Annotated in this window: 48 protein-coding genes (1 of these 48 only partly in view); 19 read left to right on the plus strand and 29 right to left on the minus strand. The window is 60.8% G+C overall.

Annotated elements, in window-relative coordinates; genetic code table 11:
- Positions 1-727, minus strand: the 5' portion of a protein-coding gene (locus tag ACMUVN_RS18350) for an extracellular solute-binding protein (RefSeq protein WP_047616940.1). It extends 572 nt beyond the left edge of the window; only the first 727 of its 1,299 coding nucleotides appear in the window; its start codon is at positions 725-727; its stop codon lies beyond the left edge, outside the window.
- A gap of 394 nt (positions 728-1,121) precedes the next feature.
- On the opposite strand from ACMUVN_RS18350, the gene ACMUVN_RS18355 reads away from it, so the two are divergent.
- Positions 1,122-2,168, plus strand: a complete 1,047-nt coding sequence (locus ACMUVN_RS18355; RefSeq protein ID WP_132574799.1) for a Gfo/Idh/MocA family protein — start codon at positions 1,122-1,124, stop codon at positions 2,166-2,168.
- An 8-nt stretch (positions 2,169-2,176) separates the two neighbouring features.
- Here ACMUVN_RS18355 and ACMUVN_RS18360 read toward each other — a convergent pair whose 3' ends face one another.
- On the minus strand, positions 2,177-3,316 hold the full coding sequence (locus tag ACMUVN_RS18360) for an ROK family transcriptional regulator (RefSeq protein WP_047616687.1): 1,140 nt from the start codon (positions 3,314-3,316) through the stop codon (positions 2,177-2,179).
- 219 nt (positions 3,317-3,535) lie between these two features.
- Here ACMUVN_RS18360 and ACMUVN_RS18365 point away from each other — a divergent pair, with 219 nt between their 5' ends.
- Both ACMUVN_RS18365 and ACMUVN_RS18370 read left to right on the plus strand, forming a co-directional pair.
- Positions 3,536-6,562 carry an alpha-mannosidase gene (locus ACMUVN_RS18365; protein ID WP_414815360.1) on the plus strand — a complete coding sequence of 1,009 codons (3,027 nt, stop codon included), beginning with the start codon at positions 3,536-3,538 and terminating at the stop codon, positions 6,560-6,562.
- A gap of 338 nt (positions 6,563-6,900) precedes the next feature.
- On the plus strand, positions 6,901-8,895 hold the full coding sequence (locus tag ACMUVN_RS18370; RefSeq protein WP_132574803.1) for a methyl-accepting chemotaxis protein: 1,995 nt from the start codon (positions 6,901-6,903) through the stop codon (positions 8,893-8,895).
- Here the strand turns inward: ACMUVN_RS18370 and ACMUVN_RS18375 are convergent.
- Positions 8,865-9,827 carry a LysR family transcriptional regulator gene (locus ACMUVN_RS18375; protein ID WP_063474172.1) on the minus strand — a complete coding sequence of 321 codons (963 nt, stop codon included), beginning with the start codon at positions 9,825-9,827 and terminating at the stop codon, positions 8,865-8,867. The two genes, ACMUVN_RS18370 and ACMUVN_RS18375, sit on opposite strands and share 31 nt — an antisense overlap.
- 124 nt (positions 9,828-9,951) lie before the next feature.
- Here ACMUVN_RS18375 and ACMUVN_RS18380 point away from each other — a divergent pair, with 124 nt between their 5' ends.
- Positions 9,952-10,788 carry an alpha/beta hydrolase gene (locus tag ACMUVN_RS18380; RefSeq protein ID WP_047616938.1) on the plus strand — a complete coding sequence of 279 codons (837 nt, stop codon included), beginning with the start codon at positions 9,952-9,954 and terminating at the stop codon, positions 10,786-10,788.
- A gap of 62 nt (positions 10,789-10,850) precedes the next feature.
- Here ACMUVN_RS18380 and ACMUVN_RS18385 read toward each other — a convergent pair whose 3' ends face one another.
- Entirely contained in the window at positions 10,851-11,489 is a 639-nt protein-coding gene (locus tag ACMUVN_RS18385) for a TetR/AcrR family transcriptional regulator (protein WP_132574805.1), read from the minus strand.
- 164 nt (positions 11,490-11,653) lie between these two features.
- Here ACMUVN_RS18385 and ACMUVN_RS18390 point away from each other — a divergent pair, with 164 nt between their 5' ends.
- Entirely contained in the window at positions 11,654-14,110 is a 2,457-nt protein-coding gene (locus ACMUVN_RS18390; RefSeq protein ID WP_132574807.1) for a beta-glucosidase, read from the plus strand.
- A 131-nt stretch (positions 14,111-14,241) separates the two neighbouring features.
- On the opposite strand, the gene ACMUVN_RS18395 is transcribed toward ACMUVN_RS18390, so the two are convergent.
- The 3 genes from ACMUVN_RS18395 to ACMUVN_RS18405 all read right to left on the minus strand — a co-directional run bounded on the left by ACMUVN_RS18395 (position 14,242) and on the right by ACMUVN_RS18405 (position 16,843).
- The gene (locus ACMUVN_RS18395; RefSeq protein ID WP_414815361.1) at positions 14,242-15,096 is read right to left on the minus strand and encodes a hypothetical protein; all 855 of its coding nucleotides are present in this window, start codon (positions 15,094-15,096) and stop codon (positions 14,242-14,244) included.
- Between the two features lie 522 nt (positions 15,097-15,618).
- On the minus strand, positions 15,619-16,155 hold the full coding sequence (locus ACMUVN_RS18400) for an OmpA family protein (RefSeq protein ID WP_132574811.1): 537 nt from the start codon (positions 16,153-16,155) through the stop codon (positions 15,619-15,621).
- Between the two features lie 13 nt (positions 16,156-16,168).
- Positions 16,169-16,843: a L,D-transpeptidase gene (locus tag ACMUVN_RS18405; RefSeq protein WP_132574813.1), complete on the minus strand. Its 675-nt coding sequence runs from the start codon at positions 16,841-16,843 to the stop codon at positions 16,169-16,171.
- Positions 16,844-17,292: 449 nt separating this feature from the next.
- Here ACMUVN_RS18405 and ACMUVN_RS18410 point away from each other — a divergent pair, with 449 nt between their 5' ends.
- Both ACMUVN_RS18410 and fhuF read left to right on the plus strand, forming a co-directional pair.
- A complete protein-coding gene (locus ACMUVN_RS18410; protein WP_132574815.1) occupies positions 17,293-19,476 on the plus strand; it encodes a TonB-dependent siderophore receptor in 2,184 nt (727 codons plus the stop codon).
- Positions 19,477-19,478: 2 nt separating this feature from the next.
- Positions 19,479-20,267, plus strand: coding sequence for a siderophore-iron reductase FhuF (gene fhuF, locus ACMUVN_RS18415; protein ID WP_132574817.1), 789 nt, complete (start codon positions 19,479-19,481; stop codon positions 20,265-20,267).
- 50 nt (positions 20,268-20,317) lie between these two features.
- Here the strand turns inward: fhuF and ACMUVN_RS18420 are convergent, their stop codons facing one another.
- Positions 20,318-20,809: a GNAT family N-acetyltransferase gene (locus tag ACMUVN_RS18420; protein ID WP_132574819.1), complete on the minus strand. Its 492-nt coding sequence runs from the start codon at positions 20,807-20,809 to the stop codon at positions 20,318-20,320.
- 163 nt (positions 20,810-20,972) lie between these two features.
- On the opposite strand from ACMUVN_RS18420, the gene ACMUVN_RS18425 reads away from it, so the two are divergent.
- Positions 20,973-21,632, plus strand: a complete 660-nt coding sequence (locus ACMUVN_RS18425) for a sigma-70 family RNA polymerase sigma factor (protein WP_132574821.1) — start codon at positions 20,973-20,975, stop codon at positions 21,630-21,632.
- Here ACMUVN_RS18425 and ACMUVN_RS18430 read toward each other — a convergent pair.
- The 3 genes from ACMUVN_RS18430 to ACMUVN_RS18440 are packed head-to-tail and all read right to left on the minus strand — an operon-like array spanning position 21,523 to position 25,128.
- Positions 21,523-22,710 (minus strand): PLP-dependent transferase, encoded by a 1,188-nt coding sequence (locus ACMUVN_RS18430; protein ID WP_063474049.1) that lies wholly within the window; start codon positions 22,708-22,710, stop codon positions 21,523-21,525. The genes ACMUVN_RS18425 and ACMUVN_RS18430 overlap by 110 nt on opposite strands.
- Positions 22,711-22,720: 10 nt before the next feature.
- The gene (locus ACMUVN_RS18435) at positions 22,721-24,142 is read right to left on the minus strand and encodes an MATE family efflux transporter (RefSeq protein WP_097543317.1); all 1,422 of its coding nucleotides are present in this window, start codon (positions 24,140-24,142) and stop codon (positions 22,721-22,723) included.
- Complete coding sequence (locus ACMUVN_RS18440) at positions 24,139-25,128, minus strand: GNAT family N-acetyltransferase (RefSeq protein ID WP_097543318.1); 990 nt, start codon at positions 25,126-25,128, stop codon at positions 24,139-24,141. The genes ACMUVN_RS18435 and ACMUVN_RS18440 overlap by 4 nt, the downstream gene beginning before the upstream one ends.
- A gap of 194 nt (positions 25,129-25,322) precedes the next feature.
- Here ACMUVN_RS18440 and ACMUVN_RS18445 point away from each other — a divergent pair, with 194 nt between their 5' ends.
- Genes ACMUVN_RS18445 through ACMUVN_RS18455 form a run of 3 tightly spaced genes read left to right on the plus strand, consistent with a single transcriptional unit; the run spans position 25,323 to position 30,907 of the window.
- Positions 25,323-25,541, plus strand: a complete 219-nt coding sequence (locus ACMUVN_RS18445) for an MbtH family protein (RefSeq protein ID WP_168333288.1) — start codon at positions 25,323-25,325, stop codon at positions 25,539-25,541.
- A gap of 18 nt (positions 25,542-25,559) precedes the next feature.
- The gene (locus ACMUVN_RS18450; RefSeq protein ID WP_414815362.1) at positions 25,560-29,552 is read left to right on the plus strand and encodes a non-ribosomal peptide synthetase; all 3,993 of its coding nucleotides are present in this window, start codon (positions 25,560-25,562) and stop codon (positions 29,550-29,552) included.
- The gene (locus ACMUVN_RS18455; RefSeq protein ID WP_414815363.1) at positions 29,549-30,907 is read left to right on the plus strand and encodes a lysine N(6)-hydroxylase/L-ornithine N(5)-oxygenase family protein; all 1,359 of its coding nucleotides are present in this window, start codon (positions 29,549-29,551) and stop codon (positions 30,905-30,907) included. Before ACMUVN_RS18450 ends, ACMUVN_RS18455 begins: the two co-directional genes overlap by 4 nt.
- Here ACMUVN_RS18455 and ACMUVN_RS18460 read toward each other — a convergent pair.
- The 10 genes from ACMUVN_RS18460 to ACMUVN_RS18505 all read right to left on the minus strand — a co-directional run bounded on the left by ACMUVN_RS18460 (position 30,880) and on the right by ACMUVN_RS18505 (position 40,491).
- Positions 30,880-31,596 (minus strand): 4'-phosphopantetheinyl transferase family protein, encoded by a 717-nt coding sequence (locus ACMUVN_RS18460; protein ID WP_414815387.1) that lies wholly within the window; start codon positions 31,594-31,596, stop codon positions 30,880-30,882. The genes ACMUVN_RS18455 and ACMUVN_RS18460 overlap by 28 nt on opposite strands.
- A 98-nt stretch (positions 31,597-31,694) precedes the next feature.
- Positions 31,695-32,264, minus strand: coding sequence for a nucleoside 2-deoxyribosyltransferase (locus tag ACMUVN_RS18465; protein WP_414815364.1), 570 nt, complete (start codon positions 32,262-32,264; stop codon positions 31,695-31,697).
- Positions 32,265-32,379: 115 nt separating this feature from the next.
- Positions 32,380-33,315, minus strand: coding sequence for a dihydrodipicolinate synthase family protein (locus tag ACMUVN_RS18470; protein ID WP_414815365.1), 936 nt, complete (start codon positions 33,313-33,315; stop codon positions 32,380-32,382).
- Positions 33,316-33,339: 24 nt separating this feature from the next.
- Positions 33,340-34,293 (minus strand): ABC transporter ATP-binding protein, encoded by a 954-nt coding sequence (locus ACMUVN_RS18475; RefSeq protein ID WP_132574835.1) that lies wholly within the window; start codon positions 34,291-34,293, stop codon positions 33,340-33,342.
- On the minus strand, positions 34,294-35,310 hold the full coding sequence (locus ACMUVN_RS18480; protein WP_047616715.1) for an ABC transporter ATP-binding protein: 1,017 nt from the start codon (positions 35,308-35,310) through the stop codon (positions 34,294-34,296).
- A gap of 8 nt (positions 35,311-35,318) precedes the next feature.
- Complete coding sequence (locus ACMUVN_RS18485) at positions 35,319-36,236, minus strand: dihydrodipicolinate synthase family protein (protein ID WP_132574837.1); 918 nt, start codon at positions 36,234-36,236, stop codon at positions 35,319-35,321.
- 18 nt (positions 36,237-36,254) lie between these two features.
- Entirely contained in the window at positions 36,255-37,133 is an 879-nt protein-coding gene (locus tag ACMUVN_RS18490) for an ABC transporter permease (RefSeq protein ID WP_063474058.1), read from the minus strand.
- 2 nt (positions 37,134-37,135) lie between these two features.
- The gene (locus ACMUVN_RS18495) at positions 37,136-38,095 is read right to left on the minus strand and encodes an ABC transporter permease (protein WP_063474059.1); all 960 of its coding nucleotides are present in this window, start codon (positions 38,093-38,095) and stop codon (positions 37,136-37,138) included.
- Between the two features lie 70 nt (positions 38,096-38,165).
- Positions 38,166-39,764 (minus strand): ABC transporter substrate-binding protein, encoded by a 1,599-nt coding sequence (locus ACMUVN_RS18500; protein WP_132574839.1) that lies wholly within the window; start codon positions 39,762-39,764, stop codon positions 38,166-38,168.
- Positions 39,748-40,491, minus strand: coding sequence for a FadR/GntR family transcriptional regulator (locus tag ACMUVN_RS18505; protein ID WP_063474061.1), 744 nt, complete (start codon positions 40,489-40,491; stop codon positions 39,748-39,750). The genes ACMUVN_RS18500 and ACMUVN_RS18505 overlap by 17 nt, the downstream gene beginning before the upstream one ends.
- Before the next feature lie 203 nt (positions 40,492-40,694).
- Here ACMUVN_RS18505 and ACMUVN_RS18510 point away from each other — a divergent pair, with 203 nt between their 5' ends.
- The 6 genes from ACMUVN_RS18510 (at position 40,695) to ACMUVN_RS18535 (ending at position 46,681) form a co-directional block, all read left to right on the plus strand.
- The gene (locus tag ACMUVN_RS18510) at positions 40,695-41,444 is read left to right on the plus strand and encodes a GntR family transcriptional regulator (RefSeq protein ID WP_028756722.1); all 750 of its coding nucleotides are present in this window, start codon (positions 40,695-40,697) and stop codon (positions 41,442-41,444) included.
- Positions 41,445-41,512: 68 nt separating this feature from the next.
- Positions 41,513-43,030 (plus strand): putative N-acetylmannosamine-6-phosphate 2-epimerase, encoded by a 1,518-nt coding sequence (locus ACMUVN_RS18515; RefSeq protein ID WP_132574841.1) that lies wholly within the window; start codon positions 41,513-41,515, stop codon positions 43,028-43,030.
- 53 nt (positions 43,031-43,083) lie between these two features.
- Positions 43,084-44,415 carry an extracellular solute-binding protein gene (locus tag ACMUVN_RS18520; protein WP_047616729.1) on the plus strand — a complete coding sequence of 444 codons (1,332 nt, stop codon included), beginning with the start codon at positions 43,084-43,086 and terminating at the stop codon, positions 44,413-44,415.
- 56 nt (positions 44,416-44,471) lie between these two features.
- Positions 44,472-45,338 (plus strand): carbohydrate ABC transporter permease, encoded by an 867-nt coding sequence (locus ACMUVN_RS18525; protein WP_028756725.1) that lies wholly within the window; start codon positions 44,472-44,474, stop codon positions 45,336-45,338.
- 3 nt (positions 45,339-45,341) lie between these two features.
- Positions 45,342-46,163 carry a carbohydrate ABC transporter permease gene (locus tag ACMUVN_RS18530; RefSeq protein WP_028756726.1) on the plus strand — a complete coding sequence of 274 codons (822 nt, stop codon included), beginning with the start codon at positions 45,342-45,344 and terminating at the stop codon, positions 46,161-46,163.
- A 128-nt stretch (positions 46,164-46,291) separates the two neighbouring features.
- On the plus strand, positions 46,292-46,681 hold the full coding sequence (locus tag ACMUVN_RS18535) for a RidA family protein (protein WP_414815366.1): 390 nt from the start codon (positions 46,292-46,294) through the stop codon (positions 46,679-46,681).
- Here ACMUVN_RS18535 and ACMUVN_RS18540 read toward each other — a convergent pair.
- The 6 genes from ACMUVN_RS18540 to ACMUVN_RS18565 form a co-directional block, all read right to left on the minus strand.
- Positions 46,678-47,259, minus strand: coding sequence for an NAD(P)H-dependent oxidoreductase (locus ACMUVN_RS18540; protein WP_132574843.1), 582 nt, complete (start codon positions 47,257-47,259; stop codon positions 46,678-46,680). The two genes, ACMUVN_RS18535 and ACMUVN_RS18540, sit on opposite strands and share 4 nt — an antisense overlap.
- Complete coding sequence (locus tag ACMUVN_RS18545; RefSeq protein ID WP_132574845.1) at positions 47,256-48,665, minus strand: FAD-binding oxidoreductase; 1,410 nt, start codon at positions 48,663-48,665, stop codon at positions 47,256-47,258. Before ACMUVN_RS18545 ends, ACMUVN_RS18540 begins: the two co-directional genes overlap by 4 nt.
- Position 48,666: 1 nt before the next feature.
- Positions 48,667-49,980: a cytosine deaminase gene (locus ACMUVN_RS18550; protein ID WP_132574847.1), complete on the minus strand. Its 1,314-nt coding sequence runs from the start codon at positions 49,978-49,980 to the stop codon at positions 48,667-48,669.
- On the minus strand, positions 49,980-50,834 hold the full coding sequence (locus tag ACMUVN_RS18555) for an ABC transporter permease (protein WP_047616733.1): 855 nt from the start codon (positions 50,832-50,834) through the stop codon (positions 49,980-49,982). Before ACMUVN_RS18555 ends, ACMUVN_RS18550 begins: the two co-directional genes overlap by 1 nt.
- Positions 50,834-51,658 carry an ABC transporter ATP-binding protein gene (locus ACMUVN_RS18560; protein ID WP_047616735.1) on the minus strand — a complete coding sequence of 275 codons (825 nt, stop codon included), beginning with the start codon at positions 51,656-51,658 and terminating at the stop codon, positions 50,834-50,836. Before ACMUVN_RS18560 ends, ACMUVN_RS18555 begins: the two co-directional genes overlap by 1 nt.
- 67 nt (positions 51,659-51,725) lie before the next feature.
- A complete protein-coding gene (locus ACMUVN_RS18565) occupies positions 51,726-52,742 on the minus strand; it encodes an ABC transporter substrate-binding protein (RefSeq protein ID WP_047616737.1) in 1,017 nt (338 codons plus the stop codon).
- A 183-nt stretch (positions 52,743-52,925) separates the two neighbouring features.
- On the opposite strand from ACMUVN_RS18565, the gene ACMUVN_RS18570 reads away from it, so the two are divergent.
- Positions 52,926-53,915, plus strand: coding sequence for a LysR family transcriptional regulator (locus ACMUVN_RS18570; RefSeq protein ID WP_028756733.1), 990 nt, complete (start codon positions 52,926-52,928; stop codon positions 53,913-53,915).
- Here the strand turns inward: ACMUVN_RS18570 and ACMUVN_RS18575 are convergent.
- On the minus strand, positions 53,878-54,675 hold the full coding sequence (locus ACMUVN_RS18575; RefSeq protein ID WP_047616739.1) for a creatininase family protein: 798 nt from the start codon (positions 54,673-54,675) through the stop codon (positions 53,878-53,880). The two genes, ACMUVN_RS18570 and ACMUVN_RS18575, sit on opposite strands and share 38 nt — an antisense overlap.
- Before the next feature lie 137 nt (positions 54,676-54,812).
- Positions 54,813-55,709, minus strand: a complete 897-nt coding sequence (locus ACMUVN_RS18580) for a LysR family transcriptional regulator (RefSeq protein WP_254962670.1) — start codon at positions 55,707-55,709, stop codon at positions 54,813-54,815.
- A gap of 96 nt (positions 55,710-55,805) precedes the next feature.
- Between ACMUVN_RS18580 and ACMUVN_RS18585 the strand changes: the two genes are divergently transcribed.
- Complete coding sequence (locus ACMUVN_RS18585) at positions 55,806-56,993, plus strand: MFS transporter (RefSeq protein WP_168333275.1); 1,188 nt, start codon at positions 55,806-55,808, stop codon at positions 56,991-56,993.
- Positions 56,994-57,014 lie beyond the last annotated feature (21 nt).

Consider the following 57,014-nt stretch of genomic DNA (forward strand, 5'->3'; position numbering starts at 1 on the left):
GCGCCTTCAGGAATTTCTCCTTGTTCTCGCCTTCGCCGAACACAGGCTTGCCGCTATCGTCGACGAGCTTGCCGCCCAGCGCCCAATAGTTCGCCAGCCAGTCAAAGGTCGTACCTTCCCAGCGTCCGCCGTTGAACAGAACGCCTTCCATGCCTTCCTTGGTGGAGGCGAGCGCAGCCTTTTTCAGGTCGTCCCAGGTCTGCGGCGCATCTGATACAATCGACTTGTTGCGGTAGAGCACACGAAGATCGGTATCCCACCACCACGCGCGGACCGTCTGGTCCTTATCGGTGATGCCGCTGCGGATGAAGGGGAAGAGGTCGTCCACTTCCTCCTTCGAAAAATACGGCGTGAAGTCCGCCAGCACGTGATTGACCATGAACTGCGAGAGCACGAAGGAGTCGACCGCGGCGCAGTCGGGCGCGTTGCCGGCCTTGGCCTGCTCCAGCATCTTGGCCTGTTCCGTGCCGATATCCGACGACATGAACTGCATCTGCAATTTCCAGTCGGGATGCTTCTTGATGAAATCGACGAAGAGCTTCTGATAGCCCTCGGCGATGGCCGGATCCGAATTGTTCGGACTATCGTTCGTCAGGCGGACGACGAGGGATTTTGGCGCATCGGCAAGGCCGATCCTGTCCTTGGTGGCAAGTTCCTGGGCAAATGACGTGGATGCTGAAAATAACATTGTGCTCAGCGCAAATGCGCTGACGGTGGCGCTCTTCATGATGGGTCTCCTCCCCATTTGAACGAATACAGCCTGGCGGTCGGTTGACCTCTCCTCAATTCCGTGCTGCATTAATTAGATTAAGTTACTTTGATTTGATGTCAAGCCACAGCTTGGAAAGCCAGAGCCTGGGAGGTTGAGATGCTGGCGACAATCAACAGCAGCTAGCGCATAATTTCCGAAAATCGAGATCGATTTCTGGAAAAGGATCCGCGCCATTAAAGCGATGGAGCGTGCTGTCGGGCGCGTGGCGCATCGACCGAAATTTTCCTGAAGAAGAGGACGAGGCGATCGCGGATGGCCGCGATGGCAGGAGTGCGATTTTGCCCGGCTGCGCTGCCGGAATCAGCTCTGACACACCCGCGTCCGATAGGACGCGCCAAGGGAGGATAAGATGCGTTTACTCATTCTCGGTACCGGCGGCATGGCCAACCAGCATGCCGCCAACTTCAAGGCGATCGAAGGCGTCAGCGTCGTGGGCGGCGTCGACGTCGTCCCGGAAAGGCTTGCCGCCTTCTGCACCGAACATGGCATCGCCAACCATTTCACGTCTCTTGAAGAGGCGCTCGCCTGGGGCGAGTTCGATGCGGTGGCGAACGTCACGCCTGATAGCATCCACCACCCGACGACGCTTGAGGCGATCGCCGCTGGCAAGCATGTCTTCTGCGAAAAGCCGCTCGCCACCGATGCACTCAAGGCCATGGAGATGACCGAGGCGATCGAACGATCGGGCAAGGTCGGCATGGTCAATTTCACCTATCGCAACTCGCCCGCCCTCCAGAAAGGCCGGCAGATGGTGCTCGCCGGCGAAATAGGAGACGTGCGCCACGTCGAGGCGTCCCATCTGCAAAGCTGGCTGGTCGGCCGTCACTGGGGCGATTGGAAGAGCGAAAGCAAATGGCTGTGGCGGCTGAGCAAGAAGCATGGATCGAACGGCGCGCTCGGCGATATCGGCATCCATATCGTCGATTTCGCCTCCTACGGTTCCGGCCTCGACGTTGCCCATGTCTTCGCGCGGCTGAAAACCTTCGACAAGGCGCCGGGGCACAAGATCGGCGAATATGATCTAGACGCCAATGACAGCTTCACGATGAATGTCGATTTCGCCAATGGCGCGATCGGGACGATCCAGGCGACGCGCACGGCGGCCGGACAGATGGATCAGCTGCGTCTCCGGGTCTATGGCGAAACCGGTTCGATCGAGATGATTTACGATACCGGAAAGTCGACGCTTCGCGCCTGCCTCGGCGAAGACGTGCACACGGCGACCTGGCGCGACGTGCCGTTCGATCCGGTCGAGACGAATTACCAGCGTTTCGTCCAAGCCGTGCGGGCGGGCAGGGCGCAGGAACCTTCCTTCCGCCGCGCCGCCAATATCCAGAAAGTCCTGGATAAGGCGCTGGCCTCCGATCTTAGCCACACCGATGAAGCGCTCGGCTGAGCCGGCTCTCAAGCGGAAGCCGGCGGCAGCAGTAAAGTGTTGAGGAAGGGCAGGAGGGCAGCCCCCAGCGCAACGCCGCCGCCGCTGAAGCTCGCCGGTTTCATCGGCGAAATCCAGGGTGTCAGCAACGGTCTCGTGGAGGTGTCGCGGCGCTCGATCGAAAGCTGATGGATCAGCGCTTCGATCACGCCCTGCGGCAGATCGCTGCCGATCATGACGACGCTCGGGGCAAGGAAGCCGGCCATGGCGATGATCGGATCGAGCAGATGGCCGGCGGCCTCCCGTATCCATTGCGACAGCGATGGCGAGGAGATTTCCTCGCCCTTCAGCAGGCGGGTGAAGTCCTGGTCGCCGATCCGCGATCGCAGAGACTCGAAACCGACGACGGTGTTCAGCTGGACATTGTCCGGACCGGTCAACATTTCACCGATGCTGCCCGCCCTGCCATGCACGCCGGAATAGGGAATGCCGCGAATGAGAAAACCGGCCTGAATGTCGTCATCGATGATGATCATCGCCAGTCCGCCTTCCCTGGCGGAGCTGCCGATCGTGCGTTCGGCGAGAAGGCTCGCCGTGCACTCGTTCTCGACATAGGGACGCGCAATCGTCGACATGGCGGCGATTTGATCGCTTTGTTCGTCCGTCCAGTCGTTGGCGGCGATGCCTAGGCCGATGATCGGCAACATCGCGTGGCGATCGACCATGTCCCTGACGGCCGCGTGCACCAGCTTGACCTTGTCTGCTGGCTCCAGGCCGAAATAGACCCGGTCATGCACCTGGCCGCTAAGATCGATGAGGACCATCTCGCCGCGCCTCTGGCGAAGCTTGACGCCGATCGAGAAAGCGCCTTCCGGGCGCAGGGCAAATTCGGTCGCAGTCGCACCGCCGCCCGAGCCGTTGCGGCGGTTGGAGGTGACGAGCTTCTCCTCGGCCAATCGGCGGAGAATATTGGTAATGCCCGGGCCGGTCAGGCCGCAATGGCGGCCAAGCTCCATTCGCGTCAGCGGACCATGGCGGCGGATGGCTTCCAGGATGACGCGAATGTTTCGATCGGCGATTTCACCGGATCGCAGACCGACTGTTTTGGCACGCGGGGCGCCCGTGTCCTGGGTTTGAAGCCGACGCGGCCCTGATCGAAGATACCGCATGGTCGCCGTCCTTAGAGCTACAAGACGCTTGTGTATCACGCCTGCGTCCACCGCAATGAATTTCTTACGGGCTTGACGGGAAATCAAAGTTACTTAATCTAAAGCTCTCGGAATTGCTTGGAGGAGGAGACCGGGCAAATCGCGATGCCGGTCGCACCATCTTCATCTCCCAAAACTATGACCACGGATTGTCGCCGTCGATTTTCAATAGGATAAGCCATGCCTCTGACCATTGCCCAGCGTCTCGATCGTCTGAAAGTCCGCATTGCCGAGCTCGCTCATTGGCGGGATCGACACAGTGCTGCGATCGACGGCTGGACTTTCGAGGGAGAGCCGATCGCACATCACCAGGATTGGCCGCACCGCCAGGAGGTGGTGCATTTTGCTGCAACCGCCGAGGCACCCGAAGCGTGGCCTCTCGACGGTATTCGCCTGCAGCTCGATCTCGGTGGCGAGAGCCTGATTACGCTGAGCTATCCCGACGGCGAGACGGAAACATTCGGTCTCGATCCCTATCATCAGGAATTCCCGCTGAAGAGCCGCCGCTTTTCAATCGCAACGGAAACCGTTGCCCGTTTTCCGTTCGGCGAACCCAATCGCGCTCCGCGGCTCAACAAGGCTCGATTTATCTGGCTCGATGGCCCGGTTCACCGCCTGCATCTTCTGTTGAAGCAGGTTGCCGAGGCGATCGAGGCGCTCGGCGAGCATGAAGTCGTGCCGCATCTGACGGATGCCGCCGAGCATGCGTTGCGCAGCCTCGACTGGCCGTCGGATACGGCGGCCTACATCTCCCGCACATCAGGCGCGGTCATGCAGCAGAAGATCTGGGAACTGCCGGAGCTTGAGGCTAATCCGGCGGGCCTCACGGACGAGCAAAGCACTTCGGCAGCCACGGCCTTCGAGGCTCTGACTGCGCGGCTGAAGGAGCTGCAGAAGCGCTTTCCGCCGAATGGAGAACTGCTGCTCACGGGGCATGCGCATATCGATCTCGCCTGGCTCTGGCCCTATCGCGAGACGCGGCGGAAAATGCGACGCACCTTCAATACGGCGCTGTCGCTGATGGAGCGCTCCGATGATTTTCGTTTCAATCAATCGACCGCCCATTATTACGCGCAGATGGAGGAGGAAGACCCGGACCTTCTCGAGCGCATCAAGCAGAAGGTCGCCGAAGGTAAGTGGGAAACCGTCGGCGGCATGTGGGTGGAACCCGATACGAACATGCCGACCGGTGAAAGTCTCGCCCGTCAGGTTCTCTACGGCCAGCGTTATTTCGAGAAGACCTTCGGCACGCGCCATACGGTTTGCTGGTTGCCGGATTGCTTCGGCTTCTCCGGCGCGCTGCCGCAGATCCTGAGACAGGGCGGCATCGACAGCTTCTTCACGATCAAGGTCAATTGGAGCGAGACCAACCATATTCCCTCCGATCTCTTCTGGTGGAAGGGGCTCGACGGCAGCCGGGTGCTGACCCATACGTTCGACAATCCGATGCAGGGTTACAACGGCTTCGTGCAGCCCGATTGCTTCGTGCCGACATGGAAGAATTTCCGCGGCAAGACGCAGCACCATACGTCGCTTCTGGCCGTCGGCTACGGCGACGGCGGCGGCGGCGTCACGCCGGAAATGGTCGAGCGCGAAGTGCAGCTGCGCGATTTCCCGGCGATCCCGCAGGCACGCTGGGGCACCGTCAAAAGCTATTACGAGCAGGCGCACCGCACTGCTGGGGAAAAGACCCTTCCCGTGTGGGACGGTGAAATCTATCTCGAACTGCACCGCGCCACGCTGACGTCGCAAAGCGGCGTCAAGCGCAAGCATCGCCAGGCCGAACGTGCGCTGATCACCGCGGAAACCATCGCTTCGCTGGCGCATATGCTCGGAGCAGGCAGGCCCCAAAGCCTCGAAGCCGATTGGCGCGTGGTGTTGAAGAACGAATTTCACGACATTCTGCCGGGCTCGAGCATCCGTGAGGTCTATCAGGATGCCGAGCAGGAACTGGGTGGGGTCATCGACCATGCCAAAGCCGAGCAGGCAAAGTCATTGCAGGCGCTGTCGGCCAATTTGCCGAAGGGCGGGGTTGGAGACGCCCTCGTCGTCGTCAATCCGTCTCTTGCGGCCAGGCCGCTCAGCACAACGCTCTCCGATGGCACGGTCGTCGCGGCCGCCGATCTCGTCGCCCCCTTGTCCGTCGCGGTCTTCGACAAGCGTGCGCTCAAGCCGGCGGGCGGGCTGAGGGCAGGCTCCGACCGTCTCGAAAACGACCACATCTCCGTCGCCATCGGCGGGGACGGCGCGGTTGTCAGTCTCATCCACAAGGCAACGGGCCGGGAAGCGATCGACGGCTCGGCAAATCAGCTCTGGGTCTATCCGGCCGACAAGCCGCGCAATTGGGACGCCTGGGACATCGATGCCGATTATGCCGAAAAGGCCATTCGCCTCGATGCGCCGGAGAGCATCGCCCTCGTCGAAGAAGGCCCGCACCGCGCAGCGATCCGCGTCATTTACCGCTACCGGAATTCAAGCGTCACGCAGACCTATGTGCTGACGGCCAACGCCCGGCGGCTCGACATCGAAACGACGATCGACTGGCACGACCGCCGCACCCTTCTGCGTACGCTGAACCCGGTCGCCGTCCAGGCCCGGAAGGCGACGTTCGAATGCGCTTTCGGCGTCGTCGAGCGGGCAACCCATACGAACACCTCCTGGGAACAGGCGATGTTCGAGGCTGTCGCCCATCGCTTCGTCGATATCAGCGAGCCGGGCTTCGGCGTCGCGCTGCTCAACAATGCCAAATATGGCCATAGCGCCCGCGGCAATGTGATCGGCATGAGCCTGGTGCGCGGGCCGATCTATCCGGATCCGCTGGCCGATGAAGGTGAGCAGAGCTTTACCTATGCGCTGATGCCGCATGAGGGTGCCTGGCATGAAGGCGGTGTTCTCGACGAGGCGATCGATCTCAATCAGCCGCTCGTCGCGGCCGAAGCCAACGGCCTCTCCGCCGGCACTTTCGCGCCGCTTACCGTCAACGGCACACCCGTCGCTTTTTCGGGCTTGAAGCCGGCGGAAGAAGGCGATGGCCTCATCCTGCGCCTCTATGAACCGGCCGGCCGGCGCGGCCGGCTCTCCCTCGGCCTGCCTTCCGGATGGGCGGCATCGCAGCCGCTGAACATTCTCGAAGAGCCGATGGAGCGGATTGGACCTGCCGACATCATGCCGTTCGAAGTCAGGACCTGGAGGCTGCAAAAAGCCTGACGCCGCTTGCCTGGGAGATCACGCTCCGCCGCTTCGATTGCGGCGGAGCAGTTACCGGGCGCAGCCCGTGCAACCGGGCTGGTCGCCAGCGATGTCCGCTTTCGGCATTCATTATCCCGATCGCGCAGACAAGTCCCAAGCGCGGCGAAAATGGAACTTTTTATTAGTTTCTTATCGGCTGTTAGTCGGCTGTGGCCACGACAAAAAGACTCCCCTCGGAAGCGAAGGTGATCTCGGAACGTCGGTCGCATAGGTGGCGATCGAATGAAGTCGATCACCCATTCCGTAGCCGGCAGGGGATATGAGGACTCCTGTTTGCGCTAAGCAGGAACTGACACATGCCCGCAAGTATCTTTTCGCGCATCAGCACCAAACTGGCCATGCTTTCCGCCATCGGCATTTTGCTGGTTGCGGTTATGCTCCTTACCGTCTGGCAGGGAGGCCAGCATGTCGCTCAGCGCGCGAAATACCGGGACGAGCAGTTGATCGTCTCGCGCGATCTGGTCGATGCCAAGGCGTCGTTGCGCGGCCTGCAGGTCGGCGTGCGTGATCTGCGTCTCGCCACTTCCACGGATGAGATTGCCAAGGCAGCCGACTACATCGCCGCACGCCATCACTCGGTTATAAAATATCTGGACGATGCCATGGAGGGGTTGCGATTGCAGGTCAACAGGGACCGGATCGTGAAGCTCAAGGCGTTGGGCGACAGGCTTTATGCCGCCACCGACGACATGGCCGAAATCGTCAAGGCAAAGCTTGCCCTCAAGGCCGGCGATCCTTCGCTTAACGCAAAGGAGAAGGACGTTCAGGTAAAATTGTTGGCAATTTCAGACGAGACAGCCAAGCTGATCGATGAAGGGGTGGACGCCGCAAAGGCGATGGCGACAAAGGCTGAGGAAGAGGCGGATGCCGGCGCTCTTCTCGTTCTAAGCCTCAATCTTGGCATCGGCCTGCTGACCATCGCCACGCTGATCGGCGCTGCGGTCTTTGGCGCTCGCGTGATTGCAAAGCCGATCGGCCGGATTACCGCAAGCATGAGCAAGCTTGCAGAGGGCAATCTCGCTGCCGAGATCCCCTTCGCCAATCGGCGCGACGAAATCGGCCAGATGGCCCGCGCCGTCGAGATCTTCAAGCTAAACGGCATCAAGGTGCGTGAGTTGGACGCTGCCGGTGCGGATAAGCGGGCGAAGGTCATTGAAATGCAGATGAACATCGACGCGGTCATCACCGCAGCGGTTGCCGGAGACTTCACGCGTCGCGCCATCGTGGAATATGGCTATCAGGACCTGAACCAATTCGCATCGGGCGTGAATGACCTCGTTGCGGCAGTCAACCGCGGAATCGCCGAGACCTGTCGCGTGGTTGCTGCGCTCGCCGACGGCGACCTGACCGAGAACATGAGGGGCGAATTCCAGGGCGCCTTTGGCGAGCTCAAGGAAAACGTCAACGCGACGATGGTCAGCCTGCGCTCCGTTCTCGGCGAGGTGCGCGCCGCTGTCGACATCATCAACGGCGGCGCCGGCGAAATGCGGATTGCCTCTGGAGATCTGTCGAAACGCACCGAGCAGCAGGCGGCGTCGCTGGAGGAAACCTCCTCTGCCCTGGAGGAGATCACCGTCGCAGTGAAGAACTCGACCGAGCGGGCACTGGAAGCCAGCTACATGGTGGATGAGGCGAAGAAAGGCACCGGGCAGTCGAGCGCCGTCGTCAGCCAGGCCGTTTCGGCCATGGGGCGGATCGAGCAGGCCTCCGGCGAAATCGTCCAGATTATCAACGTTATCGACGAGATCGCCTTCCAGACCAATCTTCTGGCGCTCAATGCCGGGGTCGAGGCGGCACGCGCCGGTGAGGCCGGCAAGGGCTTTGCCGTCGTCGCACAAGAGGTGCGCGAACTGGCGCAACGCTCGGCCAATGCGGCCAAGGACATCAAGGTGCTGATCAACCGCTCCAGCAGCGAAGTCCATTCCGGGGTGAAGCTGGTGACGGCGACGGGTGAGGCGCTTGGCGATATCCAGGGCCAGGTGGTCAAGATCGACGAGCATGTGCGCTCGATCGCCACGGCGGCAAGGGAGCAGTCGACCGGCCTCTCCGAGGTCAGTACTGCCGTCAATCAGATGGATCAGGTGACGCAGCAGAATGCGGCGATGGTGGAGGAATCGACCGCAGCCACGAACCGGCTGGCGGACGAGGCGGCGAATCTCGCCCGATTGATCGCCCGCTTCAAACTGGATGCCGCTCAACTAGCCCCACGCGCCGTCACGTCGGAAAGCAGACCGGCGATCTCTCCTGCGCGCGCGCTCGGTCAGAGGCTGGCAGGCGCATTTGGCAGATAAGTTGCCGTGGCGGCTGCCGTGATTGCCGCCGGTCGAAAAGCGTCAGGGCGGGCGGCAAAGTTCGCAACCACAAAATCCACGAAAGCGCGGACTTTTGGTGAAAGCTGACGATTGGATGGCCAGACGAGCGAGAGCGAACCGTACGGCACCATGAAGGAGGTGAGGACGGGGACCAAATTTCCGGTTCGCATATCGGGCTCTGCGACGTAGACGGGCAGATGCGCAAGGCCCAAACCGTCCCGTGCTGCTCGCAGACCTGCATCCGTGTTGTTGAATGTCAGGCTTCTCGGCAAAAGCAGCCGCTCGCATGGCGGGCGGAATGCCCACGGCGCGACACGACCGCTGGACGGGTATTTGAAGTGAATGCAGGCATGTCGGGAGAGATCATCCGGGGTCTCCGGTCGCCCATGGCGCTTGAGATAATCGGGACTTCCGCAAACGACGAAATGTTGATCGCCGAGATGGCGGGCAATCAATCGTGCATCGGCAAGCTCACCGCTGCGCACGACGACATCCAGGCCCTCTGCGACCAGGTCTATGACCCTGTCTTCGAAATCGATGTCCAGCTCGATCTCCGGAAATCGCTCGGCAAAGATCGGCAGGATCGGCATAAGAAGGTGATGTCCGACGATATGCGGCACGCTGACACGCAGGCGTCCCCTTGGGCGTTCCCGGCTTCGTGAGACTGTAGCCTCTGCGTCATCCATGTCGTCGAGGATGCGTTTGTAGCGCTCGTAGAGAACGGCTCCTTCCTCGGTCAGGCTGATACTGCGCGTCGTCCGGTTGAAGAGCCGCACGCCCAGCCGGCTTTCGAGGCGCGCCACGGCTTTTCCGATCGCCGACGGCGAAACTCCGGCAACCCTGGCGGCTGCGACATAGCTCTGTTGTTCGGCGGCGTAAACGAAGGCGACAACGCCTGCGAGACTCTCCACATCAACACCCAATTGAAGACATTTTATCCTTTATGTAAGTCCAGGAGCGGTAATTGATCAATATTGCATAGGAAATATCCTCTGTCTGAATGCGCGGCCAGCCAATATCAAAGGAGTGAGCGATATGCGGGACTATGCAAAAGAACGACCCGAGCACACGGAAAAATACATCGGAGAGAATGACTTATTTCTGGAAATATTTCATGGGCGCGGTGATTCAAGGCAGTCCGTTCGGCCGCCTTTGCTCTTCGTCCACGGCGCCTTTACCGGGAGCTGGATGTGGAGCAAGTACATTCCGCATTTCATATCGGCGGGATGGAACTCTTATTGCATCAACCTGCGAGGCCACTACAAAAGCAGGTCGGCGGATTTCACAAAAATCCTGTTTGAAGATTACCTGGAAGACATCCGGCTGGTGATCTCCGAAATCGTCGAAGAATGTGGAACTCCTCCCATCGTGATCGGATTCAGCATGGGAGGAATCCTGAGCCAAAAGCTGGCGGAAAGCGTGGGGATTGCCGGACTGGTGCTGATCGATTCCAGCATTTGCAGGGAAGTGCATGCCGAAGTGCCCTATCGCGATCTCGCGTTAAGAATGCCCGGCCTCGTGGTCCCCGCGCCCGCACGCGACGAGCAAATGAGTATCGATGAAACATTCGAGGATATCGCATTCCAGCGGAAGTACCTGTCCATGGAATCTGCAAAGGCATTCTGCGCATTTTCCTTTCATTTCGGGGCGGAGGGGATTTCCGTCGAAGGCGAGAGGATCACCTGTCCCAGCCTCGTCATTTGCGCCGTCAACGATGAATCCGATGATCATCGAGGCAGGGCGACGGCTCGCCACATCGGCGGCGAGTACCTGGGGCTCCGGGGCACGACACATACGGGTCTGCTTGTCGGACAGAGGTATTCCGAAGCGGTAAGCCGAATTATCGACTGGTTGGCGCGCTTTGATGGATGATAGATCTGCCGATCGGGCGTCATCCTCGACCGGCTCCCGAGCACAGAGCCGCAAGCCAAAGCTCAATCCTCCAGACCAAGGCTCGCCAGCAGGCGGCTGACATAGGCTTCCAACCCGCCGACCATATCGAAACGCGCGGGATCGCGCAGCCAGAGCATTTGCAGGCCATCCATCACCGCAATCAGCTCGGCCGCCATCGCCTTGCCATCGATCCTGCCGTCTATCGAGCCATCGGCAACAGCCCGGTCGACGGTCGCGGCGATATCGTTCTGCAACTGGGTGGCGCGATTGAGAAACCATGCCTTGGCCGGGTGGTCCTTCATCAGGCTCTCGGCATTCAGGATAGCGAAGGCCCTGATGACCTCGACCATTTCGGCGTTGCGGCGGAAGACCTCGACCATACCTTTGAGAAGGCCACGCAGGTCGGCACGATGGATGCCGATGAAGCTTTCGCTTTCGAGATCGCGCTTGTCCAGAATGGCGAGCAGCAGATCGACTTTGGTTGGGAAGTGGTGCAGCAGGCCGGGCAGCGACAGGCCGACGTCGCGGGCCACATCGCCGATGGCGGCATTCTGGTAGCCGTCTTCGGCGAAGCGCCGCATCGCGGCCGTCAGGATCTCCGCGCGGCGCGCCTGGCCCTTGCGGGATCTGCGTCGTCGCTTTTCCTCCTGTCCAGACTTCAATTCGGCAAACTCTGCCATCGTCTCTCCTCTTCGGCACTCTCAATCCATACATCAGGCTTAGGCGGTTGACATCTTAAAAATACCGAGTAATCGGTAGGTTTAAGAATTGCATGGCGCGGAGCAGTCGCGCACGCCTGGCGCCGCCGCGCAGCGCCCGAATTCCAGTTCAAGGGGAGGTTTGCATGATCGATTCCATTCTCGACAAGATGACGCTCGAGGAGCAAGTCTCGCTGTTATCAGGCGCCGATTTCTGGACGACGGTTCCCGTCGAGCGTCTTGGTGTGCCGAAAATCAAGGTGACGGACGGACCGAATGGCGCGCGCGGCGCGGGTTCGCTGGTCGGCGGCGTCAAGGCGACCTGCTTTCCCACTGCCATCGCGCTCGGCGCCACCTGGAATCCCGATCTCGTCGGGCGCATGGGCGTGGCGCTTGCCCATCAGGCAAAGAGCAAGGGGGCCGCGGTGCTGCTAGCGCCCACGGTGAATATCCATCGTTCCGGTCTCAACGGGCGGAATTTCGAATGTTATTCCGAGGATCCGATGCTGACCGCGGAACTCGCCGTTGCCTACATCAAGGGCGTGCAGAGCCAGGGGATCGCGGCGACGATCAAGCACTTCGCCGGCAACGAATCCGAGATCGAGCGGCAGACCATGTCTTCCGATATCGACGAGCGGGCGCTGCGCGAGATCTACTTTCCGCCCTTCGAACAGGCTGTCAGGCGCGCCGGCGTGATGGCCGTCATGTCCTCCTATAACCGCCTCAACGGCACCTATACGAGTGAGCACGAGTGGCTGTTGACCAAGGTGCTGCGCCAGGAATGGGGCTTCGACGGTATCGTCATGTCCGACTGGTTCGGTTCGCATTCGACGGCCGAGACGATCAATGCCGGTCTTGATCTCGAAATGCCGGGTCCGGCCCGTGATCGCGGCGAGAAACTGGTTGCGGCCGTGCGCGAGGGGAAGGTCGAAGCGGCCACCGTGCGGGCGGCGGCGCGGCGTATCCTGCGTCTGCTCGAGCGGGTGGGCGCCTTCGAGACGGCGCCCGATCTCACGGAGCAGGCGGTCGACCTGCCGGAGGACCGGGCGCTGATCCGGCGCATCGGCGCAGAAGGCGCAGTCCTTCTGAAGAACGACGGCATCCTGCCACTTGCCAAGACTTCGCTCGACCGGCTTGCTGTCATCGGACCCAACGCTGCGAGCGCGCGCGTCATGGGCGGCGGCAGCGCGCAGATCGCGGCGCATTATACGATCAGTCCGCTCGAAGGAATCCGCGCGGCCCTTGCCAACGCCAATAGCGTCAGCCACGCCGTCGGTTGCCGCCATAACCGTCTGATCGAAGTGTTCAAGGGAAAGATCACCGTCGAATATTTCAAGGGACGAGGCTGCCAGGGCACGCCCATTCACGTCGAGACCGTCGACAAGGGCGAGTTCTTCTGGTTCGAGCTGCCTTCGGGCGAGCTCGACCCCGCCGATTTCTCGGCCCGGATGACGATGCAATTCGTGCCGGAGGAGAGCGGCGATCATGTCTTCGGCATGACCAATGCCGGACTGGCGCGGCTCTTCGTCGATGGCAGGCTGACGGTTGACGGCCATGACGGCTGGACCCGCGGGGAGAATTATTTCGGCACGGCCAATGACGAACAGCGCAGCATGGTTACGCTCGATGCGGGCCGAGCCCATGCCGTCACCGTCGAGTATGACCCGCCGGTGGCGAACGGGCAGGGGATCAATCTCACGGCCATTCGGTTCGGCGTCGAAAAGCCCTTGGGTGAGGCCGATATCCAGGAAGCTGTCGAGATGGCGCTGAACGCCGATGTCGCCCTTCTCTTCGTCGGCCGCGACGGCGAATGGGATACCGAAGGTTTGGACCTGCCCGACATGCGGCTTCCGGGTCGGCAGGAGGAACTGATCGAGCGGGTTGCGGCTGCCAATGCCAACACCGTCGTCGTGCTGCAGACCGGCGGTCCGGTGGAAATGCCCTGGCTCGGCAAGGTCCGCGCCGTGCTGCAGATCTGGTATCCCGGTCAGGAGCTGGGCAACGCCGTCGCCGATGTCCTGTTCGGCGATGCCGAGCCCGGCGGACGCCTGCCGCAGACATTCCCCAAGGCGCTTGCCGACAATTCCGCAATCACAGGCGATCCAGCCGTCTATCCGGGTAAGGATGGCCACGTGCGCTACGCCGAAGGCGTCTTCATCGGTTATCGTCATCACGATACACGCGCTGTCGAACCGCTCTTCCCCTTCGGTTTCGGCCTTGGCTATACCCGCTTCAACTGGGGCGAGCCGCGGCTCTCGGCCAACGAAATGGGTCCTGAAGGCCTGACTGTCAGCATCGATGTGACCAATGTCGGCGACCGGGTGGGGTCGGAACTGGTCCAGCTCTATGTGCGCTCGCCAAAGTCCCAGGTGGAGCGGCCGGACAAGGAACTGCGCGCTTTCGCAAAGCTTTCGTTGCTCCTTGGTGAGACTGGCACGGCCGACCTGAAGATCCTGCCGCGCGACCTCGCCTATTTCGACGTCGAGGCCGGCGTCTTCCGCGCCGAAGCGGGCGGCTACCAACTGGTCGTGGCGGCGAATGCCGCGGATATCAGGTTCGTCATCGACCTGCCGTCACCACTCGAGTATCGGCTGCCGGCTTAAGCCGGCATAATATGAGAACAGTTCAACTCATAGTGACTTTATCGTTGCGCTGGACTTGCCGACGCGAAGGCAAAGACAGGTTCCGTATACGGCTAGAGCGGTTCAGCTTTTAACGGAAGCGGCGAACCACTCTATCCTTTGTTTTCTTCTAGATATGTTCGAAGGGCCTGCTCGCATTCTTGGGAGAGTTCCATCGGAAGCTCTAGCCTTGGGTGATCGCTAGCATCGACTTGAAAATCGTATCCGCCTGAAGTTGGAAGGAGCGTGACGGAGCTCTTTCCGGTATAGTGACTCAGAGTTTCTACGACGTAATCGACACCCCAAATGTGCGGTGTTTCTCCCATTAACCGAGGCTCTAGGTAAGGCGTTTCGATCACAAAGAAATCCGGGCCGCCTTGATGCCAACGTCCCACTAACAGTGAACTACCGAGATGAGTTGCGTAATACACGGCTTCGATCTTGCTGAAAATACGCCCCGTTTTGGTAACGTTTTCTACGTCGGGCCGGACAGAGGCTGCTTCGTCCTCATCCCAATAATCGCGGAAGACATATAATACGCGGTCAAGTTGCTCAAAACCTACTTCGCCGCTTACCATGATGTCGAAGGCACCTCCAACGCCTTCGTCTAGGTGGCGTCCCTGCCGATGCTGGCTCAATAAATATCTAGCGCACACTCCAAACAACTCAGCGAACAAACTAGTTCCGTCAAGGGAGGCGATGGCTCGATGATTTATAAACTGTTCAAAATACTTGCGTCCAGATCCGCCAAGCAAATTGAAATTACCTTCTTTGGGGGTGCTTGTGGCTATATTGTGAGAAATAGAAACCGGTCCGCAGTCCTTCGATATGCCGAAGATGAACCAGCTAGCATCTGAACCGCGAGGAAGATTCGCTTGCTCTACTAAGTGCTGGAAATCGGAAATGCTCGGCATAACTTCTGGTGAGTTTGCGAATAGAAACCTGATTGAATGCTCGTAAGCTCCCATTGTTCCACTCCAGCCTAGAACCAGAAATGAACCAATTGGGAAAATTTTCCGAGCAAGGCCCGCGACCCACCGGCCACTATCAAACATTTGTTCAGTCTCGTTGGGTAACCGCTGTGTAGGAATTGGAGAGTCATGGTGAACGCGGGAGTTGGTTGTAAGGAGTGCGTCTCCAACAGCGAGAAAATGCGGGGGTCTTACGAGCGCAGCAATTAACGTCATTTGTGATCTCTCGTTGCTAAATGTGAAACTGGTGACCTTTATGATCTTGTCTTCAAGAGCGCTTTCGCCGCAAATAACGATCGAAGCGCCAGTCTCGTCTTCGAGAGAGCCTTTCTTCGATGATGTTGGAAGCCTCGACGAGGACATCAAAAAGGCGAGGAGCTAGCTTTGCGTAGAAGCTTCTTCTGCAGAATACGCGGCTCAGAAAGACGTTTGAACGGTTCGACTGATCCTGAGTTCGGCTGACGACCTCCATGCACTTTGGATTCACATGCTCGATCGCCGATGCGGCAAGCGGCCCAATCAGACCGCGTCGGGCTGGGTGCGCAGGTTGGTGACGACGCGGCGGTTCTGCACCCTGCAGGAGCGCTCCGTGCAGTCGCGGACTTCGCGGTCGTTGCCGTAGCCCTTGGCCCACATGCGCCCGGCGTCCACGCCCTTCGAGACGAGGTAGGTCATCGCCGCATCGGCGCGCTTCTGCGACAGCGTCTGCATTTTCGATGCGGAGCCGGAATCGTCGGCAAATCCCTGCAGCTTGAGCAGCCAGGTCGGGTTCTTGTTCAGCCAGGTGGCCTGGTTGTCCAAGGTTGCCATGGCGACGGAATCGAGCGTGGCGGAATCCTGCGTGAAGTAGATCCGTCGGCCGACATTGAGGATGAAATCCTCCTCGCTGCCGGCTGCGACATTTTCGAAACCGGGCGCGGGATCGTTGGTCTGGCCGGTCATCGGCGCGGCGGTGGGTTCTTCCAGGGAGGCGATCTCGGTGGTGGAGCAGGCGGCAAGCGCCAGGAGCATGGCCGCGGCGAGAAGGCGCCTCGTATATCCGGTCATCGCAGACATCAGGGGATATTCCTTATTGGACCGGGGTTGCTTGACTGACCTGAGCAGCACTTTCAGCCTGATCGGCAATATGCGGCAGGACCTGCACCGCGGTGCCGATGGGGCAACGCTGATAAAGATCGATGGCGTCTTCGTTGAACATGCGGATACAGCCGCTGGAGGCATCCTTGCCGATGCTCCACGGCTCCAATGTGCCATGGAAGCGATAGCCGGTGTCGACGCCGTCGCGATGCAGGTACATGGCGCGGGGGCCGAGCGGGTTCTTTGGTGAGCCTCCCGCCACGAATTCCGGCAGCTCGGGATGGCGCTTGCGCATCTCCGGCGGCGGCGTCCAGCGCGGCCAAAGCGATTTACGGTCGATGGTGGCGCGGCCAAACCATTTGAAACCCTCGCGGCCGACTCCGACGCCGTAGCGAATGGCGGTCTTGTTCTCCATGATGACGTAGAGAAAATGGTGCCGTGTATCGACGACGACGGTGCCGATCGGCTCGCTGCTGAAATATTTGACGACCTGGCGGAGCCACTTCTTGTCGATCTTGGCGAAGTTGGTCTTTTGGAACGTCACGCCATTGTCGACGATGGTGCCGGCAAAATAGGAAGACGCAGCGGCAAATGCGGGTTTCCGGATCGCACTCGCACCTAGTAACGCCAAGCCACCAAGCAAAATATTCCTGCGGGTCCCCACCATCGGCAATATCCCCCTTAAAGCCAGCAGCGGAGTATTAGTAAATCAGATTTTTCATTTGCGACAACAGAAAATTCTTTTCCTCCTTAAAGACAGAGATCGAGTTCTCGGTCTCAAGGAGCTGTATTGCTCTGATCGTTACTCCAGGAGGACGATGCTACGCCCAACAGACGTACGGATCCCTTGAACGGATAGGACAGCTGTCAACAGTCCCGATGCTGCGTCGAAAAATACCTGCGATGCGTCAACGTCCTCAATGACGCTTTGCCGATTCCGGTGGCAATTTACCTCTGCGCAGAACGTGCTGGCCCCGATGTTGCGTGCAACCTCCTCGGTAGTGTCGGAGCACGAATTTTTATCGATTAAAAGGTGACTAAAACAATCACCTTATGTTGACAAGATCTCTTTCGCTCCATAGTTTCCGCCCGCATCCGAGAGGTAGGGACCAAGCAATGGCGTGTGTTTTTTTGAATGTTTCTAATAATGTATCGAGAATTTATAGAGATAGCCTATTTGTCACGACAGCGATCGTCCTGATCGGCATTGCAGCATCGCCGGCCGCAGCCCAGAGCGCCTCAACGGATACCAATGCGACAGCGTTGGATCCGATCGTCATTGAAGGCGGCGCATCCTCTGATAGCAAGACCGACCGGACCTCCGTTGCCGCCAAGAACAGCTCGGCTGCGACCAAAATCAATACGCCGCTCATCGAAACGCCGCGTTCGGTCTCGGTGACCACCGAGAAGGAAATCGAGCAGCGCGGCGCGCAGAGCATCATCGAGGCCGTGCGTTATTCGGCCGGCGTGACGACCGGACCGAACGGCTTCGACCCGCGCTTCGACCAGATCTTCATTCGCGGCTTCAACATCACGACGGTCGGTGACTATCGTGACAGCTTGCGCCAGCCCTATATCAATTACGGCATGTTCCGCACCGATCCATATCAACTGCAGCGCGTCGAGGTGATCAAGGGACCGGTATCCGTTCTCTACGGCTCGGGATCGCCGGGTGGTTTGGTGAACAAGATATCGAAGCTTCCAACCGAAGAGCCGATCCACGAAGTCGGCATCTCCTACAGCACCAAGGATCGGGTGCAGGGGATGTTCGATTTCGGTGGACCGATCAGCGAAGGGAACGACGATTTTCTCTATCGCATCGTCGGTCTCGCCCGCCGCGGGGACAACAATTTCGATATTGCCGACGACCGCTATTTCCTGGCGCCGTCCTTCACCTGGAAGCCCGACGAGGGCACCTCCTTCACGCTGTACGGCCTGGCGCAGTCCGACGAGACCGATGCCAATGTCGGCGCGATCACGACCGCCGCCGGCAAGATTCTCGACATAAGGCAGAGCGATCCCGATTACGACTACCAGAAGGTCAAGCAGCAGCAGGTCGGTTATCAGTTCGAGCACGAGTTCGACAACGGCCTGACCTTCCGCCAGAACCTGCGCTATTCGCATCTCGATCTCAGGGCTCGTTACCTCGGCGTTTCCAGCTGGACCGGCACCGTCGCTCATCGTAACGCCAGTTCGATCCGCGACGAGATGAACGTCTTCCAGGTCGACAACCAGCTCGAGGCGAAGTTCGATACCGGCCCGCTTGCCCATACGATGCTGTTCGGGCTCGACTACACCAATCTCCAGTCGAACTGGGGCTATGGCATCGGGGCGGTGAACTCGGCATTCGATTTCGATATCGCCAACCCGACCTATGGGGTCTCAGGCGCCACGCCGGACTATAACTTCATCGTTGCCGATGCCGATATGCGCCAAGTCGGCGTTTACGCCCTGGATCAGATCGAGGCTGGAAACTGGCGCTTCAACCTCGGCGGTCGCCAGACCTGGGTGAACCAGACGCGCGACACGACCTACCCCTCTTTCGGCTTGAGCGACTCGGAAGACGTCAACAAGAATGCCTTCTCCTGGCAGGCCGGTGCGCTTTACCTCTTCGACAACGGCATTGCGCCCTTCGTTTCCTATGCGACCTCGTTCGATCCGGTGACCAACCGGTCGACATCCGGCAAGATCCTGGAGCCGACGGAGGGCGAACAATACGAAGTCGGCGTGAAATATCAGCCGCCCGGCACCGACATCCTGCTGTCGGCGGTCGCCTATCACATCGTCGAAAAGAACAAGCCGGTGCTCGTCAATCCGCTGACCCTCGCCTATGATTCGCTCGGCGAAGTGACGGGAAAAGGCATCGAGCTTGAAGCGCGTGCGGCAGTTGCCGACGGCCTCGACATCATTGCGGCCTACACCTACAACCATTCCGAGGTGACCGGAGGCGACAATGAGGGCAACACGCCGGCCTTCACGCCCGCGCATGTCGCAAGCCTCTGGGCCAACTATACTTTCCAGGAAACCAACCCCTTCAATGGCCTCTCGCTCGGCGCAGGTGTCCGCTACATCAGCAACAATTGGACGGATACAGCCAACACCTCGAAGAACCCGTCGAGCTTCTATGTCGATGCATCCGCCGCCTATGATTTCGGGGCGGTCGACAAGAAATATGAAGGCCTGACCGCTGCTTTCAATATCCGCAACATTGCCGACCACCGCGACACGGTCTGCAATGAGGGCTTCTGCTATCTCGGCCAGGGCCGCAACATGACAGCCACCTTGAAGTATCGGTGGTAGGCATGGCGGCAGCGACGAACGGGGCACCTCGGCGCCCGACCTCGATCGCTCATCATCCTGTCGCCCACCAGGCCGTCGACCTTGACGGCCTGGTGGGCGACAGCCCGTTCTCCTATTGCCGCGGCAAGCTGCTCGGCGCGCCACCGCAGACAGGCATCGTCGTCCCCTGCAGGGATCTTTGCGACCGGGCGATCTTTGACGAGGTCATTGGCCGTTATGCGCAAAAGTTTCCGGGCAGCGACCGCCGCGCGATCGTCTCCATGTGGACGCTCTACTATTTCAGCATGCTGACGATCGCTCCGAGCGTCCACATGTTCGTGCATCGGATCGGGCTGCCGTTGGACATCGACCGGCTGTCGCTCATCTGCAACGAGCATACGGGCGAGCCGGAGGCATTCGTAATGTCCGAAAGGCCTGAGGCGACCACCGATCCGGCGGCCGAGCTTCACCGGCTGATGCGTGGCCACGCCGAGCCGGTGATCGCCGCAATCGCCGTCAATGCCGCCGTCGCTCCGAAGCTTCTCTGGAACAATGTTGCGGCGTATCTCTCCTGGATTCTCAAGGAGATCGCCCATCGCCACGAGCCCGGCCTCGTCGAAGGCGGGATGGCCCTGCTGGAAGAGGCGGTATGGCCGTGCGGCAGGCGCAATCCGATGTTCGGCATGATCCGCATCGCACGACAGCAATGCGGCCTCGAATTCGCCCGCCGGAAGGTCTGCTGCCTGCGTTATAACCTGCCGGGAGTCGGTGGCTGCGGTGAAGCCTGCCCGCTGCCGGATGGGCGTCATTAGAGCGGTTCAGCTTTTAACGCAAGCGCCGAACCGCCCTATCCTTTTGTGTTCTACGCAATTTCCTGACCTTCCGGGACATCGGCGAGCGGCTTGACCATGAACAGGCACGGATGGTCCTCGTGCCAGAGGTTTGCAAAGACCTCCGCGCGCACGAAGCCGTTCCGGTCATAGAAGCGCCGCGTCGCCTCGAATTGTGGCTCGTCGCAGCCGCGGGGGGCGAGCGTCTTGACCGTCAGCAGCCGGGCGCCCGATTCATGGCCGAAGCGTTCGGCCGCATCGATGAGATGGCGTCCGGCGCCGCGACCGTGGTGTTCGGGTCGTGTCGCAATCAGCGCGATCTCGACGGCACCGGGCGGGTGCGGCTTAAGCGCCATCAATGCCGTCACGACATCCGTTTCGATATAGCCGAACACCGGCAGGTCTTCGATCGCCCGGGCGCTCGCTTCGATCACCTCCGGTTCTGAAAACCAGTCGGGCAAAGCTCCCATGATCGATCGGCAGAGCTCCGCCTTGCCCGTCAGGATCTCCACTGTCCTTCCCATTTTTTCTCGCTTTCATCAGGTCGATTTAAACTTGACTCTTGTTATCACCTTAAAATAGACACTGCAATCAAATCGTGTAGTTTTTCTCGAAAAGGCCCGCCAAGACCGCACCCGACCAGCAACGACAGAGCCTGATTTTCCATTTGTAAAAGGGTACAGGACAATGCAAGCATTGCATCGTGATGTGAACGGAAATGCCGTTGTCAACGCCATGATCGAAAACAAGGACAAGCTCCTTAGAACGATTGAAAGCGTTGTCAAATCAAAGTTATATTCGGAAGATATCTTTCAGGATGGAGTCATTAAAGCCTATGGGGTCAAGACCGACGGCATTCGCTGCCCGATCGGTTACGCCTTCCGGATGGTCTATAATCTCGCACTCGACGAGAGCCGCCGCCGACGCCAGCAGATGAACAACTATAGGTCGATAGACCAGGTTCAGGAGATCACGGCTCCCATCCCCACCGTGCTCGACCAGCTGGTCGCCGCCGAGACCTTGCGCAATGTGCTTGCCTCGCTCGAGGCGCTGCCGAAGCGAACCAATGATGCCTTCGTTCGCCATCGCCTCAACGGCGTGCCGCAGAAGGACATCGCAGCCGAACTCGGCGTCTCAAGGACCCTCGTCAACTTCATGATCAAGGCGGCGGAGGAACATTGCCATCTGGCAATCACCGAACCTGCTTCCCGCCCCGATCATGCAAGCCGGCAGGATCCTACCGTTTCGCTGCGTGCAGCGCCTGCTGCAGATCGCTCCACAACAGTTCCGGCTCTTCCAGGCCAACGGCGAAACGAACCGTCTGCTCGCTCACGCCGAACCGGATGAAAGAGGTCATCCGGTCGGGGATCTGCAGCGCGACCTTGGCAGGGACCACCAGCGTTTCCGGTCCCCCCCAGCTGACGCCGAGGCGGATGTCGCGAAGGCTGTTTACGAAGCGCGCAACATCGATATCGGGATTGAGATCGAAGGCAAACAGCCCCGCGTAACCCGTGAGCGTTGCCCGGCCGGGATGGTCCTGAAACACCGGATGACGAACGCGTGCGATGGCGGAATGCTCCTTCAGCCGCCCGGCCAGCAAAAGCCCGCTGCGCTCATGCTCCTTGAGACGCACACGCAGCGTACGCATGCCGCGCAGCAGCAGCCAGGCCTCGAACGGTGAAAGCTTGGCGCCGACATAGGGGTAGGACGTGGCATTGATCCTGGCGATGGCCTCCTTCGAGCCGACGACGATGCCGGCGACCGTATCGCTGTGACCGCCGAGATATTTCGAGGCGGCGTGAATGACGATGTCGACGCCATGCTGGATCGGTTTCTGAAACAGCGGCGTTGCCCAGGAATTGTCGATGACGGTGGTAACGCCGGCCTCCTTTGCCATGGCCGACAGCGCCGCAATGTCCTGAAGCTCGAAGACGAAGGATGTGGGGTTTTCGAGGTAGAGCAGCTTGGCGCCCGACAGCGCCTTGCGGACCTCGTCGTGGTCGGCAGGATCCACGAAGTCCACCGCGACCCCGAGCCTGCCGAGCAGCTTCACCAGAAGGCGGTAAACATCGTTGTAGAGGTGACGGACCGCAACGACCCGGTCGCCCGCCTGCACGAGGCTCAGAATTGTCGATGTGATGGCGGCCGTTCCGCTCGAGAAGGCACGTCCGTCCTCTGCGCCCTCGAGGCGGGCGACCAGGAGTTCGAATTCGCGGACCGTCGGATTGTCGCCGCGCGAATAGATATAGTTGCGGGTACGACCGGCGAAGACATCCTCCATCGCCTCGTAACTGTCGTAGGTGAAGAGGGACGTCTGGAAGATCGGCGGAGACACGGCGTTGAATGCTGCCGGATCGACAGGCGTAAAGAGATCGTCGGCGGTCGCATGGGCGCCAAGGTCGTGCGGGTTGATCGACTGGTTCATGGTCATCCTCTCATGGACAAAAGCTGGGATATGGACGGATGGAGGTCAGATGGTCGGCGGAGCGCTGCCGCAGCGCTCGAAGTGCGCTCATCAGGCAGATGGCCGACAGCAAGCCGGTCAGGGCCGAGGCCAGGAATATGGCTGCCAGCAGACCTGAAAAGCCGAAAAAGGGCGGCAGGAGCGCCATCAGCGGAAAAAGCAGATACCCATTCTGCGCCAGGCCGATGGCAACCGCCGCTTTCGGTCTGCCCTGAGCCTGGAAGAGGATCAGCACCGTTTGCCGCAGACCGAACAGCAGAAGCGGAAGATGGGTTGAGATGATCGCTTGCCCCGCAATATCAATCACCGTGGGATCGTCGGTGAAGAATGAGGCAAGCTGTTCGGAGAAGGCGAGCGCTGTGAGCCCATAGGCGCCACTCACTGCACTGGTGACCACTGTCAGGATGCGCGTTGCCGACAGCACCCGGGCCATATCGCCTCGACCCCAGGCAAAGCTCAGGATCGACTGGGCCCCGAGTGAAATGCCGATGACGGGGAGCGTTCCCACGGCAAGCAGCCGCAAGGCAATGCCAACGCCGGCGATGCCGGCTTCTCCGTGATAGGTACCGGCGAGCGACACCATTGCCGCAATCGCGCCTGCGGTTGCGAGACTGGTCAGCGTCGTCGGCGCGCCCACGGCAAGAACCGCTCTGAGAGAGCCGATATCTCTCCACCGCCAGCCAAGCGTCAGCCTGACCGTTCCAAGCCGCCTGGCGTGGTAGGCGCCATAGATGCAAAGCGCGACGAGCTGGGACAGGATGGTTGCGATTGCAACGCCCTGCAGGCCGAGACCGAAGCCGAAGATCATGATCGGGTCGAGGATCATGTTCAGCGCAAAGCAGGCGACCAGCGTCCACATGCTGAAGCGGGCATTGCCCTCTGCGATCGCCAGGAAATCGAGAATGATCTGCGCCATCGTCAGCGGCACCGAGATCGCAATGATCATCAGATAATGCTGCGCGAGCGGCTGAAGGGCAGGCGTGGCACCGAACAGCAGCAAATCCGGAAATGCGACGATCGCAATAGCGCTGGCCGCGCCGAAGACGACACCGGCCGCAAGGCTGATCGAGGCGATGATGCCGGCCCGGGATCGGTTGCCGGCGCCGAGCATCCGCCCGACCTCTGTTGCGACACCGACGCCGATCCCTTCGCCGAAGGCGGCGATAAGCATCAGGATCGGCAGGACGATCATGATCGCCGCGATCTGGTCTTCCCCGATCATTCCGACGAAGACCATGTTGATCGTATGATGGGCGGCGTTGATCGACAGGCCGAACATGGCCGGCAGTCCGAGCCGAAGCAGCAGCCTGAAAAGCTGGGGACTGGCAAGGTCCTCCGGTGCGAGGCGTTGCCGTCTCCGGAAGCTGCCGCTTGCGTCGCTCATGTCGTTCATGATGCAGGCACCCAGAGACGGTCACCGAAGAAACGCTCGCGGCCGAGCATCACGAGCAGCGCCCGCTTGTGCGGAAAATCGAAATGCTTGACCTTGGCAAAACCGGAGCGATCGAGGTTGCGGATCTGCTGCTCGTGACTGGCGCGCGGCTCGCCGACGATGCGCTTGGTGCGCGGATCGTCCAGGAAGATGAAATGCATCAGCGAGGGAAGCCAGGCGCTGATCCATTTCTTGCCGCGATAATCGGGCTCGCCGATAGCGACATGCCAACCGCGATCATAGTCGTCGGCATCGTAAAAGGGACCGAGCCGGTTCTCCTTGGCCCAGTAGACTTCGAAATAGCCGAAGGGGATATCTGCGAAACTGCCGATCAGCGGCAGGACATGTGGATCGGCGATCCTCTCTTCCAGGATCTCCCGATGTTTGTCGATCGAGCCGGCATCCTCCCAGATCGTGTTGACCTGTTCGTCGTTCATCCAGCGATGAAAGACTGCAAGATCGGTCTCGGGATCGGCCACCGTGAAGGTGATATCCCGCTCCAGCCAGGGGATGAACCGCCTGTAGATGGTGCCCTTCAGCTTTGCCGGCCGGCGCGGATGATAGCGGCCCGCAGTCATCTCCTGCACGGGCGGCAGGGGATAGGATAGCTGCGGCAGCCAGAGCGAGGGCCACTGCCACAGGATCGCCGAATCGAGCCCTCCGCCTGCGTCCGCAATGTGTCCGGGAAGGCTTGTCTGATGCCCTTCGAAGACGACTGAGGTGATCGAGCGATCTTCTGCCGTCACCGCTTCGGCCGCCGCCATCAGAAGCTCCGGCGATTGAACCGGATCCCCATGGTAGAAGGTCACCGACGCTACGCCGGCCTCCACCTCGAATGCGGCTTCGTGGTGGCCATAGGCGGTCTTGAGGTGAATGAGATTGGGCGCGAGACTGACGTAGCTGCGCGACTGCAGAGCGCGCCTTTGTTTGGCGGCGTCGAAATCCATGATGTTCTCCTTGCCGAGTCGGGCCTTTGGCGCTGTGAGCATGAAGCGAGCTCTTGCGCCGATTTGGTAGAATGACGATCCATCTCCCGCCGAATTTAGGGATAAGCGAAGAAAAAAATTCTCATCAATTTTCTAAACTGCGGCCTGCCGGATCCGTCATTTGCGCATGACCATCATCACCGCAGGAGCTGCGAATGAATAATCTTGAGCCCCACGACGATCTCTGGATCGCCGTTATCGACACCGAGCGTCGCTACTCGGTCTGGCCGCAGGACAAGCGGATTCCCATCGGCTGGGAGCCCGCGGGTTTTGCCGGTTCGCGCCAGCAATGCCTGGCGCATATCCGCGAGGTCTGGGCGGATCCGCGCCCGCTCTCTTTGCGCTTGGCGATATCAGGCGATGCGCGTCTCTGAAACGGCTGGATGGCACGGATGAACAAGCAGATCATAAACTTCGCAGATGCCCACCCGACCGATGCGACAACGGATGCGGTCTTCGAGAGCTTTCCATTGACGATCGCGCAGAAGCGTATCTGGTCGCTGGAGCAGATCGGCAACTACACGGTCTTTCCCGATCAGGTCATTTCGCTGCGATTGAGCCCGGCGGTCGACGTCAAGACGATTGCCGGCGCCTGCCGGGCGCTCGTGGCGCAACATCCCTCCCTTGCCACCCGGTTCCGTCGGCTGGCGGGCGGCCGCGTCGAACAATATCGCGGCACCGTGAATGCTGTGCCGATCGAGATTGTCGGCGAAGGTGCCGCTCTTGACGAGCCGGATGCACTGGCCGCACAGAAAGCCTTTCGCGGCAGACGCTTCGATCTTCTTGCCGGCCCGCCGGCGCGTGTTCAGATTGGCCTGCTGGCCGGCGGCCAGTCGCTTCTGACGATCGTGCTTCATCCGATTATCGCAGACGATCGCGAGAAGTCGGTTCTTGCCGGCTCCCTGACGCGAATTCTCGATGGCGGACCCGCCGGCGAAACGCATCCGGCAGAAATCTTGGCCGGAACGCGGGAGGCTGAGTGGCTGCAGACGGAAGAGGCGCAGCAGTCCCTCTCCTATTGGCGGAACACGATCGGTCTCGACTACGCAGCCTCGACCTTTCCCACCCGCTTCAACAGTGGTGGACTGGCAGGCGTGGCACGTGCTCAGCACCCATTTTCGATCGCGCCGGATCTCTGGGAAAAGCTCGGGCGACATGCGCATCAAAAAGGGTATCCGGTCGAGCGCGTGCTTCATGCCGCCTTTTGCGCGCTGCTGGCACGCTATAGCGGCAACTATGCCTTGCTGACCGGGCTGCTCGTCGCGCGGCCGCAGAAGGAGCACCTTGCGAACCTCGGCCGTGCCGAACAGGTCCTTCCCCTCATCCTGTCGCTGACGTCGGGAAATTCTCTCGACGATGTCATTGCTGCGATCTCATCGGCGATCGAGCAGGGGCTTCGACGGCTCGTGCCGCTGGAGCGCATCACCCAGGAACTGGTGGTCGATGAAGCGGCTGCCCAGGAAGCCGTGGTCAAGGCCCTGTTCGAATTCCGCGAGCCGTATCCGATCCCCGCGCACGCAACAAATCTGGAGCCACTGGGTGCGCGCGCCGACAGCGAGCTTTCCCTGGTGATCGAGGCAGATCTGAATGGGGCCGCATCCGGGCTGATCGATTATGCGCAGGATCTCTATGACAGCTCGCTGATTGCCCGTGTCTCCCGGCATTTCGGCCTTGTGCTCGAGCAGATCGTCGCGCGGGACAATGTGCGGATCAAGGATATCGAACTCGTCGGCAGCGGCGAGCTCGACTGGTTGTCTGCGCCCTACGAAGACGACGTCATCAACGATGACAGGCCGGTCCACGAGTTGATCGCAGCCCATTCGCGCCAGACGCCTGACAAGACGGCGATCGTCTACGGCGACGAGGAATGGAGCCATGGCTGGCTGGAAGCCAGCACCAACCGTCTCGCACATCGGTTGCGGCATCTCGGCGTTCGAGCCGAGGTGACGGTCGCCATCTTCATCAAACGCTCGCCGGAGGCCATCGTCGGGATTCTCGCGACGCTGAAGGCGGGCGGCGCCTATATCCCGGTCGAGCCCGACCACCCGCCGGTGCGCAACCATCACATTCTGCGCGACGGCGGCGTCAAGATCGTTCTGACCCACAGCTGGCTTCGCCATCGGCTGCCGGAAGAGCTCGACACCATTATCCTCGAACTCGACAAGATCGATCTCGACGGCGAGCCGGATACACCGCTTGATGTGCCGATCCACAAGGATCAACTCGCCTATGTCATGTACACCTCCGGATCGACGGGATTGCCGAAGGGCGTGGCCGTCGAGCACGGGCCGCTGACGCACCATCTGCAAAACACCTCGCGTGTCTATGGCATGAGCTCGGCGTCCCGCGAGCTGCCGTTCCTGCCGTTCAGTTCGGACGGCGGGCACGAGCGATGGATGAACCCGCTGATGGAAGGCGGCAGTATCATTCTTCCCGATCAGCCGTTGTGGACGCCGGAAGAGACGTTGACGGCCATGCGCAAGCATGGCGCCAACAATGCCAGCATTCCCACAACCTATCTGCAGCAGCTGGCGGAGTGGGCCGATATAACAGATGGGGCGCCGCCGATGCGGCTTTACTCCTTCGGCGGCGAGGGGCTGGCGCAGCCAACCTTCGATCTATTGTCGCGGGCGCTGAAATCGGAATGGCTGATCAACGGCTACGGGCCGACCGAAACGATCATGACGCCGATGGTCTGGAAGGTGAGGGCCGGTACCAAGTTTCAGGGGGTCTATGCTCCGCTTGGACGCGCTGTCGGGCTAAGGCGGGTCTATGTGCTCGACCCCGACCTCAATCCGTGCCCGATCGGCGTCACCGGCGAGCTCTATATCGGCGGCGAGGGCGTCGCCCGCGGTTATCTCGGCAAGCCGGATACGACCGCGGACCGCTTCATCCCCGATCCGTTCTCCGCGGAGGGCGGCCGGCTTTATCGTTCCGGCGATCTGACGCGTTGGCGTGATGACGGAACCGTCGAATTCGTCGGTCGCGTCGACCATCAGGTCAAGCTTCGCGGCTACCGGATCGAGCTCGGCGAGATCGAAGCGGCGCTCCTGCAGCAACCCGGCGTCGGCGAGGCCCTTGTGGTTCTGCGCGATGACGATGCCGGCGGCGAAAAGGCGCTCGTTGCCTACGTCGTCCCGAAGAAGGACGAGACGCTTGACGTCGAGATGGTCCGCGCCGGCCTCGAACGCAGCCTGCCCTCCTATATGGTGCCGGCCGCGGTGGTCGAACTGGAAAAAATGCCGACCAATCCGAACAGCAAGCTCGATCGATTTGCGCTGCCGGCGCCGCAACCGATCAAGCGCGCCATCGTGGAACCGGCAACGGCTCTCGAAGAGGAGGTGCTGGATGTCTGGCGTCAGGTTCTCAAGCTGGAAGCGATCAGCGTCGAGGACAATTTTTTCGTGATCGGCGGCAATTCGCTCGGGGCGATCCGCATCCTTTCGCTGCTCCGGCAGCGCTGGCCGAAAACCCCGCTCATCGTCGCCGATATCTTCAACAACCCGACCATTCGCTCCTTTGCCGGCGTGATGGAGCAGGGGGATCAGCGGGATCTGTCTGAGGTGATCGTGCTGCGCGCTTCCGGCGCCAAGCCGCGGCTTTATTGCTTCCCGGGGCTTCTCGTCAGCACCCGCGAATATGTGAAGCTCGTCGATTATCTCGGCGCCGATCAACCGGCGACCGGCTTCATTTGCCACTCGTTGTCCGAGAAGAAGGAAGTCGGCGCTCCGATCGAAGAGATTATCGAGAGCTACGTCGATTATATCAGGACGCATAACAAAGGCGCGCCCTGCTATTTCCTCGGCTGGTCGTGGGGCGGGCTCCTGGCCTACGAGGCTGCCCGCACCCTCGGCAACGAGGTCGACGTCAGGATGATGGCGATGGTCGACGTTTGCGACCTCGGATCGGAATTTGCGATCGGCGCCAAGCCGCGCTTCCGGCCGGGCGAGCGCGACGCGCTTCATAAAGATGTGCAGGCGTGGCTTGGACGAACCGCGATGCGTCCCGAATGGGACCGGCTGCTGTCGACGATGGATGCGGATACCTACGATCAGTTCCTGCGCTTCGTCGGCGACGAAAAGGATCCGCTTCCGAACGACGGGCCTGACATCAGTAGCCGCGAACATACGTTCTGGGTGCTGATCGACAATGCCCTGATCTTCCGCAAGCACCGGCTCGTTCCCCACGATGTGCCGATCTATCCCTGGGCTGCCGACGACAGCCTCAACCGCGGCCTCAACCTGATCGACTGGCGCCGCCTGTCGCCACGGGCGCGTGCCGCTGAAATCATCACAGGCACCAACCATCTGCATATGATCGGGTCTCCCGCCTTCCACTCAAGGCTTGCCCTGCGTCTCAAGGAAACAGAGAAGGATATCGCATGACCGTCGCTTTTGCCCGCAGGGATGCCATAAACGAGCCGCTCGATATCGCCGGCATTGGCATCGGCCCTTCCAATCTGAGCCTCGCCTGCCTGTTCGAGGCGGTGCCGGAGATCAGGAGCCGCTTCTTCGAACGGCGCGACTCCTTCGACTGGCATCCCGGCATGATGATGCCGGGCGTCGAGCTGCAATCGTCCTTTCTGAAGGACCTCGTCACCCCGGTCCTGCCGACCAGCCGCTGGTCGTTCGTCTCCTATCTGGTGGCGCACAAGAGGCTCTACGCCTTCCTCAACGCCAATTATGACGCCGTTCCCCGGCAGGAATTTGCACGTTATCTCGCCTGGGTCGCCAACGGCCTGGACGGCCTGCGCTTTGGAACCGAGATTCGCGACGTCGAGCACCGCGACGACCGCTTCTTCCTGCGGTTCGACAATGGGCAGGAAGAAGCCCGCAATCTCGCGATCGGCACCGGATCTTCGCCCTTCGTGCCCGACTGGGCAAAACCGTTTCTGGGCGCCGATTGCTTTCACAACAGCGAGGCCAAATCGCGTCTCAGTGGTCTCGGTGCTGCCCGTATCGTCGTGGTCGGCGGCGGTCAAAGCGGCGGCGAGGTCGTCGAAGCCTTGCTTGCCGATCCCGGTTCCATGAATGAGCTGACATGGATCAGCCGGCGTCATAATTTCGAGCCGATCAACGACACCCCGTTTTCGAACCAGGTTTTCTCGCCGGAATACGTGCAGGCCTATCTGAAGCTCGGCGGCGAGCAGAAGCAGGCAGCCTTGAAGAACTCGATCCTGACCAGCGATGGCCTGTCGATTTCGACGATTCATTCGATCTACCGCCGCCTCTATGCGTTGCGCTATCTCGAGCCGGGTACGCTCAACGCATCTCTGGCGCCCAATCGCGATGTGATCCAGATGGAGAGGAACGGCAATGCCTACCGGCTCATCGTCAGGAACCAATTCGACGGCGGAATCGAGGTGCTGCATGCAGATGCGGTGGTTCTGGCAACCGGCTACCGGTTCCGGTTGCCGGAGGCTCTCGGCTCGCTGGGTGAACGGATAACGCTCGACAGAAACGGCTATCCCATTCTCAACGACGACTACACGATGCAGTGGACGGGTCCGAGGGCCAACCGGCTGTTTGCGCAGAATGCGGGCCGGTACTCGCACGGCATCGCCGACTCCCAGCTCAGCCTCATGGCCTGGCGCAGCGCAATGATCGTCAATACGCTTCTCGGCCGGCAGCATTTCGATGCGGAGCCCGACGATGCGCAACTGGCCTGGGCGACGGAGACCGCTTCCGCAATGCCTCATCAGTTCCGGGCAGGTTATTCGGATGGCCTGCTATCGTCCTGAAATAGCCGTGTAGAAATGCCGGGGAAGCCGGATTGAGAGCAGGCAGCCAACGCGACGACGTGCTGGCTGCCGCTTTCGACCAGACGGTGATGCCATCGCCGATCGCGATTGCCGCTTGTTATGACAGGGATGCGATCCTGCCAGGAAAAGGCAAAATTGCGGGGATCCTCGCGCAGCCCGATGCCGAGTGCCTTCAGATGGCTCTCCTTGAGCGTCCACAGTGCAATGGCCTCCCGCGCGCGTTCGTGTTCGGGCAATTGCGCCAGCCAACGCCGTTCGTCTGCGCTGCAATAGCTATCCCATGCCGCCTCTTCGATCTCGGCGTCGGCGCGCTCGCAGTCTATTCCGAGGTAATCACATCCTGACGCGACAGCGACCGTCACCAGCCCGTCGGCATTGGCAAGGCTGAATTGCGGGCCATCACGCCCCTCAATTCTCAGCTTGCCGTGTTTGTCCGGAGACAATGCGACCTTGCCCGGCGCTGTCCCGGTATGCACGCTCAACAGCCGCCGCAAGAGATAGCGGCCGGCAATGAACGAGGCGCGATCCCGCTCGAACCGGTAGGTCGCGGCGCGCTCCTGTTCATCCTGCGAAAGCGACTGCAGCCAGCGGTTCCAGTCGCCTTCATTCCTGGAATACGGCCAGAGCGTGATTTCGATGCCGGCAGGTTGGTTTTCTGGTTGCTGCATGGATCCAGTATCTGTCCCCCGGACCGATTGGCAAGCAGGCAGGTGCTTGCCGGCCTTGTCCAACGGTTCGCCTCCATCAAGTGCCGGAACTGATGACTTTAGCGCAGCTTCTCAACGGCGATGGCAAGACATGTCTTGAACGCGGCAAGGTCCGTATAGAGTGCATCCGGCGGCGCGTCTCCGATGATCAGGACACCGCCGCGCCGTTCAATTCCGGCATGCAGCATCAGATTGTCGGCCAGGCCGAAATCCACGATCGCAATCCCGTTCGGGTCTCGCAATCGGCCTTCCGCATCATAGGCGACAGCGCCGCCATAAAGATCGCTCACGCGTCCGCTGTGGTCGCGGGCCACATTCGTGTAGGCGAAGACCGGCTTACCGCTTGCGCACATAAAGCCGAGTTCGAAAGCCGTCCCCGTATCGGCGGCAATGCCGCGAAAGGGCGTCAGATTGGCGATGATCGCATCAGCCTGCATCATCATCTTCTCGTCCACCGCGTTGATCGCCGCGGCCCGCTCGCGCTTCGAGTTCGTCTGCGGGATTTCCAGATCGCCGGGCGAGAGCGGGAGAAGTCCCGCCTCACGGGCAAGTGCCGCTTTGCGGTCGAGGATTTCACGGGCATTGGGAAGGAAGACTTCCGGACCGGCGAGATAGATTTTTTTTGTCATGAAACTGCACCTGAAAGGGATGGGCTCGGCAACCAAAATATCTTCCCCGCTGTAGCGCGAAGAAGGATTTCAATCCAGTGGGCGAAACCGCCCATGCCCGGTTGCTTCAGCACACTCAGCGGAAAAGATCGGGAAGTTCCGAGCGTGCAATGTCCCGCAGCCTGATCGCTTCCGCCATGTCTATCGAGCGATAAGGAGACCGTAGACGGGTGCCCACGGGTCCCCAATTGCCGATGGCAGACAACAATTTGTCGAGAGCGGCGTTCGAATAGCCGAATTCCTGGCGGAAGGGGACGATATGCACGTCCATGAACGCGCGGATGCGCCGTTCCAGATCGAGTGCGGCATCGATATTGGTTTGCATCGATGTCGTCCAGCTCTGCGCACCGCGGGGGCTAAGGCAGGCGACATTGGAAAAGGAACCGGCCGCGACGCCCTCTTTGATGCCGGTTGCGAGATGATGACCGGGAACGAAAAGCGACAGACCGGAAAGATGCCGGCGCGCCTCTGCGTACCAGAGGCCGTCGCCGTCGGCGAGCTTGATGCCGATCACGTCAGGGGCGGCCGCACAGACCGCGCCGAGTTCCTTTGGCGTCAGCACGCGTTTCGCATGCGGCGGATTGTAGAGGATGAGCGGAATTCCGTCGGCAGCATTGGCAGCGCGATTCAAGAAGTCGATCGCTTCGGCATTGGTGAGCGGCCACCAGTCCGGCAATATGACCTGAATGGCGCGGGGGTCGAGCGAGGCGGCACGGCGGACTCGGTTGAGCATGATCGATGGGTCCGGTTGGCAGGCCCCGATCACGAAGGGGGTTGAGGATGCTTTGCAGCGTCCAGCCAGCATCTCCTGGATCCTGTCGAATTCCTCCTCCGTCTGATTGTGGAATTCTCCTGCTGTGCCGTTGGAATAGATGCCGTCGACGCCGGCCTCGATGAGGATGTCGATCTCCTCGGCGAGTTTGTCGAATTCGATGCTGTCACCGGCCGCAATCGGCAGAAGCAGGCTCGCCCAGTTTCCGCCGATGGCGGCACGCGGCATCTTTGCGTTCATCTGTTTTCCCCAATGAATGACGGATCAATCGAGGTCGTCGCGGATGCAGGCCTTGAAGTGGCCGGGCGCGACCTCACGCAATTGCGGAACGGCGCCGGCGCAGGCCTCGAGAGCACTCGGACAGCGCGTGCGAAAGACGCACCCGCTCGGCGGATTGGCCGGACTTGGAATATCGCCTTTCAGGATCTGCCTGTCGCGACGGGCATCCGGATCGGGCGATGGGATCGCCGAGAGCAGGGCGCGCGTATAGGGATGCTGTGGTCTCGCATAGAGATCGGCGCTCGGCGCGATCTCCATGATACGGCCGAGATAGAGTACGATCACCCGGTCACAGATATATTCGACGACGGCGAGGTCATGCGAGATGAACAGCATTGTAAGGCCAAGCCGCTGCTGCAGGTCGCGCAGCAGGTTGATCACCTGCGCCTGGATCGACACGTCGAGCGCCGAAACCGGCTCGTCGGCGACGATGAATTCGGGCGACAAGGTCAAAGCGCGGGCGATCCCGATGCGCTGGCGCTGACCACCGGAAAATTCATGCGCGTACCGATTGATCGCCTCGGCAGGCAAGTCGACCTGGGCCAAGGCCGACAGCGCCCGATCGAGCCTGTCGCCGACGCTGCCGATCCCCTGGATTTTCAGTCCCTCCGTCAGGATTTCGCCGATCGTCATGCGCGGCGACAGGCTGGCGAAGGGGTCCTGGAAAATATACTGCATGCGCGGCCTTTGCCGTCTCAGCGCCGAGGCGGAAAGCGCGGTGAGTTCCGTCCCGTCAAAGCGGACGCTGCCGGAGGACGGTTCGACGAGCCGCAGGACGGAACGCCCGATCGTGGTCTTTCCGCTGCCGGATTCGCCGACAAGCCCGACGACTTCACCCTTGCCGATGTCGAAGGAGATGCCCTGAAGAATGTTCAGTCGCGTGCCGCGGGAGGTATAGTGTTTCGAAAGGTCGCGGACGGAGAGCAGCGGTGCGCTCATCTAGATCTCCTGCCATCTGATGCAGCGGCTGCGGTGCTGCGGATTGACCTGTTCGAGCGCGGGAACCGCCACACGACAGGCATCGATCGCGAATGTGCAGCGCGGGGAAAAGGCGCAGCCGCTCGGCATGTTCATCAGGCTCGGGACCATGCCAGGAATGGCGGCGAGCTTTTCGCCGGCCTGTTTCATCCGCGCGGCATCGCCGAGGCGAGGCATGGAGGCGAGAAGACCCATGGTATAGGGATGCTTCGGATTGCCGAAAACCTCGCCGACCGGCCCTTCTTCGACGATGCGGCCGGCGTACATCACCGCGACGCGATGGGCGATTTCGGCGACGACGCCGAGATTGTGGGTGACGAAGAGCATGGCCATGCCGCGCTCACGCTGCAATTTGAGAAGCAGATCGAGAATCTGCGCCTGGATCGTCACGTCGAGCGCCGTGGTCGGCTCATCGGCGATCAGCAGCGCCGGATCGCAGGCGAGCGCCATGGCGATGGTGGCGCGTTGCCGCATGCCGCCCGAGAGTTCGTGCGGATATTGGCCGGCACGGCGTCGGGCGTCCGGAATGCCGACGCTTTCAAGAAGCGCGACGGCTGCGTCCATCGCCTTCTTGCGGTCCGCCCCGCGATGGACGCGGAGCGGCTCGGCGATCTGGTCGCCGATCGTGAAAACGGGATTGAGGCTCGACATCGGCTCCTGGAACACCATGCCGATGTCGTCGCCCCTGATCCTGCGCATGCTCTCTTCGTCGAGGCCAACAAGATCCTGGGCCGCGCCGCCGCGCGTCGTCAGGCGGATACTACCCGCGGCGATCGCACCGATGCCGCGGGTGAGCAGCCGCATGACCGACAGGCTGGTGACAGACTTGCCGGAGCCGGATTCGCCGACGAGTGCCAGCGTCTCGCCTGCGGCAATGCTGAGGTCAATATCGTTGACCGCCGTGATCTCGCCGCCGCGGACGCGGAAGATCGTTCGTAATCCCCTGATGTCGAGTACGGGTTCGGCGGTCTGTTCCATCAGCCGTCTCAGTTCAGCAGGCCGGTCGCACGCAGGATCTCGTCGATCCGTGCTGTTTCCGCATCGTTCAGGGAGGCACGCGGCCGCGGCATGACGGCGGTGTCGATGATGCCGAGGCTTCGCATGGCGGTCTTGAAGGCGCCGATGCCGGCGGCGCCGCCGCTGACGCGGCTCTGTGCAACCCAAACGATTTCGAAGAGGCGGCAGAGACGCTCCTGCTCCTTCCTCGCGGCGACCCAGTCGCCGCGCTGCGCAGCATCCCAAAGGCGGACATAGCCGTGCGGATCGACATTGGCGATGCCGGGAACGACGCCGTGGGCGCCCATCAGCAGGGCGTTGTCGACAACGATCTCGGAACCGGTCATCAGGAAGACGTCCTTGTGTTCGGCAAGGTCGAGAAGCGCATAGCGGAAGTTGCCGTCGTCGCCGCTGGAATCCTTGAGGCCGATGATGGCGCCTTCCCTGGCAAGCGTGACGACGGTCTGGCGCTGCAGCTTGACGTGAACGCAAACGGGAATGTCGTAGGCGACCAGTGGAACGTCCACCGCGTCTCTGACATAACAGAAATGATCGAGGATCTCGGATTGGCTGGTGACGGTATAAAATGGTGCCGTCACCACCACCGCGTCGGCGCCGGCGGCCTTTGCGACTTTCGCATGGGCGATGACGCGATCCGTGGTCGGGTCGATGACGCCGACGATGAGCGGCACGCGGCCATTCACCACCTTGGCCGAATGTTCGATGATTTCGCGCCGGGTCTTCTCGTCATGGAAGATCACCTCGCTCGTCGAGCCGAGGACGAATACGCCATGGCAGCCGGCACCGATCAGATGTTCGAGCACGCGTGTATAGGAAGGATAGTCGACGGTAAAATCCGGATTGAGCGGTGTTACGACGGGAGGGACGACCCCCTTGAATTTGGTCATTTTCGCTTCTCTCGATTGTCAGTTCAGTTCGGCACGCGGGTCGAAGGCATCTCTGAGGCCATCGCCAATGAAGTTGATCGCAAGCACCGCAAGGATCAGCGCGGCGCCGGGGAAGAGCCATTGCCACGGATATTGTTCGAGCACGGCCGTTGATCGGGCCGCGTTCAGCATGTTGCCCCAGCTTGCCGCCGGCGGAGCGATGCCGAGACCGAGGAAGGACAGGCCCGCCTCGAGCAGGATGGCATTGGCGATCTGCAGCGTCGCATAGACCACGAGGATATCAATCGAGTTCGGCAGGCCGTGGCGGAAGAGCAGATGTCCGATGCCGGCGCCCATGCCGCGGGCGGCCAAGACGAAGTCGCGCTCACGCAATTCCAGCAGCCGGGAGCGGATCATGCGCGCAAGCAGCGGCCAGGAGAGCAGCGAGATGACGAGGACGGTCGGCCAGATGCCGGTGCCGGCAATCGAGGCGAGCACAAGCAGGAAGATGACGGGCGGCAGCGTCATCACCAGATCGACGAAGCGCATCGAGACGGCATCCGCCCAGCGCCCTGCAAGCGCCGAGATGGCCCCGAAGAGAAAGCCGATGATCGCGGAAAGCGTGGTCGATGCGACGGCGACCAGAAGCGAAATCCGACCGCCTTCGAGCACGCGCGCAAAGACATCGCGGCCGACGCCGTCGGTTCCGAACCAGTGCTTTGCCGTCGGGCCGCTGTTCATCGCCAGAAGATCGATGTCGTTCGGGCGGAAAGCCCACCACAGCGGATAGGAAAGGATCAACAGCAGCATCGGAAGAGCAATGCCGACGCCGGCAACGGCGGCGCGGTTGAGCAGAAAGCGGTCGAAAGCGCGGGCAAGCGGCCCCGGGCTGCGGCGTTGCGGGGAGCGTGCCAGCATGCTCAGCCCACCTTGATGCGCGGATCGACGACCGCATAGGTGATGTCGGTCAGAAGATTGATGACGATAACGCAAGTGCCGATGACGAGCGTCGCCCCCATGATGACGGGGTAGTCGCGGGTCTGCACGGCATCGACGAGCAAAAGACCCATGCCCGGCCAGTTGAAGACGCTCTCGATGAAGATGGCGCCGCCGATGGCAAGCCCGATGGTGGAGCCGATCAGGGTGACGATCGGAAGCAGCGCATTGCGCAACGCGTGTTTGGTGATGACCCAGAATTCGCGCACGCCCTTGGCGCGGGCCGTGCGCACGTAATCCTGGTTCAGGACTTCGAGCAGCGAAGCGCGCATGTAGCGCATGATCAATGCAGCTTGCGCGACGGATAGAAGTGCCGCCGGCAGGATCAGATGGTGGAGGAGATCGCCCACCGAGAACGTCTCGCCCGGCGTCAGCATGCCGCCAGACGGCATCCAGTGCAGGCGGACGGAGAAAAGATAAAGGCCGAGCAGTGCGCTGAGGAATGCCGGGCTCGAAATGCCGGCAAGCGCAGCCACCGATAGGGAGAGGTCGGCGAGCGAATTGCGGCGAACGGCGCCGATCACCCCGCAGGCGATGCCGACGACAATGGCGAAGACAAGGGCTGTGCCCATCAACAGCACTGTCGGCCCGATCCGCGATAGCACCAGACCCAGAACCGGCTGGTCGAGACGCTTGATCGAATAGCCGAGATTGCCCGTCACCGCCTGCTGCAGCCAGCCCAGATACTGAACGGGCAAGGGCTGATCGAGCCCGAGGCTTCTGCGCAGATCGGCAAGATCCGACGGTGACATCGGCAGGTTCGGATCGATATAGGCATCGATCGGATCGCCTGGCGTCAGGCGCAGCAGCAGGAAGATCAGCATGCTCAGGGCGACGAGCATGCCCATTCCCATGATCAGGCGTCTGAGACTGTATCGGAGCATCGGCAATCCGTATTGTCAGGCCGTCTTGTCAGGGTGGCCGAAGCCACCCTCAAGGCTTTGCGGAAAACGCCTATTCGGCGATCGACCATTTCTGCGGGTCGGCCTGGTAGGGGCCGCCGCCCGGAGCCGGCGTCCAGACGAAATCCTTCACCTTGGTCGAGACGATGCCGTAGCGGTTTGCCACCCAGAGCGTGGCCCAGGGCAGGTTCGTGTTCATCACCTTGCAGACGTCCTGGTAGGCCGTATTCCGCTTGGCGCTGTCAGGCTCGGCAAGCGCGCTATCGAGTGCCTTGGTGAGGTCGGGCATGCGAACCCTGGCAACGTTCGGTCCGGCCGGAGGGATCTGCTTCTCGTTGAGGCCGACGTTGATGCTGCCGGCATCCGGCCCGTTCTGCAGCCCGGCATAGACCATCTGGAACTGGGCGATATCCGGCGTCGCATTGAGCACGATGCTGTTATAGGTCGGGGCATCGACGGCGCGCGGGACGATGTTGATGCCGACCTGGGCAAGCATTGCCTGGACTGCCGCAAGGACGTTGGTCGCCAGCGGGGTGGTGTAATAGGTCAGAAGCGTGATCGGCTTGGCGCCGTTGATCTGATCCCAGCCGGCTTCCGTCAGCAACTGCTTGGCCTTCTCCGGATCATAGGCATAGGTGTCGATATCAGGCGGTATCAGCTGTTCGGCGACATAGGCGCAGTTGGCGGGCTTTGCCGCGCCGCCGTAGAGGCTCTGGATGATGGCATCGCGATTGATCGCGTGCATCACCGCCTTGCGGACACGCACGTCCTTCCAGAGCGGGGAATCGTGGTTGAAGCCGAGATAGTTGACGACGAAAGAGTCACCTTCGATGACCTTGAAGTCCTTGTTGTCCTTGAAGGTCGGCACATCGTTGGAATCGACGTAAGTGAACTGGATTTCACCGGATCTCAGCGCTGCGATCGCTGCGGCCGGGTTGGCGAAATAGCGATTGATGACGCGTTCCAGGGCGGGCTTGCCACCACGATAATCGGTGTTTGCGGCAAGTTCGACATACTGGTCCGAGACGTATTTGGTGAATTTGAACGGGCCGGTGCCGATCGGGGTGGTGGACCACCAGGTGTTCTTCGCCAGCTGGTCGGCCGGTATGGAGGAGAGCGCATGCTCGGGCAGCATCATCACCTTGGTCATCGTGTCGAGAAGACTGCTGCTGGGTGCGCTGAGCTTGATGACGACGGTGTGATCGTCCGGCGCCTCGACGGACGATATGCCCTTCAGTCGGGCGGCGAGCACCGAGCCGGATTTCACATCCATCGCAAGGCCGATGGTGAACTTGGCGTCCTTGGCGGTGAAGGGCTTGCCGTCATGCCATTTGGCATCGGCGAGCTTGAACGTGTAGGTCATCTGATCCGGGCTGACCTCGTAGGAGCTTGCCAGTGCGCCAACCACCTTCTGCAGCGTCTCGTCATAGCTGACCAGCGGTTCGTAGTAGATGCTGAGCCAGGTGAAGCCGGCGGTCGCGGCAAGCGGATTGAAATTGCCCTGGAAGCCGCCGGGGCCGACATCGAAACCGCCGGACAGGGTGGCGGCCTGAGCCTCTGTTGCAGCGCCCGAGACGACAAGAGCCGGCACGGCAACCGTCGACAGCATGGCGCCAAGCGCGATGGCGGATAATCTAGACAGTCTTTTCATGTGTTCCTCCCATGTTTGAACTTGTCTTGTTGTTGGCAATCACCCGGGCAATGCCCTCGTAGTGACGATCCAGGCGTCTGCGCGCCTCCTCCAGATCCCTTGCCTCGATCGCATCGACGATCGCGGCGTGATCGCGCCACGTCGCCATCGGATCGGTATTTTCAAGGTTGACGAAATCCGATGCCTTGTAGAAGGCGAGCCAGAAGACATCGATCAGCCGCACGAGCGTCTCATTGTCCTGGCAGCGAAACAGCAGTCGGTGGAACAGCTGGTCGTCTGTCGCAAAGGTTTCACCGCGCTCGGCATGGGCGCGCATGCGGTTGACGGTGGCGCGCAGTTCGGCGATGTCCTCCTCTGCGATCACCTCGATCGTCTTGCCGATCAAGCCCACTTCCAAGGTCCGCCGGATTTCGAGGACCTCCTCGATCTGCCGCAGGGCGCCGCCGAGGCCGTAAGCGAGATTGTCGAGAAGCGGCTCGAAGGAAAAGGCCTTGACGAAGATGCCGACGCCGCGCCGCGTCTCCAGCACGCCGACCGATTCCAGCGCCTTGATGCCTTCCCTTAGCGAATTGCGACTGACGCCGAGCTGGGTAGCGAGCTCTCCTTCGGCCGGAAGCAGGGTTCCGGGCGCCAGGCCATTATCATCGATATAGGCGCGCAGGCTTTCCTGGACCGATACGTGCAACAGCGGGGCGCGCGTCAGCGGCTTCATCGATTTCAATGTCATTTACCCCGGTCTTCTTCTGGTTTCGCCCATATGATAAAGTCTACATATCCACTTGTAGGATATCTGTCAAATGGGCAGGTTTGCATCGCAGCGCGGAACTGGTCCGCTGCCTGGCGATTGCCCTTTCATTCTAATACCAGTATAGATCCAGGAGTATTCCACAGAAAAAACTGAATGTGCCGCGGACGGTATCGGGAGAACTCATGGCGACAGATGAACTGATCGAAGCGATTGGTAAGGAATTGCAGGTGTCAGCATCCGGTCTGCCGCTCTACAAGCGACTGAAAGCGGCGATCGAAACCGCGATCCTTTCGAATACACTTAAGGCCGGCGCCGTTCTGCCTGGAGAGCGTGTTTTGGCCGAGACGCTGTCGCTTTCCCGGGTGACAATACGCAAGGCGCTGGCGCTGCTCGAGGAAGAGGGTTTCCTCAATCGCCGCCACGGCTTCAAGACGGAAGTCGGATCGCGCGTCGAAAAATCCCTTTCCACGCTCACCAGCTTTTCGGAAGACATCCTCGCGCGGGGGCTCGTTCCAGGATGTATATGGCTTTCCAAGCAGATAAGCCGCCCGTCTCCGACCGAGATGATGGCGCTCGGCATTGCTGGCAATAGCAATATCCTGCGCATGAAGCGTATCCGCACCGCCGATGGCGTGCCCATTGCGGTCGAGACCTCAACGGTGCCGGTTCGCTTCATACCTTCGGCCAACATGGTCGGCGACTCTCTCTACGAGACGCTGGAAACGCGGGGCTTCCTGCCGCAACGCGCCGTACAGCGCATGCGTTCACGCGCGGCCTCGGTGGAGGATGCGCAGCATCTCCACTGCGACGCCGGAGCGCCGTTGCTGATGACGGAGCGCCGTTGTTTCCTCGGCGATGGCCAGATCGTCGAATACTGCGAGAGCCGCTATAAGGGCGACGTTTACGACTTCGTCTTCGAATTGAGGCGATAATACCAGTTATAAACTGGTTGTAATCTGGTATTTTCCAACTATCGTGATGCCGAAATGGAGTGTCACGATTGCAGCGCGACGACATCAAAAAGAGCCTTATCGTTTCCTGCCAGCCGGTTCCGGGCGGTCCTACGGACACGGCTGAATTCGTGACGGGGTTCGCCAAGGCCGCCGTCGATGCCGGCGCAAGAGCGTTGCGGATCGAATCCATCGCCTATGTGAAGGCCGTTCGTCCGGCCGTGAACGTGCCGATCATCGGCATCGTCAAACGCGATCTCGATGACAGTCCGGTGCGTATCACGCCGTTCGTTGCCGATGCCGAAGCGCTGCTCGATGCGGGCGCCGATATCGTCGCCTTCGACGCCACGGATCGCCTGCGTCCCGTCTCCGTCCAGAAGCTGGTGCAGGCGATTAAGACAAGGGGCAAGCTGACGATGGCCGACTGTTCGAGCCTCGAAGATGCGCGCAACGCCCTGGCGGCCGGCGTCGATTTCGTCGGCACCACGCTGTCCGGCTATGTCGGCGGGCCTGAGCCTGTCGATCCGGATATCGGCCTGATCACAGCCATGCACACGCTGACGCCTTATGTCATAGCCGAGGGTCGTATCCGCACGGTGGAGCAGGCTGCCGCCGCAGCCAAGGCCGGGGCTTTTGCCGTCGTCGTAGGCTCGGCGATCACGCGCACCGAGCACGTGACGTCGTGGTTTCGCGACGCCGTCGCTGCGGCCTATGATGCCGACGATACCCAAACGGCGCTTGCAATCGATATCGGCGGCACGAAGACGATGGTGGCTCTGGTCAGGGGCGGCGAAGTGCTGGCTGAAATTACGGTGCCGACGGTGCGGGATACGGGCCCCGATGCCTGGCTTGCCATGATCGCCGACTCTATCCGATCATGGACGGATCGCTATTCGCGTGTCGGCATCGCGGTGACGGGCTTCATTCAGGATGGATGCTGGTCGGCGCTCAATCCGGCGACGCTCGGCATTCCCGATCGCTATCCGCTGGTCGATAAGGCGACGGCGACCTTCGGTAAACCGGTTTTTGCCGTCAACGATGCGCAGGCGGCCGCCTGGGGAGAATACAGGTTTGGTGCCGGCGATGGCGGCGATCTGGTGTTCCTCACCATCTCGACCGGCATCGGCGGCGGCATCATTGTCAACGGGCGCCCACTTGCCGGGCTTGCCGGTCATTTCGGGCTGATCCGTGGTCCGTCCGCCGGGCAGTCGCCTTTGGAAGACCAGACGTCGGGCCGCTGGATAGCGGCCGAGGCTGCAAAGGCCGGGCATCAGGCGACCGCCGCCGAGGTTTTCGAGCATGCCAACAGCGGTGAGGCCTGGGCCGAGGCGATCATCTCGCAATCGGCATTCCGCGCAGCGACGCTCTGCTGCGATATCCAAATGATGCTCGATCCCAAGCATATCGTCATCGGTGGCGGCATCGGCCTTGCAGTGGCCTACCTCGACCGGATTCGTGATTGCCTTGCGGGTATCGACGCCCGGCTGACGCCCGTTCTCGTACCCGCCAGGCTCGGCAGCCGTGCCGGCATCGTCGGCGTGGCGAGCCTGGCAGTGCGACGTGACTGAATAATTCCAGAAAACATGGATTCAGACGTAACAATAAGAGAAAGGGAACTACGATGACATTGAACAGAACGTCCTTATCAGCCCTTGCCCTGCTTCTCGCAAGCGTTGCTTTGCCGGGCACCTCGAATGCGACAGTGACCGTTCTTGGCTGGCCGGGTGGTTCGGAAGAAACGGCGCTTCGTGCGACCGTCGAAGCCTACAACGCCACTGCGGGCATCAGCGACGCCGACAAGGTCGAACTCTTATTCTTCAACCGGGAGGGCTTCTACGACAAGCTGCAGGCCGACATGGCAGCGGGGTCGACTGCCTTTGACATCAACCTCGTTGCCACCTACTCGATCGGCCGTTATGCACCGTACATGGAGCCAGTCGACCTCGGTAGCGATGCCGCAAAGACGTTTGGCGAATCCGTGCTGAAGACCATGCAGTTCGACGGCAAGCAATATGGAGTGCCGACAGATCTGTCGCTGCACTTCATGTATTATCGCAAGGATCTGATCGATGCGCTGATGAAGGACGATGCGGCAAAGGCGAAATATGCTGAAATCTCCAAGCAGTATCTCGGCAAGGAATTGCAGCCGAAGGACCCGGATAACTGGACCTGGGACGACTGGGCGGCAACGGCTCTCTACTTCTCGAAGCAGGTGAATTCCGAAAGCCCCGTGCGTTATGGCACCGTATTGCAGATGAAGAACCTGCTCTTCAACATGATGGTGTTCCAGTCGCTGCCGCGCTCCTATGGCGCAGACTGGACCGACAAGGACGGCAATGTCACCGTTGATTCCGATGCCTACAAGACTGGCCTTGAACTCTACAAGAAGCTTTACGACGCCGGCGCTTCGCCTAAGGATTCGCTGAGCTATGAATATGCCGAGACCAATGCCGCCTACGGTGCCGGGCAGGCTGCCACGGCACTTCAGTGGAATGCCGCTGCGGCGGATCTCACCAATGCCGAGAAAACCCCCGCAGTTGCCGACGTCACCGGTATTGTGGCACCGCCGGCCGGGCCGAACGGACGCGCCGACCATATTCACGGTCTTGGTCTCGGCCTCAACAAGAACGCCAAGAACAAGGACGGCGCCGTCAAATTCCTGAAGTGGCTGGCGACCGAGGATGCGGCCCTGCTCTATGCACGAAGCGGCGGCTCTCCGGCTCTTGCGCCCGACGTGGTGGCGAAAGTCGCCAAGGAACGTCCTGATCTCGTCAAACTCGGCGAGTTTGCCAGCAGGTACGGCTACGTGATGAACGGTGCGACTTCGGCTAACGCACTCTCCGTCTACGAATTGCAGGCGAAAGAGTTCACCGGCTACTGGTCGGGCCAGCAGAGCCTTGATGACGCGCTGGCTCATGCGAAGGCTGGCATGCAGGACCTCCTGAAGAAGTGATATTCGCCGGACGCCCTGTCTTTTGCAGGGCATCCGGCCCCAGCCGGCGGATCGAAATGGCCATAGTAAGACGTGCCGAGGGAAGAGCCTATCTCACGCCGCTCGTGGGTTTCCTGCTGCTGTTCCTCGGATTTCCCGCAGTCATCAACATCATCTATTCCGTCTCGACGGTCGATTTCCAGACACTGCGAAGTCCGACGCTGAGCGGCTTCGGCAATTACCTGGCGGTGCTTGCCGATCGGGATTTCTGGCGCGCCATTTTCTTTTCGCTGCGCTTCGGCATCTTGACGGCGCTTATCGAATGCCTGCTCGGCCTGTTTCTTGCGATTTTTCTGGCGCCTCTTCTGTCAAAGCGCTCGGTCCTTATGGCGCCCCTCATGCTGCCGCTCATGGTGGCGCCGGCCATGATCGGACTGATGTATCGCCTGGTGCTGCACGAATTTGCCGGGCCGGTGCCCTATTATCTCTTCGAGTGGTTCGGCGACAGCCCGGCCTTCCTCGACGTCGCTCACGCATTCTGGACGCTGACCGTGGTCGAAACGCTGCAATGGACGCCGTTTGCCTTTCTGCTGTTTTACATGGCCTATGTCGCCGTGCCGCTCGACGTGCGCGAGGCGGCCGCCCTCGACGGCGCGTCGGCAATCAAGCTGCTTTGGTTTATCGAGCTGCCGCTGATGCTGCCGACGCTCATGATCGCCTTCTTCATTCGCTTCATCGACGGCTTTCGTGTTTTCGACAACGTCTACGCGTTGACCGGCAGCGGTGCGGGCGGCTCGACCATGTCGCTGTCGATCTATATCTATCAGGCATTTTTCAAGGAGGGTGCGATCGGCAAGGCGGTGGCGGCTTCCGTTGTTCTCTTCCTTGCCTCGCTGCTCGTGCTCTATAGCCTCAACTGGCTGGCCGGCCGCAGGAGGACGTGAGCGATGATGAACACGCTCCGCTGGATCGTTTTTGCCGCCGCAGCTCTTGCGATGAATTTTCCGATCATCGTCACGCTCGTCACGTCGTTCAAAAGCGCGCGCGAACTGTCGGTCAATCCCGGTTTGTGGATCAGCCAGCCGACTCTCGAAAACTACCTGCGGGTTTTAACGCAGACGGACCGTTTCAATATCTATTCCTACCTCTGGAACAGCACCGTCGCTTCGTTGATCGGCACGGGGCTTGCGATCATGCTCGCCTTTCCCGCGGCCTATGCGATCGCCAGGAGCGAAGCGGGCAAGCACACGCTGCTGCCGATCATCGTCAATCTGCGCGCCGTGCCGCTGATCATTTTCGCCATCCCGCTCTACATGATGTACCAATGGCTCGGTTTGCTCGATACCCAGCTCGGTCTCGGCCTGATCCTGACCATCGTCAACACACCGCTGGCGCTTGTCATTCTCGTCAATGCGATTTCCGACGTCCCGCTCGAACTGGACGAAGCGGCAAAGGTGGATGGCGCGAATTCGTTTCAGATCATGATCCGCATCATTCGGCCGGTCGTGCGTCCTGCACTGGTGACGACCTTTATCTTCGGCTTTATCACCGCCTGGAACGAGTTCCTCTTCGGTCTGATGCTGACGACAAACAAGGCGGTGCCGATGACCGTTGGCGCTTCCTTCTTTTTTGCGGCAAGCGGCGGCGGCGTGCAATGGGGGACGGCATCGGCCGTGATGATCCTCGGCGCGCTGCCTCCAGCCTTTCTAGGCCTCCTCATGTATCGGCAGATTTCCGGCTCGATGATCTCGGGTGCTGTCAAGGGCTAGTATCAGTTGAAGGCGTTCATCCTGCCTTGTCGCAAGACATAATGGGCGCTGGCCGATATTCTCATATTCCGCCGCGTCCTGTAGAGTCGCGGTATCTGCAGGCCTATGAGAAAATTTCAGAGCGATCGATGAAGAATACCTTCAATCCGGCCTCGGTGCGCCGGCCTTTCGGAAATTACAATCACGGCCTGCTCGTGCCGCCCGGCGCATCGCTGTTGGTCACTTCGGGCCAGTTAGGTATCGGTCTCGACGATACTGTTCCGAGCGACGTGGCCGCGCAGGCGGAACTCTGCTTCGAGGCGATCAAGGCGATCCTCGAAGAGGCGGAGATGAGTTTTGCCGATGTGATCCGCATTTCGGGGTTCGTCACCCGGCGCGAAGACTTTCCGGCCTATATGGCCGTGCGGGATCGCTATACCCTCGATCCGAAGCCGGTTTCCACTCTGATCGTCGTCGGCGGCTTTACGCGGCCGGAATTCTTCGTGGAGGTCGAGGTGACGGCGGCGAAGATTTTTTAAAAGCGCTCCATCGCGTCTCCGACGCGGGTGAGGAATTTTGCCCGCGTCTCCGGCGTGCAATTGTTCATGTCGTAATGGGCGAGGAAGGTCACCGGCCTCGCCGGATTGATCTGCGCCCTCAGCACTCTCTTGACGACCTTCTTCGGCGGGTTGCCGGCGGCGAAAGCGCGGAAGGGCGTTGCGCCGTAGGTCAGGACGGCGGCGAGTTTGCGGATGTGGCGCAGCCGCGATTCCACCTTGCCATTGACCAGTTCGAAGGAAACGCCCGGCAGCCATACGCGGTCGAAATATCCCTTCAGGATTGCCGGAAAGCCGAAATTCCAGATCGGGGTGCAGATCACCAGCCCCTCGGCCGCCTTCAGCCGCTCGACATGCGATTCCACCAGTTTCAGATTTTCCGGATAGTCGTGATAGACGAGCCGGTCGCGGCGTGAGAGCACCGGATCGAACTGCTCTTCGTAAAGGTCGCAGCCATCCACCGTATGCCCGGCCTTCTCAAGGCTCTCGACGGTCTGCCGGTAGAGCGCCTTGCCGTAACTTTCCTCGACCGGGTGAGAGTGGAGGACGAGAACCCTCATGAAGCCTCCATCAGGGCCGCGAGACCGGGGAAGAGATAGTTCTTGCCGGCGTTGAAATCGAAATCGGGATTTTCCCAGGCAATCATCTTGCCGGGATTGAGCAGGCCTTTCGGATCGGTTTCCTGCTTGAAGGCAAGCTGCACCGTGTCGGTGCGCTTCATGCCGCCTTCCTCAAGCGTATAGCGGTGCGGGTTGAAGATCGGGCATCCATTGTCCTGGTGGATCTTGATGATCTCTTCCAGCCGCTCCTCGGTGGTATAGCGCACTAGCGGCAGGCCGGAGCACTGGATCTGACCGTCGAATTTGATGAATTCGAGATGACCCGGCACTTCGTCGCCGAAGATCTCCACCATCTTCCGCACCTTGGCGACATGGTCCGGTCCCGGATATTGCACCTGCAGATAGGTAAAGTTCGGGTCGACCTTAAGGGCGCGCAATGTCGTGTGGTTCCAGGCCAGCTCATAGGCATGCGGAATGCCGCGCATGCTTTCCACCGTGTCGGAACGGAACATGATCTCGCCCTTCTGCGCCGCGGTGAAGGCAAGAAAAGCATCCAGGGAGTGCGGCGCGATCATCAGCACGACGATCGACTGGCCCTGACGGATGTAGGGCTTGTGGCGGGTGAAATAGTCGCAAGGAATGGGAGCCGCGATCGGCGCGATTTCCTTCACGAGGATGCCGTTGCATTTGGCGAGCGCGTCGGAAAAGCGCACCGCGTCCATGAAGTCGTCATAGCCGACGAGCACATCGACCCAGTCATAGGCAGGCGCAAGCGGCATCTCGATCTCGGTGATGATGCCGTTCGTGCCGTAGGCGTGGCTGACTTTCTGGAGATCCCAGCCGGTGAGATCGAGCACACGTGGCTCGGCCTCCATGGTGACGACGCGCAGGCGCAGGATGTTGCCAAGGTCGCGCAAGCCGCCCCAGGTGATCGAGCCGACGCCGCCCGAACCGCCGGCGATGAAGCCGCCGACCGTCGCCGTCTGGGCAGTGGAGGGGTGGAAGCGCAACTCCTGGCCGGAATGGGCCTTGGTCTGCTTGTCGAGCTGGGCAAGTACGATGCCGGGTTCGCAGACGACGCGGCCGGGATGGATCTCCTTGATTTTGTCCATGGCGGCAAGATTCAGCACGATGCCGCCGGAAAGCGGCATGGCCTGGCCGTAATTGCCGGTGCCGGCGCCGCGCGGCGTGACCGGCACGTCGTGGGCATAGGCGATCTTCAGCGTCCGGATGACCTCTTCCTCGGTCTTCGGCGTGACGACGAGATCGGCGGAAACATTGTCGAGCTGCGCCTTCAGGATTGGCGAGTACCAATAGAAATCCCGGCTCTTCTGGCGCACCAGCGCCGGATTGTCCTCGACGGCGATGCCTTCGAGTTCCTTTTTGATCTTCTGATAATCGGCCATGTCAGGCTCCAACGACGCTATCGAGTTCACGGTAATCCGGCAGGCTGCGGTCGATCACCTTGCCGCGGCGAAGCACGACACGGTCAGACTGCGGACGGGAAAGGAATTCACTCCAGCGCCGCGCGCTGAAGAGCACGAGATCGGCCGGATCGCCGGCGGCGATGCGGCCCTTGTCCGGCCGTCCGACGATGGCGGCGGGCGAGGTGGTGACGACACGCGCTGCGGTATCGAGCGGGTGGTCGAGATGCAGAATCCGCACCGCTTCGCGGAAGACCTCCACCGGATCGAGATCGCCATAGGCATAGAAGGGGTCGCGGGTATTGTCGGAAGCGACCGCGGTCGCGACACCGGCGGCAGCCAGCTCGTGGAACAGGGTGACACCGCGCCAGCGCGGGGTGCGGCCGGCATAGCGGTCCTGCAGATACATGTTGCACATCGGCAGCGCGATGACCGCTATGCCTGCCTTGGCGACCAGCTCGACGGTGCGCGCTGCGGTGTCTTCTTCCTGGCGGGCGAGCGAGCAGCAATGGCCGGCGGTCACCTTGCCCTCGAACCCGTTGCGCAGCACGGCCTCGGCGATCGCCTTCAGCGTCTCGGCGCCGCGATCATCCGTCTCGTCGACATGCAGATCGACATCCAACCCATGCTCTGCGGCAGTCCTGAAGAGCGTGTCGAGCTGCCAGATGAGCTCCGGCCCCATGCGCGTGACGCCGCCAAGCAGGCCGCCTGTTTGCCGGACGACGGTGACGAGATCGGTAAAAAAGGAGCTGTCCGCCATGGCGTCCAGCGGGAAGAGGGCGACGGCCTGCAGCGCGATCCTCTCCTTCCAGGCATCGCGGATTTCGGCAAAGACCTCGAAGGAGATGCGGTGCTGGGGCGCCAGCGAATCCAGATGGGTGCGGATCAGGCTGGTGCCGTGGGCATAGGCGGAGCGCAGCGAGAATTCCATGCGCCGTTTCACGTCCGCGGCCGACCAGTTGGCTTCCCGGTCGGCCCTGACGGCATCGAGCGCGCCCATGAAACTGCCGTCGGGATTAGCCTGACGCGGCCAGATATGGCCCTTGTCGAGATGGGTGTGGATATCGGCAAAACAGGGCCAGACCATGCCGTCCTTGAGATCGATCCTGGCATAATCGGCGGGTGCGGCGCCAGCCGGCCGGATGGCGGCAATCGTACCGTCGCTGATGACGATATCGACCGTGGCGAGTCCTTCCGTAACCGGCACGTCGACAGGCTCGACGGTGACGGCGGGCACCGTCGCATTGCTCAGCACGAAGCGGGCCGCATTTGGCGGGGATATGAAGGAATAGGTCATCAGTTTTCCCGTTTGATGCTGCTTTCATGCCAGCGGTGGAGGCTCAGCCAGGCGATGAGGGTGGTAAGGCCGAAAATGGCGACCCCAAGCATGGAGAGCATCAAGAGCGCAGCGAAGAGCCGCGGTATGTTCATCCGGTACTGCGCTTCCAGCAGGCGGAAAGCGAGGCCGGAGCCGGCGCCGGCGGAGCCCGCGGCAAATTCGGCGACGACGGCGGCGATCAGCGCAAGGCCGCCGCCGATGCGAAGACCGGTCATGAAATAGGGCTGGGCGGCTGGGATCTTCAGATGGATCAGCGTCTGCCAGCGCGAGGCGCCGTAGAGTTCGAAGAGGTTGATGAGGTTATGGTCGACGCTCTTCAGGCCCTGCACCATGTTTGACAGGATGGGGAAGAATGCGACGAGGAAGGCGCAGATGAGCAGCGCCACCTGCGTGGAGGGAGCGTAGATCAGGATCAGTGGCGAGATCGCCACGATCGGCGTCACCTGCAGGATCACGGCGAGCGGATAGAAGGCGATCTCGATCCAGCGTGATTGCACGAGAAAGATCGCAAACCCCACGCCGCCGATCAGCGCCAGTATCAGCGAGATGAAGGTAATCTGGGTCGTGACCCAGAGGGCAGGCGCAAGCGTACCCCAATCATTGACGAAGGCTGCCGCCACGGCGCCGGGTCCGGGCAGGATGTAAGGCGGTACGCCCGAGAGCACCACGTAAAGCTCCCAGATGATGATGAGCACGGTGATGACCAGGAAAGGCACGGCGATGCGCAGTGCCAGGTCGCGCCGCCCGACGTTCGCCGGTTTGGCGACGGGCAGGGATGCGACTTCGGCAGTTTGGATGCTTTCGACGCTCATCAGTGCTCCTCCGATCCGCCGATCGCCTCGATCAACGAACGCGATGCCGTCTCGCAGGCCTGCCGATATTGTTCCGAGGTTCGATAATGCGAATCCCGCTCGAGGCTGGTCATCAGCGGAAAATCGGCATGCACGCGGCCGGGTCTCGCCTTCATCACCACGATCCGGTTGGAGAGGTAAGCGGATTCGAAGACCGAATGCGTCACGAAGATCACAGTGATACCCGTCGTCTGCCACAGCCGCAGCACGTCGTCGTTGAGCTTCTGGCGGGTGATTTCGTCGAGCGCCGCAAAAGGCTCGTCCATCAGCAGCAGCTTCGGCTTCGTCACCAGCGCACGGGCGATCGATACGCGCATCTTCATGCCGCCGGAAAGTTCTCGTGGATAGGCATCGGCAAAATCTTGAAGACCGACGGTCGCCAGCGCTTCCACAATCCGGTCACGGGCTTCCGCCTTTGAAATCCCCCGCAATTTCAACGGCAGGTAAACGTTGCCGAAGACGGTCTTCCACGGCATTAGCGTCGGCTCCTGGAAGACGAAGCCGATATCGCCCTCGGGCAGGCCTTTCGAATTGATGCGTGAACTCGGCCAATCGATCTTGCCCGCGGTGATGTCGCCAAGGCCGGCGATGATGCGCAACGCCGTGGACTTACCGCAGCCGGAAGGGCCGAGGAGGCTGATGAACTCGCCGCTTTCGACCGTCAGCGACATGCCTGAAAGCGCTGTCGTGCCGCTGGAAAAGACCTTCGACACCGATTGCATGACAACCAGCGGCCGCTTTTTCGTTTCCTTCGAAGGCACCGCCTTGGGTTCGGCTAGGGACATATTCTCGCTCGTTTGTCGAAGGGATGCGGTCCGCCGCCAGGCAGGCGGCGGACCTGGCCTGGGAGGCTTATTTCTTCAGCGCCATTCCGGTGCCCTTGCACACGAACTTCGTCGTAAAGGCCTTGGTATAGTCGGTCTCGGTCTTGAACACCTTGATGGCGGTCATCTCGTCGAAGAACTTCTTGTAATGGGCGTCGGTAATGCAGCCGATGCCCTTGTCGAGGCTGTCGCCGGATTCGATGATGCCGTATTCCTTCATCTTGGCGATCGAATAGGCGATCTGGCCGTCGGTTATTTCAGGATTGTCCTTCTTGATCAGTTCGTTCGCCTTGGTGTTGTCGCCGTAGAGGTAGTTGTACCAGCCTTCGATCGAGGCATCGACGAATCGCTGCACCACATCGGGCTTGCCGTCGAGCATCGCCTGCGTCGTCGTGATCATCGTCGAATAGGGCGAGTAGCCGTTGTCGGCGAGCAGGAAGACCTTCGGCTCGAAGCCTGCCTGTTTCTGGATCTCGTAGGGTTCCGATGTCAGGTAGCCCTGCTGGGCGGAGTCTTTGTCTGCGAGGAAGGGGGCGGGGCTGAAGTTATAGGGTTTGTACTGCTCGTCCTTGAAGCCTTTGAAGTTGGCCTTCATCCATTCGAAATAGGTGAGGTAGCCGTCCTTGCTGAGGAACAGCGTCTTCAGCTTGGCGAGGTCCTCGAACTTGTCGACGCCGTTATCCGGATGGGCGATCAGCACCTGCGGATCCTTTTGGAAGATCGCGGCGACATCGACCAGCGGAATGCCCTGCTCGACGGCGGAAATTTCTCCCTGCGGACCGCCCATGTAGAAATCGAGCTTGCCGGAGATCAGGAGCGCGCTGTTTGCCGCATTCGGGCCGCCCTGGACGATGGTGACGTCGAGGCCGTATTTCGCATAGGTGCCGTCGGCGACGGCCTGGTAGAAGCCGCCATGTTCAGCTTGGGCAAGCCAGTTCGTCCCGTAGCTCACCTTGTCGAGGGCAAGCGCCGGCGAGGCGGCGGCAAGCATCGCGGCAAGGCCGAGGCAGCTCAGGAATTGCGTCTTCGTCAGTGCTTTCAACATGGTCGGCAGTTCCCCTTTTTAACCGAAGGAAGCCTTGGTCGGCTCCCTTTTAAGGGAATTTGAGCCATTGCGTTGCGCTTTGAAAAGCATCAAAATTCGTGCGCATTGATGCCTTTTCGGCATCTGTCGGAAAGCTGAAGATAATTTGTGCGCCCTGCGTAAAATTTATGCACCGGAGAGATCATGCTGCACTCCAGACGCCTTCTTTACATCAACGAGATCGCCCGTTCCGGTTCGATCCGCAAGGCGGCCGCGCGCCTCAATGTTGCGTCATCGGCGGTCAACAGGCAGATTCTGGCGCTGGAGGAAGAGATCGGGGCGCCGCTTTTCGAGCGGCTGCCGCGCGGTTTGCGGCTGACGGCTGCCGGTGAACTCTGCATCGAACATATCCGGGACGTGCTGAAGAATTACGAGCGCCTGGAGGGGCGCATCCGCAGCCTCAAGATGCAGCAGGCTGGGAAGGTGCGCATGGTGACGACCGTCGGCCTTGCCGCCGGGCCGCTGCCCGAAATCATCGCGCGCTTTCTTTCAGAGCATCCACGCGTCTTCGTCCAGCTGCGCAACGATACCGGCGGCACGACGGCCAGCCCCGTTGTATCAGGCGAGGTGGATATCGGTCTCGGCTTCAATATCCCGGCCATGCCGGGGATCCGCACGCTCGGAAATTTCGATATTCCGATCGGTGTCGTGCTGCCGCCGGGCCATCACCTGATCGGTCCCGGGCCGATCAACCTTGCCGATGTCACGCAGGAAAAACTGGTTCTGGCGCAACCGGGCACCAGCCTGCGCGAGGTGATCAACCTTGCCTTTGCGCGCTTGCCCATCCCTGTCGAGCCGGTGCTGGAAACCAATGCATCGGAGATGCTGAAGCAACTCGTCAAATGCGGCACCGGGCTGACGCTGCTCAATCCGCTCGACGTCATCACCGAATGCCGGCGCGGCGAACTCGTCTTCCGTCCGATCGCCGAGCCGCATGCGCGTTACCAGCAGATGAAGCTGTTTGCGCGCGCCAGGGCGCCGCTCGACGCGGCCACCAGCCTTTTCGTCGAATATCTGCTCGCCGAACTGCTCGGCCTGGTGCAGGAATTGCAGGCCAAGGGCCATATCCCACCTGATACGAGATCCGCGGCCGAGCCTATTTCACATAGAGATTCGAAAGTGGATAGGCCTTGAGGTCTTCAAGCAATTCAACAAACCCCGTGACCTGATGGCGGCAGATCGCTTCGCCCTTTTCGGCGGTGGCGATCGAGGCATCGCCGACCACGCCGAGGGGGTTGAGGTCATGCGCGATCCAGGCCAGCGAATGCGGCGGCAGGGGCTGAAGATATTTGGATTGCTGCCGCATCCGTTCGGCCTTCGAGGCGAAATTCTCTGCCTTGTCCATACGCACCAAGTCGGGGCGGAAGTGCAGCATCAACGATGTCTCGACATCGCCGCCGTGAATGCCGTATCTGCTCTCGTGATCGCTGACCATGCCTTCCGGGTGGCCGAACCGGCCCCATTGCGTGGAGACCACCGCCATTTGATGGCGCACGCGCAGTTCACGCGCGACGATGCTCATGACGTCGACATTGCCGCCGTGGGAATTGACGATCACCATCTTCCTCAGCCCGGCTTCCGCAACCTTTGCGCCAATCGCCGTCCAGACGGGGATGAGCAGCTCTGCACTGAGCGACAACGTGCCGGGGCCGTAAATATGTTCGTTGGCCTTGCCGATCTCCTGTGTCGGAAGGACCAGGATGTCCAGATTCTCCGGCCGCTGCCTCTTCAGCTCCGCCAGCATGCCGGTCGCGATGGCGACATCGGTTGCGATCGGCAGATGCGGGCCGTGCTGTTCCGTCGAGGCGATAGGCAGAACGGCAATCGTGGTCTCGGGGCAAAGGCCGGCAAAATCATATGTGTTGAGCTCGTTCCAGTAAAACGGCGTCGCCATGCGGTCGTCCCCTTTTCGTCACCTGTCTTGACAGGAAGTAGGGAATAACGATGAGCGCGAAAAGCATCATTTTGTGTGCATGGCGCTGCCTTTTCGAGTGCGCCAATACCCCAACTGCAGTTGCCTCCGGTGTGATGCTACCGGGATCTGAACCGGAAGGCCTCGACGAAGGCGCTGAAGGCCGGCGAGAAATGGCGGCGGCTGGGATAGTAGAGATGATAGCCTTGGAAGGTCGGGCACCAATCGGCAAGGACCTGCCGGAGCAAACCGGTTTCAACGTATCGTCGGATGAGGTCCTTCGGCAAATAGGCGAGGCCGACGCCGTCGAGGGCGGCATCGATCGCCGATCCGATATGGCTTAGGATCAGCTGGCCGTCGACGCGGACGCTGAACTCGCGTGCGTCCTTCTCGAATTCCCAGGCATAGAGCGCGCCCGAGGTTGGCAGCCGCAGGTTGACGCAATTGTGGAGGGTCAGGTCTTGCGGGCTTGCCGGCACGGAACGGCGGGCGAAATAATCGGGTGATCCGACCACGGCATAGGAGACATCGGGGCCGATGCGAACGGCCACCATGTCGCGTGCAACCGCCTCGCCCAGCCGAACGCCGGCGTCGAACTGACGCTCGACGATATTCGTGAATCCGTTGTCGATAATGAGCTCCACGATGATATCAGGATAATCTCGCAAGAAGGCTGAGAGTCTTGGACGAAAAACCAACTCGATGGCGTCGTCGGGACATACGATGCGGACATGGCCCGAGGGCTTGTCGCGCAAGGCGCTGATTGCGCTGATCTCGGCGGCAATGATTTCGAAATGGGGTTCGATGCTCTCCACCAGGCGCTCCCCGGCCGCCGTCGGCGCGACATCCCGTGTCGTACGGGAGAGGAGGCGGACGCCGAGCCGTTCTTCCAGTGCCCGGATCGTATGGCTGAGGGCCGAGCGGGTGACACCCAGCTTGGCGGCCGCGCGCGTGAAGCTCCGCTCTCTGGCCACTTCGAGAAACGCCCGCATCTCGGTGAATTCGTCGCGCCGCATTGGTGAATCTCCTTCATCACAACATGCAGATTATAGCCGCTAGTCTGTCAAAACCAATCCGGCTATCTCATTCCGCAATGGACAGGAGAACGCGGAATGACCATCGAACTGACATTGGATGAGGCTGTTCCGGCCGACAGCACCGTTACTCCATGGGCTGCGGTCACCTGCCTCTCGCTTCTGACCTTTCTCCTGGTGGGGCTGGAGTTCATGCCGGTGAGCCTTCTGACGCCGATCGCCCAGGATCTGGCCATCTCCGAAGGTCAGGCCGGACAAGCGATCGCCGTCTCTGGCCTTTTTGCGGTGATCACCAGTCTTTTCGGCAACGCGTTTTTGGCAAGGCTCGACCGGAAAACGGTCGTCCTGCTCTATACGGCGGTGCTGGTCGCTTCCAGTCTGGCCGTGGCTCTTGCTCCGAACTTCCTCGTCTTTCTGGTCGGGCGGGCGCTGGTCGGCATTTCGATCGGCGGCTTCTGGTCGCTGTCGACAGCCATCCTGGCACGCCTGGCTTCTGGAGCCGACCTGCCCAAGGCTATCGCCTTGCTCCAGGGCGGCACCGCATTTGCGGTCGTCATCGCTGCGCCCCTCGGTAGTTTCCTCGGCGGGCTGATCGGATGGCGTGGCACCTTCTTCATCACGGTTCCGATAGGTCTGGCTGCGCTCGTATGGCAATTGGCCGTCCTGCCGAAGATGCCGGCAACGGCAGCGGTCTCGGTTGCCAGAATCTTCGGACTGCTGCGCAATCGCAGATTCGCGATCGGGATGGCGGCGACCAGCCTCGCTTTCATCGGCCAGAACGCACTGTCGATCTATCTGCGCCCATTCCTCGAAAGCGTCACGGGCGTTGAATTGAACGGACTGTCGATGATGCTTCTCGGGCTCGGCATTGGCGGCCTCGCGGGAACATCCATTGTCGGCTTCGTCCTCCGGCGGCATCTTGCCGCCCTGCTGATCGGATTGCCGAGCGGGCTCGCGATGCTTGCCCTTCTGCTGATTGCCCTCGGTCCCTTCACGGCCGTCACAGCAGCCTTGCTGGTGCTGTGGGGGTTCTTCACCACCCCTATTCCGGTGGCCTGGAATACCTGGATGACACGCATCATTCCCGGCGAACTTGAAGCCGGCGGTGGGCTGCAGGTGGCATTGATCCAATTCGCCATCGCCGGTGGCGCCTTTGCGGGCGGGGTGCTGTTCGACACTGCCGGCTGGTGGAGCGCCTTCCTGCTCGCCGCCGTCCTGCTCGCGGGATCAGCCCTGCTCGCCGCTCTGGCGAGCCCTCGCACTTAACCTTCCGAATTCGACAAAGGA

It is taken from the genome of Rhizobium sp. IY2, from assembly GCF_047532935.1.
GTDB classification, from domain to species: Bacteria; Pseudomonadota; Alphaproteobacteria; order Rhizobiales; family Rhizobiaceae; genus Rhizobium; species Rhizobium anhuiense.

What these genes read in the sequence shown, in the direction of transcription:
- ACMUVN_RS18460 (WP_414815387.1), bottom strand. Translation starts at nt 31,596, where the DNA reads ATGCAGCAACCAGAAAACCAACCTGCCGGCATCGAAATCACGCTCTGG.
- ACMUVN_RS18520 (WP_047616729.1), top strand. Translation starts at nt 43,084, where the DNA reads ATGACATTGAACAGAACGTCCTTATCAGCCCTTGCCCTGCTTCTCGCA.
- ACMUVN_RS18400 (WP_132574811.1), bottom strand. Translation starts at nt 16,155, where the DNA reads ATGTCTGCGATGACCGGATATACGAGGCGCCTTCTCGCCGCGGCCATG.
- ACMUVN_RS18545 (WP_132574845.1), bottom strand. Translation starts at nt 48,665, where the DNA reads ATGGCCGATTATCAGAAGATCAAAAAGGAACTCGAAGGCATCGCCGTC.
- ACMUVN_RS18390 (WP_132574807.1), top strand. Translation starts at nt 11,654, where the DNA reads ATGATCGATTCCATTCTCGACAAGATGACGCTCGAGGAGCAAGTCTCG.
- ACMUVN_RS18385 (WP_132574805.1), bottom strand. Translation starts at nt 11,489, where the DNA reads ATGGCAGAGTTTGCCGAATTGAAGTCTGGACAGGAGGAAAAGCGACGA.
- ACMUVN_RS18555 (WP_047616733.1), bottom strand. Translation starts at nt 50,834, where the DNA reads ATGAGCGTCGAAAGCATCCAAACTGCCGAAGTCGCATCCCTGCCCGTC.
- ACMUVN_RS18575 (WP_047616739.1), bottom strand. Translation starts at nt 54,675, where the DNA reads ATGGCGACGCCGTTTTACTGGAACGAGCTCAACACATATGATTTTGCC.
- ACMUVN_RS18510 (WP_028756722.1), top strand. Translation starts at nt 40,695, where the DNA reads ATGGCGACAGATGAACTGATCGAAGCGATTGGTAAGGAATTGCAGGTG.
- ACMUVN_RS18360 (WP_047616687.1), bottom strand. Translation starts at nt 3,316, where the DNA reads ATGCGGTATCTTCGATCAGGGCCGCGTCGGCTTCAAACCCAGGACACG.
- ACMUVN_RS18525 (WP_028756725.1), top strand. Translation starts at nt 44,472, where the DNA reads ATGGCCATAGTAAGACGTGCCGAGGGAAGAGCCTATCTCACGCCGCTC.
- ACMUVN_RS18440 (WP_097543318.1), bottom strand. Translation starts at nt 25,128, where the DNA reads ATGGATTTCGACGCCGCCAAACAAAGGCGCGCTCTGCAGTCGCGCAGC.
- ACMUVN_RS18395 (WP_414815361.1), bottom strand. Translation starts at nt 15,096, where the DNA reads ATGGGAGCTTACGAGCATTCAATCAGGTTTCTATTCGCAAACTCACCA.
- ACMUVN_RS18490 (WP_063474058.1), bottom strand. Translation starts at nt 37,133, where the DNA reads ATGCTGGCACGCTCCCCGCAACGCCGCAGCCCGGGGCCGCTTGCCCGC.
- ACMUVN_RS18580 (WP_254962670.1), bottom strand. Translation starts at nt 55,709, where the DNA reads ATGCGGCGCGACGAATTCACCGAGATGCGGGCGTTTCTCGAAGTGGCC.
- ACMUVN_RS18560 (WP_047616735.1), bottom strand. Translation starts at nt 51,658, where the DNA reads ATGTCCCTAGCCGAACCCAAGGCGGTGCCTTCGAAGGAAACGAAAAAG.
- ACMUVN_RS18430 (WP_063474049.1), bottom strand. Translation starts at nt 22,710, where the DNA reads ATGAACCAGTCGATCAACCCGCACGACCTTGGCGCCCATGCGACCGCC.
- ACMUVN_RS18450 (WP_414815362.1), top strand. Translation starts at nt 25,560, where the DNA reads ATGAACAAGCAGATCATAAACTTCGCAGATGCCCACCCGACCGATGCG.
- ACMUVN_RS18535 (WP_414815366.1), top strand. Translation starts at nt 46,292, where the DNA reads ATGAAGAATACCTTCAATCCGGCCTCGGTGCGCCGGCCTTTCGGAAAT.
- ACMUVN_RS18570 (WP_028756733.1), top strand. Translation starts at nt 52,926, where the DNA reads ATGCTGCACTCCAGACGCCTTCTTTACATCAACGAGATCGCCCGTTCC.
- ACMUVN_RS18410 (WP_132574815.1), top strand. Translation starts at nt 17,293, where the DNA reads ATGGCGTGTGTTTTTTTGAATGTTTCTAATAATGTATCGAGAATTTAT.
- ACMUVN_RS18505 (WP_063474061.1), bottom strand. Translation starts at nt 40,491, where the DNA reads ATGACATTGAAATCGATGAAGCCGCTGACGCGCGCCCCGCTGTTGCAC.
- ACMUVN_RS18445 (WP_168333288.1), top strand. Translation starts at nt 25,323, where the DNA reads ATGAATAATCTTGAGCCCCACGACGATCTCTGGATCGCCGTTATCGAC.
- ACMUVN_RS18355 (WP_132574799.1), top strand. Translation starts at nt 1,122, where the DNA reads ATGCGTTTACTCATTCTCGGTACCGGCGGCATGGCCAACCAGCATGCC.
- ACMUVN_RS18480 (WP_047616715.1), bottom strand. Translation starts at nt 35,310, where the DNA reads ATGGAACAGACCGCCGAACCCGTACTCGACATCAGGGGATTACGAACG.
- ACMUVN_RS18365 (WP_414815360.1), top strand. Translation starts at nt 3,536, where the DNA reads ATGCCTCTGACCATTGCCCAGCGTCTCGATCGTCTGAAAGTCCGCATT.
- ACMUVN_RS18380 (WP_047616938.1), top strand. Translation starts at nt 9,952, where the DNA reads ATGCGGGACTATGCAAAAGAACGACCCGAGCACACGGAAAAATACATC.
- ACMUVN_RS18455 (WP_414815363.1), top strand. Translation starts at nt 29,549, where the DNA reads ATGACCGTCGCTTTTGCCCGCAGGGATGCCATAAACGAGCCGCTCGAT.
- ACMUVN_RS18425 (WP_132574821.1), top strand. Translation starts at nt 20,973, where the DNA reads ATGCAAGCATTGCATCGTGATGTGAACGGAAATGCCGTTGTCAACGCC.
- ACMUVN_RS18585 (WP_168333275.1), top strand. Translation starts at nt 55,806, where the DNA reads ATGACCATCGAACTGACATTGGATGAGGCTGTTCCGGCCGACAGCACC.
- ACMUVN_RS18405 (WP_132574813.1), bottom strand. Translation starts at nt 16,843, where the DNA reads ATGGTGGGGACCCGCAGGAATATTTTGCTTGGTGGCTTGGCGTTACTA.
- fhuF (WP_132574817.1), top strand. Translation starts at nt 19,479, where the DNA reads ATGGCGGCAGCGACGAACGGGGCACCTCGGCGCCCGACCTCGATCGCT.
- ACMUVN_RS18495 (WP_063474059.1), bottom strand. Translation starts at nt 38,095, where the DNA reads ATGCTCCGATACAGTCTCAGACGCCTGATCATGGGAATGGGCATGCTC.
- ACMUVN_RS18470 (WP_414815365.1), bottom strand. Translation starts at nt 33,315, where the DNA reads ATGAACGCAAAGATGCCGCGTGCCGCCATCGGCGGAAACTGGGCGAGC.
- ACMUVN_RS18370 (WP_132574803.1), top strand. Translation starts at nt 6,901, where the DNA reads ATGCCCGCAAGTATCTTTTCGCGCATCAGCACCAAACTGGCCATGCTT.
- ACMUVN_RS18420 (WP_132574819.1), bottom strand. Translation starts at nt 20,809, where the DNA reads ATGGGAAGGACAGTGGAGATCCTGACGGGCAAGGCGGAGCTCTGCCGA.
- ACMUVN_RS18465 (WP_414815364.1), bottom strand. Translation starts at nt 32,264, where the DNA reads ATGACAAAAAAAATCTATCTCGCCGGTCCGGAAGTCTTCCTTCCCAAT.
- ACMUVN_RS18475 (WP_132574835.1), bottom strand. Translation starts at nt 34,293, where the DNA reads ATGAGCGCACCGCTGCTCTCCGTCCGCGACCTTTCGAAACACTATACC.
- ACMUVN_RS18540 (WP_132574843.1), bottom strand. Translation starts at nt 47,259, where the DNA reads ATGAGGGTTCTCGTCCTCCACTCTCACCCGGTCGAGGAAAGTTACGGC.
- ACMUVN_RS18485 (WP_132574837.1), bottom strand. Translation starts at nt 36,236, where the DNA reads ATGACCAAATTCAAGGGGGTCGTCCCTCCCGTCGTAACACCGCTCAAT.
- ACMUVN_RS18500 (WP_132574839.1), bottom strand. Translation starts at nt 39,764, where the DNA reads ATGAAAAGACTGTCTAGATTATCCGCCATCGCGCTTGGCGCCATGCTG.
- ACMUVN_RS18565 (WP_047616737.1), bottom strand. Translation starts at nt 52,742, where the DNA reads ATGTTGAAAGCACTGACGAAGACGCAATTCCTGAGCTGCCTCGGCCTT.
- ACMUVN_RS18550 (WP_132574847.1), bottom strand. Translation starts at nt 49,980, where the DNA reads ATGACCTATTCCTTCATATCCCCGCCAAATGCGGCCCGCTTCGTGCTG.
- ACMUVN_RS18530 (WP_028756726.1), top strand. Translation starts at nt 45,342, where the DNA reads ATGATGAACACGCTCCGCTGGATCGTTTTTGCCGCCGCAGCTCTTGCG.
- ACMUVN_RS18435 (WP_097543317.1), bottom strand. Translation starts at nt 24,142, where the DNA reads ATGAACGACATGAGCGACGCAAGCGGCAGCTTCCGGAGACGGCAACGC.